Genomic DNA, 57,304 nt, shown 5'->3' with positions numbered 1-57,304 from the left:
GGAGACGCGGCGCATCGTCGTGGAGCTGGTGCGCGCCTTCCGGCCGCGCGTGGTGATCCTCCCCTACCCCAACGGGCGCCACCCCGACCACCGCATCGCGTCGCAGCTCGGCTACGATGCCTGCTTCCTGGCGGGCCTGCGGCGCTTCGACGCCCCCGGCGAGCCGCACCGCCCGCACAAGCTCCTGTACGCGCTCGCCTTCCGTGAGGACGCCGTCAAGCCGAGCTTCGTGGTGGACGTCACCGCGCAGATGGACACCAAGATGGAGGCCATCCGCTGCTACGCCTCGCAGTTCGACGGCAAGACGTGGGGCGGCGAGGTCTTCCCCGGCGGCGACCGCCCGCTCTACGACCAGGTGCGGATGCACGCCGCGCGCTACGGCTCCCTGATCCGCACCGAGTACGGCGAGCCCTTTTACATCGCCGAGACGATGGAGGTGGAGGACGTGGTGGGGCTGTCGGTGCGGAGCATTTAGCTGGGGCGAGTGAACTCGCGGCAACAACAGCACAAAGTCCGCCTTCGCGGACTCGGGGGCGAGATCCGTCCGGCGTGCGCTGTCCGCGGCGTCCACGCGGCGCCGGTAGGGGCGCGATTCATCGCGCCCACCCTCTGCGCGCCTCGAGCCGTGCCCAACGCACGGATCCGGTAGGGGCAGACGCGCCTTCCGTGAGGGGCGCCTTACCAGGAGCGAATGAATTCGCCGCTGGAACCACGCGAAGTCCGCCTCCGCGGACTCCGGGTCAGATGCCGCGTTGCACGAGCCGGCTTCAGCCGCCTTCCCGTAGTTCCAGCCGGGGGCTTCAGCCCCCGGTGATGAGGCACCGGTCCCCGCACCACCCGGTGCGTTCAGCGCGCGGTGCTCCGGGTATGGTCTCCCGTCTCCGCAGCCGGATCCGCACCGGCGCAGTGCACCTCGATGACGAGGCGCTTCCAGCTCGGCACGTCGTGGCCGTGGACGCGGAGGGCGCGGGCCGAGGCCTTGCCGCCGCGCAGCAGCCAGACGGCGAGCCACTGGTTGATCTCGGGCGGAAGGTGGCCGACGGGGTCGCCGCTGGCGCGGTGGACCCACACCATCGGGTCGTCCTCCATCGGCGGGTCGGGGATCAGGAGGAGCGGGTCGCCTTCCACCACGGCGTCGAGCTGCGCGGCACGCTCGGCGAAGATGGTGCCGTGCACCGTGGTGCGAAAGATGGCCGGCTGCGCCTCGGGAAGCGGCGGGATCATGGCGGTAGCGGCAGGGCGGAGCGACGTTTCGTTTCGGGAATGTACCCGCGCCGGATTCCGGGTCAAGGCGCGCCGCGCGCGAAACCAAATGGCGAGTGGCGTTTATCAACCGTGCGCTCGCACCCCTGGAAGCATGGACACTCCCATTTACCTCGACTACGCGGCCACCGCGCCCCTCCGCCCAGAGGCGCGCCGCGCGCTGCTGGAGGTGCTCGACGTCACGTGGGGGAACCCGTCCAGCGTGCACCGCTGGGGCCGCGAGAGCCGCGCCCTGCTGGACGACGCGCGCGCACGGCTGGCCCGCCTGATCGGCGCATCGCCCGCGGAGATCGTCTTCACCCGCGCCGGCACCGAGGCGGACAACTTGGCGGTCCTGGGCCGCGCGCGGACGCTCCCCGGCGCCCCGGTCGTCTGCTCGGCCGTGGAGCACAGGGCGGTGCTCGCCGCCGTGCGCGAGGCGGGCGCCCCGGCTGTGATCCTCCCGGTGGACGAGCACGGAGTCGTCCGTCTGGAAGCGCTCGATGAGGCGCTCGCGGCGGGGCCGGCGGTGGTGTCCGTGATGTGGGCGAACAACGAGACGGGGGTGGTGCAGCCCGTGGCCGAGATCGCGGAGCGGTGCGCCGCGGCGGACGTCGCGTTCCACTCGGACGCGGTACCGGCGCTGGGGCGGCTCCCCGTTCGCGCTGACCAGGTGCCGGCGGCGATGCTGTCGTTCAGCGCGCACAAGGTGGGTGGCCCCAAGGGGATCGGCGCTCTCTTCGTACGCCGCGGCACCCGCATCGCGCCGATGGTGCACGGTGGCGGACAGGAGCGCGGCCTGCGCCCCGGTACCGAGGACGTGGCGGGCGCCCTCGCCTTCGCCGCCGCCGCGGAGGCCGCCGAGGCGGAGCGCGAGACATCCATGCAGCGCTTAGGCACCCTGCGCGACCGTTTGGAAGCCGGGCTGCGCGAGCGCGTCCCTGGCATCCAGGTCAACGGCGCGGGCGCGGAGCGGCTCGCGAACGTGAGCAACCTCTCCGTCCCCGGCGCGGACCCGGAGATGCTGCTCGTGGGGCTGGACCTGGAGGGGATCGCCGCGTCGTCCGGCTCGGCGTGCTCCAGTGGCGGCGTGCAGCCCTCGCACGTCCTGCTGGCGATGGCGATTCCGCCCGAGCTGGCGGGGCCGTCCGTGCGGTTTTCGCTCGGCTGGGGTACGACGGAAGCGGAGGTGGAGCGGGTGCTGGTGGTGTTTCCGCGGGTGGTGGAGCGGGTGCGGGGGTAGGGGGCCCTCACCCCCGGCTCGTTACACTCGCCTGCCCCCTCTCCCGATAACAGGAGAGGGCTGCGCCCTCCGTTATCGAGAGAGGGGGCGGAAGGCAGGGGCAGGGCGCGGTCAAATTCAGCAGATGCGGGGATCACGATGGAGAAGCGGACCGTTCTGGTCGCGATGTCGGGAGGGGTGGATTCGTCGGTGGCGGCGGCGCTGCTGGTGGAGCAGGGGCACCGCGTGATCGGCGTGACCATGAAGACCTTCTGCTACTCCGAAGCGGAAGGGAACGGCCCCGGCAAGAGCTGCTGCGGGCTGGACGGGATCATGGATGCGCGGAGCGTGGCCGACCGGCTGGGGATTCCGCACTACGTCTTCGACGTGGAGCGCGAGTTCACGCGCGACGTGATCGACGACTTCGTGCAGGAGTACGCCGCCGGGCGCACTCCCAACCCCTGCGTGCGCTGCAACGGCAACACCAAGTTCCGCGACCTCCTTCGCCGCGGCGCCATGCTGGGGTGCGACGCCATCGCCACGGGGCACTACGCGCGCATGGGCACCGACGCTGATGGCCGGGCCGTGCTGCTGCGCGGGGTGGATGCCAAAAAGGATCAGAGCTACTTCCTCTGGGCGCTCCCGCCGGAGATCCTCCCGAAGCTGATGTTCCCGCTGGGCGAGTTCACCAAGCCCGAGGTGCGCGAGAAGGCGCGCGAGCTGGGCCTCTCCACCGCCGAGAAGCCGGAGAGCATGGAGATCTGCTTCGTGCCCACGGGCGACTACGTGGACGTGCTGGAGAAGCGATTGGTGCCCGGCCACGCCGCCCTCGCGCCGGGCAAGCTGGTGACCACGAGCGGCGAGGTCATCGGCGAGCACTCCGGCTACGCGCGCTACACCGTCGGACAGCGGAAGGGGCTCCCGGGCGGGCGCGGGCTCCCGCTCTACGTCCTCGGCTCGCGCCCGGCGACGCGCGAGGTGGTCGTGGGCTCGCTGGCGGAGCTGGAGCGCGACGATGTGGTCATCGCGGAGCTGAACTGGCTCGCGCGGGCGCCGGAGGTGGGCGCCGGCATACAGGTGCAGATCCGCAGCCGCGCAGCCGCCGTCCCCGCTACGGTGCGCGCGCTCACGGACGGCGCCATCGAGCTTGCCCTGGACGCGCCGCAGCGCGCGGTGACGCCGGGGCAGTCCGCGGTGCTGTTCGATGGTGAGGTCGTGCTGGGAGGCGGACGGATCGCTGGGTAGGAGGCCCCCTCCCCCCGACCCCCTCCCCCACCTGCGGGGGCGCAGGGCGGGTGAGGGGAGACTACGCCCCTGTCGCGCAGTTCGCGGCAGGGGCTTGATACGTTGTGAATGCTCGCGATGCTGCCGCTGGCGACGTGAGTCCGCGGAGGCGGACTTCGTGTGGGTCCAGCGGCGAATTCATTCGCTCCTGAACACGTTCGCCGCAGGCTGGTAGGTAAGGCCGTACCCAAGGGGGAATAGCGGGGGGCCGGCGCCCGCGCCAAGGGGGAGCTGGTCCATGGAGCGGGGCCAGGTGTAGGGGAGGCGGCCCGTGGGGGCGTAGTCTCCGAACAGGACATCCGCTACGCCGTCGCCCTCGGTGCCGGGGAGCCAGGCGGCGAGGAAGGCGTCGGACTGGTCGAGGGCGCGGCCCAGGATCATGGGGCGGCCGGAGACCAGGACCACGACCACCGGGATCCCCGCGGCGCGCGCGTTGTCGACGGCGGTGAGGTCCGCCTCGTCAAGCGAGAGGTCCTGCCGGTCGCCCTTCATCTCCGCGTACGGCGTCTCGCCGATCACCACCACCACGGCGTCGGCGCCGGCGGCTCCGGAGGCGTCGGGGGAGTAGGTGATCTCGGCGGCGGGGGCGGCGCGGCGGAGGGCGGCGAGGATGGTGGTGCCGCCGGGGGTCACCGGGCCGGTCTTCCCCTGCCAGGTGATCGTCCACCCGCCGGACTGGTTGCCGATGTCGTCCGCGCTCTTCCCGGCGACGTGGATGCGGCGCGCGGACTTCGACAGCGGGAGGACGCGGTGGGCGTTCTTGAGGAGCACCATCGACTCGCGCACCGCCTGCCGCGCCACCGCCCGGTGCTCCGCTCCGCCAAAGCGCCGCTCCAGCGCCCGGTCCGCGCGGAAGTCGTAGCGCGGCTCCATCAGCCCCATCGCCAACTTCACACGCAGGATGCGCGTCACCGCGTCGTCGATGCGCGACATCGGCACGCGGCGCTCGTGCACCAGCTGGGTGAGGAGCTGGATGAACTCGCGGTAGCGCTCGGGCACCATCACCATGTCGATCCCGGCGTTGATCGACATCGCGATCGCCGTCTTGTAATCGTCGTGCACCTGGTCGACGGCGTTGTAATCGGAGATCAGGAAGCCGTCGAAGCCCATCTCCTCCTTCAGCACCTCGGTCAGCAGGCGGCGGTCGCCGGTGACCTTGATGCCGTTCCAACTGCTGTAGGAGGGCATGATGGCGGCCGCGCCGGCGTCGATGGCGGCGCGGTACGGGTACAGGTGGACGCGCCGCAGCGTCTCCTCGTCCATCCGCGCGTCGCCCTGGTCGAGACCCTTCTCCACGCCCGTGCCCGCGAGGGTGCCGCCGTCGCCCACGAAGTGCTTGGGGGTGGCGGCCACACGGAGCGGGCCGCGCAGGGTGCTCCCCTGGAAGCCGCGCACCGCCGCCGCACCAAGGAGCGAGACGAGCTCGGCGTCTTCGGAGAAGCCCTCGTATGTGCGCCCCCAACGGATGTCGCGCGGCACGCAGATGCAGGGCGCGAACGTCCAGTTCACCCCCATGGCGCGCGTCTCCGCCGCGGTGATCTCGGCGATGCGGCGGACGAGGCGCGGGTTGCGCGTGGCGCCGAGGCCGACGTTGTGGGGGAAGATGACCGCGCCCAGCACGTTGTTGTTGCCGTGCACGGCGTCGATGCCGTAGAGGAGCGGGATGCGCAGGCGGGTGCGATGTGTGCGCGCCTGGAGCGACTCGTACCGGTCACGCCACGCCTCCAGCGTGTTCCCGCCCGGCGGATCGGAGTCGCCGCCGCTCAGGATGGAGCCGAGGAAGAGGTTCTCCACGTCAGACGAGTCGCGGATGAACTGCTGGTCCGCCTGCGTCATCTGGCCAACCTTCTCGGCCAGCGTCATCCGCTTCACCAACGCGCGGGCGCGGGCGTCGAAGCGCATCAGCATGGAAGGCGGCGTCGTTGGCTCCGCCGGGCGCGGGGCGAGCGTCGCGGTGAGGAGGGCGCAGACCAGGAGCGCGGGGCGAAAACGGAAACGCGCGACCCCCGCTCTCCCCGTGGCATTGGGGGGAAGGGGTCGCGCGCTCGCGGCCGTGGCGGGGCGGATGGCGCTACTCCAGCTCGCGCGACTCGCGGAGCATCTGCCGGAGGGTCTCCTCCGGGTAGTCGTGGACCATCTCCTCGGCCTTCGCTTCGTCGGAGCCGCTGAGCTCCACGTAGCGGGGGCGGCGCGCCGGATCGGAAAGGCAGTTGAAGACCACCTTGGGGCTCGTGGGAAGGCCGAAGCGGCCGCCCGAGGCGTACGCTTCCCAGGTGACCAGGTTTTCGTCGGTGAAAGTTGCGCTCATCGTTCCTCGGTCAGTGCTTGAGCCCGGCCGTATCGGCGAACTCCTCGAACTTGCGCCGCTGCTCGTCCGTCAGCTCCTCCGGCAGGTCGACCATCACGCGGATGTACTGGTCGCCGCGCCGCCCGCCCTTCTCGATTCCCTGCCCCTTGATGCGGATGCGCTTCCCGTGCTGCGTCCCCGCCGGGATCTTGACGATGACGGGGTTCTCGTCGAGCGTGCGCACCCGCACCTTGGAGCCCAGCATGGCCTGGGCCAGGTTAACGTGCACGTCGCAGCTCACGTCCAGCCCGTCGCGCGTGAAGAAGCGGTCCGGCTGCACGCGGAAGGTGAGGATCAGGTCGCCCGCCGGCCCGCCGGCGGCGCCCTTCTCCCCCTGCCCCGCCAGCCGCACCCGCGAGTTGTTGTCCACGCCGGCGGGGACGGTGACGTTCACCGGCCGCACCTCGCGCACCTGGCCCTGCCCGCCGCAGCGGGCGCACGGGTCCGCGGGGACCTTTCCCCTCCCCATGCAGTTGGGGCACGGCCGGGTGACCCCGAAGCTCCCCCCGCCGAAGACGATGGTGCCGCTCCCCTTGCACTCCGGGCAGGGATTGACCTGCGTCCCCGGCTTGGCCCCGCTGCCGTGGCAGACCGTGCACTCCTCCGTCACCTGGAGCTGCACGGTGATCTTGCCGCCGCGCGCCGCGGTGCGGAACGGGATGTCGACCGCGTACTCGATGTTCTCGCCGCGCTGCGGGCCGGGGCGCCCGGTGCCGCGCTTCTTGGTGCCGCCGAAGTCGAACATCGAGCCGAAGATGTCGCCCAGCCCGCCCACGTCCAGGTCTTCGAAGGAGAAGGTCTGGCTGGTGGCGCCCCCCGCCCCCGGACGCGCGGCACCCGGCCGGAAGCCGCCGCCGCCCGTGAAGCCGCCCAGCCCGCCGAACTTGCGCATCTGGTCGTACTGCTTGCGCTTGGCGTCGTCGGAGAGCACGGAGTACGCTTCGGAGACCTCCTTGAAGCGCTCCGCGGCGGCCGCGTCGTTGGGGTTCGCGTCCGGGTGGTACTGCTTGGCGAGCTTGCGGTACGACTTCTTGATCGCGTCCGGGGTGGCGTTGTCCGCCACGCCCAGGATGCGATAGAAGTCCTTGGTCTGTGTGGCCATGGGGCCGCCCGTGTCAGCCGTTGAACTTGCGGACGACCACCCGGGCAGGGCGAAGGAGCAGCCCCTTGAAGCGGTACCCCTTCTGGAACACCTGCGCCACCGTGTCGTCGTCCTCGGCCGACGCGGCGGGGACGGTGGTCAGCGCCTCGTGGATGGCGGGGTCGAAGTCCTTCCCCTCCGCCTCCACGATCTCCAGCCCCGCGGACTCCATGGCGCGCAGGAACTTGCGCTCCACCATCTCCGCGCCCTCGTGCAGCGCGGAGGCGGCGGTGGTCGCGGGGTCGAAGTCGGCGATGCGCTGCAGGTCGTCGAACGGCTCCAGCAGCCGCTCCAGCAGCTGCGCCTGGGCGCGCACGAACGCCTCGGTGCGCTCGCGCTCCACGCGCTTGCGGTAGTTGTCGAACTCCGCCGCCAGCCGCAGGTGCCGGTCGCGCAGCGAGCTGAGCTCGGGGTCGCCCGTGGGCTGCGCGGGGGCCTCGGCCTCGCCGGCCTCGGGCTGCGCGTTGGTGTTCTCGGCGCCCGGCTGTGCGTCGGCGGCGCCGTGCTCGGTATGGTCGGTCATAAGGCGGTCTTATCCGCTGTGCAAAACGAGATCAGGGCCGCGGCGGCGCTCCTGCCGCGGCGCGAAACTGCATGGGTGCGGGTGGATGCCCGCGCCCTGGGTTGAGCAATCGTGGTGCCATGCGGGTGCGCCGATTTGGCAGCCCCCTCCCCCCGGCCCCCTCCCCCGCCTGCGGGGGCGCAGGGCGGGCGAGGGGGAGAACTCCGCCCACGGCGCGAGCCCCTCGTAGGGGCGGCCCCGCGTGGCCGCCCGTGCCCTCCCCCGCACCGCCCTCCGCTCACCGCGCCGACAACTCCCCCCTCTCTCGATAACAGAGGCGCCAGCCTCTCCTGTTATCGGGAGAGGGGGGCCGGGGGGGTGAGGGCCGCCTCCACCCACCCAACCACGTCACCGATCGGCCGCGCGCGGTCGGCCTCGTTCAGCACCTCGTGGCGCATCTCCGGGTAGTGGCGGATGGTGACGTCGCCGGGGAGCGACTCGGCGAAGCGCGTGACGGCGGCGGAGTCCACGATCTGGTCGTCGCCGGGGATCAGGACCAGCGTCGGGGGGTCGCGCAGGACGGAGCACTCGGCGAAGGCGGCCCTGGTGGCGGCGTGGAGCTCGGTGTAGAGGCGCGGCGTGACGCGGCTGTGGACGAGCGGGTCGTCGTGGTACGAGCGGACGTACGCTTCGTCCGTCGAGAGCTTCTCCGGGTGCACGCCGCTGGTGAAGGGGAGCTTCGGCAGCCAGCGCGAAAGGAAGCCGGAGATGGCGAGCTTCCACGCGGGGGCCTTGAGCGCGACACCCAGGAGCGGCGCGGAAAGGATCACCCCCAGCACCCCCGTCTCACGGTGCGCCTGGAGCCAGCGGATCACGATCAGCCCGCCCAGCGAGTGCCCCAGAACGAAGACCGGGAGGTGCGCGGGGAGCTTCTTGGCGACGGCTGCGCGAAAGGCTTCGAAGTCGTCGGAGAAGCGGGAGAAGCGGTCGACGTGGCCGCGCTGCCCTGCGGATCGCCCGTGGCCGCGGTGATCGAGGGCGGCCATCGTGATGCCGCGCTCCACCAGGGCGGCGGCGAAGGGGGCGTAGCGGCCCGCGTGCTCCCCAAGGCCGTGGGAGAGGAGGAGGACGGCGCGCGGGCGGGCGGCGGCCCAGGTCAGGTAGTGGATGCGGATGCCATCCGCCGCGCGGACCGAGGCGGAGACTGCGGCGGGGGGGAGCCCCGCCGGGGTCACGGAGCCTCCCTCCGCGACAGGTTCAGCGACCGAAAGGTGTTCAGGTACACGCCCAGCGAGTACACCGTCAGGATCACCGCCACCGCCAGCGTCACGATGGCGAACCAGCGGTGGAAGGGCACCCACATCCCGTCCCAGCTCGGCATTCCGATCCACCCCTTCTCGCGCGCGGCGGAGTGCAGGGCGTACCAGAAGATCGCCGCGCCCACGAAGATGTTCTGGAAGACGGCCTTCAGCTTCCCCGCGTTCCCCGCCGCCAGCACCACGCCGCGCTTGGCCGCGAAGCCGCGGAAGAGGGTGATGAAGAGCTCGCGCCCAAAGATCACCACCAGCACCCACACCGGCAGCACGCCGCCCGGCCAGGGGAAGGGCGTCGCGGGCTCCCAGCCGTGCGAGAGGAGGTAGAACGGCAGAAAGGTGGCGGCCAACAGGAGCTTGTCCGCCAGCGGGTCCATCAGCTTGCCGAAGTCCGTGATCAGGTTGCGGGAGCGGGCCAGGTGCCCGTCCCACATGTCCGAGAAGGCGGCGGCCAGGAAGACGATGAAGGCCGCGAGCCGCATCGCGAACCCGTCGTACATGATCATCGGCCCCACCACCAGCGCCAGCCCGATGCGGGCCAGCGTGATCGAGTTCGGGAGGTTCAGCGTGCTCATCGGCCCCTCAGCTGAGGGACTTGATGACCAGCTTGCTGACCGCCTTCAGCGTGTCGAACACCCCGATCCCGCGCACCCCCACCGCCTCGTAATAGGGGACCATCTGGGGGTTCAGCTGCTCCTGGAGCTCCTGGATCGACGAGATGTTGGGGAGGTCACGCTTGTTGTACTGGATGACGAACGGGATCTCGCGCAGGTCCAGCCCGTATTCGGAGAGGTTGTCGTACAGGTTGTGCATCGACTCCACGTTCGCGTCCAGCCGCTCCACCTGGCTGTCGCCCACGAACACCACCCCGTCCACCCCCTTCAGGATCAGCTTGCGCGAGGCGTTGTAGTACACCTGCCCCGGCACCGTGTACAGGTGGAAGCGCGTCTTGAAGCCGCGGATGCTCCCCAGGTCCACCGGCAGGAAGTCGAAGAAGAGGGTGCGCTCCGTCTCCGTGGCCAGCGAGATCAGCTTGCCGCGGGTGTTGGGCGCCACCTTTTCGAAGATGTACTCCAGGTTGGTGGTCTTGCCGCACAGCCCGGGGCCGTAATAGACGATCTTGCAGTTGATCTCGCGCGAGGCGTAGTTGATCATCGACATGGGGCCGCCTCCTTACAGGTCGCCGAAGAGGCGGTCGATCTCGTCTTCCGCCTCGTCGGTGAAGCCTGCCTCCATGTGCACGGCGGCCGCCGCCGTGCCGCTCCGCGCGAAGATCTCGTGGAACACCTCGCTCAGCTCGCGCACTACTCCCTTCACCTTGATGCGGATCATCCCCAGCGTGGTGCGGTTGTCGAAGAGGACCACCAGGATCACGCGCCGGGCGACGTCCGCCAGGTACATGGACTCGCGCTCGCCCTGGTGGAAGAGCGACGAGAACTCCGTCTCGCCGATCATGGTGGCGAGCTGGTCGTTGGCCGCGAAGTCCGCCGCCGCCAGCGACGCGAAGGCCACGGTGTCGAACTCGGGCTTCTCGCCCGACGTGGTCACGAGCTGACCCGCGCGGTCCACCAGGAGCGCGCAGCGTGCGTTGGAATCGTACAGAAACGACTGCAGCATCCGGTCGATGCGGTGGAAATCGGCTTCCGCAAGGGACCAGCTCGACGAACCAACCGCCATCACGCAACCTCCGTACGGGCGGAAAGGGATTCCTCGAGCTGCGCCAGCACCGCCGTGGCCCGCCGCCGCAGCAGCGGCCGCGGCTCCCACGCCAGGTAGTCGCGCAGGAGCAGGATCGTGTTCACCGACGCGGTCTCGGTGCCGATGTACTCGAGCGCGGCGAGGCGGCGGAGGGGGTGCGGGGAGAAGAGGTCCCGGCGGTGGCGGCTGATCTGGTCACGGACCAGGATGACGCCCACGGCCGCGGCCGCGGCTACGGCCAGCAGGGTGACGGCCGTGGTCTGGAGGATGCGCTTGCTTGCCATGGGCCCGGTAAGGTCTGTGCGGCGAGCCGGCGTCCCGGCCCGGCGACAAAGTAAGGGGCGGGGCTGAAAAGCGAAACTCCGCCCCTGGGGCGCGGTTCCATGCGAAAGGCGCGCCGCGGGGAGTGCGGTGCGGGAAGACGGCGGGAGAGGGGCGGCGGGCGTTCGTTTCGGTCATTGCGCGGAGGGAAACTGCAACTGCGGCCTCACACAGAGACACAGAGGGGTACGGAAAGAACTGCGAAAGGTGTTCTCTGTGGCTTCATCTCGCCCGTTGTGTTTCTGGATGGTGGAAAGAAATGAGGCGGCACCGTCACCCCGGTGCCGCCCCACCCAATTTCCTGAACGCAGCGCCACCCGATCCATGGTTCCGCGCCGGAACTCAGGCGCGGAGTGAAGGAAGCGATGCACGCCGCCGGCACGCGACTGGCCCATGTTCCTCTGCCAGATCCGTACGGATCGCGGCGCTGGGGCCGATCCGGTGTGAGTGGCGTCGGTCGTCTCCTTCACTTCGCGCCGCGCGATGGCTCGGAGGCAAGCTGCGGTGTAGCGCTTCGTTCAGGAAGTGAGCGGTTTTTCGTCAGGCATCGAATGCGCCTGCGTCAGAGCTCGCGCCTTCCGTTCAGCGCCTCGGCGATGGTGACGCCGTCCGCGTATTCCAGGTCGCCGCCGACGGGGAGGCCGCGGGCGATGCGGGTGACGCGGACGCCGAGGGGGGCGATCAGCTTGTTGAGGTAGAGGGCCGTGGCCTCGCCCTCCACGCTCGGGTTGGTGGCGAGGACGACTTCGCGCACGACGCCCGCGCCCACGCGGGTGAGGAGGGGGGAGACGTTCAGCTCGGCGGGGCCGATTCCGTCCAGTGGGGAGAGGCGGCCGCCGAGGACGTGGTAGACGCCGCGGTACTCGCCGGTGCGCTCGATGGCCATGATGTCGCTGGCTTCCTCCACCACGCAAAGGGTGGAGCCGTCGCGGCGGGTGCTGCGGCAGATCTCGCAGGGGCTCTGCTCGGTCAGGTTGCCGCACTCCGTGCAGGAGCGCACCCGCTCGCGCACCGTCTGGATGGCGCGCGACAGCTTGCGCGCCTCGTCCTCGGGTGCCTTCAGCAGGTGGAAGGCAAGGCGCAGCGCCGTCTTCCTGCCGATTCCGGGGAGGCGCGCAAGCTCGCCCACCAGCTCGTCGATGGCGGACAATCGCCCCTCAGGTGCCCGGGAAGGGGAACGGCAGCGACAGGCCGCCCGAGACGCGGCGCATCTCCTCGTCGTACAGCTCCTGCGCGCGCGTCTGCGCCTCGCTCACGGCGGCGAGCACCAGGTCTTCCAGCATCTCCACGTCGCCGGCCTGCACCACGGTGGGGTCGATCTTGATGGCGCGGATGCGGCCCCGGCCATCCGCGGTGGCGGTCACCATTCCGCCGCCGCTGGAGGTGGACACGGTCTTCTGCGCCAGCTCCGTCTGGAGCTGCGTGATGCGGGCCTGCACCTGCTGGCCCATCTCGAGGATCTGCTGGAAGTTGGTCATCTCACCATCACCGGGTGGAGAAAAAAGATGCGAGCGCATTCCGAATTCCCGCTGGGCGGGCTCGGAACGCGCGTTCATTCAACGAGCTCGAGGTCCCACGCTTGTACCGCCGCCGCCAGGGTCGGTTCCCCCTCCGCCAGCCGCCGCAGCCGGTCCTTTTTCGCGCTCTCCGCGGTGATGCGGCTGCCCCCTGGCTCCTCCACCGAGGCCGCCTGCCCGGCGCTGAAGACGAGCTTCACCTCGGCGCCGCCCATCCTGCGCGAAACGGCCTCCTCCAGCGGCTTGCGCGACGCGGCGCTCCCCATCCGCTCCAGCACCGGCGAGCCCGCGGGGAACTCCACCCGCACCTGGTTCCCCTGCACCGTGAAGCGGGCGGCGCGCAGGAAGAGGCTCATCCCGCCGGGGACGCCGTCTCCCTCCTGCAGCATCGATGCCCAGGCCCGCCGCACCCGCGCGGGGTCCAGCTCCGCGGTCCCCGGCACCGGGATCGGGAGCGGCTCAAGGTTGTGCCCGGACGGCGCCGGCCCGCGCTCCTCGTCGGGAAGCGGGATCGGCGGCAAGTCCATCTCCTCCTCGTGCCCGTTCGCCGCCGCGATCGCCGCCGCCGCGGCGCCGCGCTCCCAGGGTGGAACCGCTCGCTCACGGACGGCAGGGCGCTCCGCGGGGGCGGGCGCGGGTGGCGCGTACGCGGGAGCGGGCGTGTGCATCACGGGCACAGGCGCGGGAGCCGGCGCAGGCGTGGGGGCTGGCGCTTGCACCACGGGTGCGGGCGCGGGTGCACGCGGCGCGGGAGCGGGCGGGGCGTACGCGACGGGCTCGGGCGCGGGCGGCGGCGGAGCAGGTGCGGGCGGTGGCGCTACCGGGGCAGTGGGGCGGGCGGCGGGCTCAGTGGCCGGCCGCCCGCCCTGGACGTTTCCCCGGGACGTGCCTCCCGCCGGGGCGCCGCCCAGCGCGGCCAGCACGTCCTCCAGCACCACCGTGCTCTCCAGGTACGCGAACCTCAGCAGGAGGAGCTCGATCAGGATCCGCTGCTCCCCGCTCTTCCGGAAGCGGCCGTCCGCGTCCAGCTCGGCCACCTGCGACAGCATGCGCAGCAGGTCGCCGGGGGAGAAGCGCCCGGCCATCTCGCGCACCGCCTCGCGCTGGTACTGCGGCACCGACTCCGCCTCGCCGCCGCCCAGCCGCGTGATCAGGAGCGCGCGGAGAAAGTCGGCCAGGCCGCGGTAGAACTCGGCCAGGTCGTACCCCTCGTCCAGCATGCGCCCCACGAAGCGGAATACGTCCGCCGAGCGGCGCTCGGCGATGATGCCGAACAGCTCCAGGTATACCTCGGTCCCCACCAGCCCCAGCACGCGCCGCACGTCCTCGGCGGTCGGCGTCCCCTCGGTAAAGGAGAGGACCTGGTCCAGCAGCGAGAGCCCGTCGCGCATCCCGCCGTCCGCCTTCTGCGCGATGGGGAGGAGGACGTCGTCGCCCGCGGTGAGCCCCTCGGCATCCAGCACTTCGCGCAGGCGCCCGACGAGATCGGCCGTGGCGATGCGGTGGAAGTCGAAGCGCTGGCAGCGCGAGAGGATGGGCGGCGCGGCCTGCTGGATCTTCTGCGGCTCGGTGGTGGCGAAGACGAAGATGACGCGCGGGGGCGGCTCCTCCAGGATCTTGAGGAGCGCGTTCCACGCCTCGCGCGTGAGCATGTGCGCTTCGTCGATGATGTAGATCTTGTGGCGGTCCTCGGCCGGGGCGTACATCGCGCGGTCGCGCAGGTCGCGCGCGTCGTCCACGCCGCGGTTGGAGGCCGCGTCGATCTCCACCACGTCCAGCGAGGTGCGCCCGGCCCAGATCCGCACGCACGAGTCGCACGCGCCGCACGGCTCGCCGTCTTCACCCCGATTGGGGCAGTTGAGAGCCATGGCGAGGACGCGGGCGAGCGTCGTCTTCCCCACCCCGCGCGGTCCGCAGAAGAGGTACGCGTGCGCCACGCGGTCCTTTTGCACGGCGGAGCGCAGCGTTTCGGAGACGTGCTCCTGCGTCGCCACTTCGCGGAAGTGGCGGGGCCGGTAGGTACGGGCGAGTGCTGTGCGAGACACGGCGGCCTGGACTGCGAGTGCGGGGAGGCGGCCGGACGCGGCCGCCGGGCAATATACCGCGTCGGGGGGCGGTGGTTCAACGGAGGCGGTGTAAGTGGCCGGACGGCAGTGCGTTAGTGGACGACCACGTGGGTGGTGCGCCCACCCGCGCGGAGTGCGATCCGGTTCCTCTTGACTTTCTACAGGAGGACGAGCATGCTGTTGTCGGAAGGCGAGACCAACCCCTCACGCCGGAGAGTCCCGTGGATGCGTCGTCGGCCGAGGTACTGCGCGGCACCCTCGATCTGTTGATCCTCAAGACGTTGTCGCTGGAGCCGATGCATGGATGGGGGATCAATCAGCGGATTCAGCAGATCTCGCGGGGGATCCTGGACGTGAACCAGGGGTCGCTGTATCCCGCGCTTCAGCGGCTGGAGCACCGGGGGCTGATCGAGAGCGAGTGGCGCGTGACCGAGCTGAAGCGCCGCGCGAAGTACTACCGGCTCGCGGCCACGGGGGAGCAGGCGCTGCAGGACGAGACGGAGAGCTGGCGGCGTTACGTGGGCGCGGTGGAGTGGATTCTCGGCACCGCTCCGCGCTGCGGCGCGGGGGGTGCCTGATGGGATTCCTGCACGGTATGCGGGTGCGTGTGCGGGCGAACCTGCGCCGCCGCCAGGCGGAGGCGGAGCTGGACGACGAGTTCCAGTTCCACCTGGAGATGGAGACCGAGCGGCTGGCGGCGGAGGGCCTGACTTCCGCGGAGGCCCGGCGGCAGGCGCGCATCAACTTCGGCGGGGTGACGCAGCACAAGGAGACGATGCGTGCCGAACGTGGGATTCCCTTGCTGGAGAGCCTGTGGCGCGACGTTCGGCTCGCCGCGCGCGGCATGCGGCGCAATCCGGGGCTCGCGGCGGGCGCGGTGCTGTCGCTGGGGCTCGCCATCGGGCTGAACACGGCGATGTTCTCCTTCGTCAACGTGCTGCTCTACAAACCGCTCCCGGTGCCGGGCGGCGAGCGGATGGTGGAGGTCGCCCTGGTGAAGCGAGGTCCGCCGCGCCCGGGACCCGGCCCGTCCGTTTCGTACCCGGACTACCTGGAGTACCGCGGCCGCACGCGCACGCTCCAGGGGCTGGCCGTGCGCCGCGTGGCGGAGACGGCCGTGCGGACGGCGGGCGGCGAGCCGGCCTCCAGGCAGGTCCAGCTCGTGTCCGCCAACCTGTTCCAGGTGCTCGGCGCGCGCCCGGCGCGCGGCCGCTTCTTCCTGCCCGAGGAGGACAGGACGCCCGGCACCCACCCGGTGGTGGTGGTGAGCCACCATTACTGGCGCCACACCCTGAACGGCGATCCACGCGTGCTGGGGCGCACCCTGCTCCTCAACCGCGTGCCGTTCACCGTGGTGGGCGTAGCGCCGCGGGGCTTTCGCGGCGCGGAGGTGATGGAAGCGTTCGACCTGTTCGTGCCGCTGATGATGCGCGGCGCCCTCGAGCCCGGCGGCGCTCCCGCGAGCCTGGGCCGCGACGGCGCCTGGGGGCAGATGATAGGAAGGCTGCGGCCCGGCGTGACTCCGGAACAGGCGCAGGCGGAGCTATCCGGCATGGCGGCGGCGCTGGCGCCTGGGCGCGCCGCGGATACCGGCGTGGAGGTCCGGCCGATCCGGGGAATACGGCGCGAGATGCAGCAGATGATCCGCCCGTACCTGTTCGCGGTGATGGGGATGGTGGTCGCGGTGCTGATGGTAGCCTGGTCGAACGTGGCGGGGCTTCTCCTGGCGCGCGCCGAGGCTCGCAGGCGCGAAGTCGCGATCCGGCTTTCGCTGGGCGCGGGGCGCCGCGCGCTGGTGCGGCAGTTCCTGGTGGAAAGCGGCCTGATGGCGGCGGCCGGGGGCGCGCTCGGCTTCCTCCTGTCGCTGTGGAAGGCGGACACGCTCCAGCTCCTGATGGGGGTGCCCCCGTCCGTCCGCGTGGAGCTGGACTTCTCGCCCGATTGGCGCGTGCTCGCCTTTGCGTCGGCCGCCTCGCTTGGGTGCGCGCTCATCTTCGGGCTGCTCCCCGCGCTCCAGGCCACGCGTCCGGAGATCGCGCGCTCGCTGCGCGGTGAGCTTTCGGGCCGGCGGCGGAGCCTGGCGGGCGGCGCGGTGGTCGTGCAGGTCGCCTTCGCGGCTGTGCTCCTGTTCGGGACGGGCATCCTGGTGAGGGGCCTCGTGGGAACGCTCTGGGCCGACACCGGCATGCGCACCCGCGGCGTCATCGCGGCTTCGGTTCGGCCGGCGGCGTACGAGAGCACCGCGGGCGGCGAGGCGTTCCATGACGCGCTTGCGCGCCGGCTGCGCGCCCGTCCGGGGGTCGAGGCGGTGGCGCTGGCGTCCTCGCCCGTTCTCGACTGCTGCCCGGCCCAGGCGCTCGTGGTGATCCCCGGGGAAGATCCGGCACGGCTGGCGGACGAACGGCGGATCGCCTACAACGCGGTCACCCCCGGGATGCTGGAGATGCTGGACGTGCCCCTGCGGCGCGGCCGCTCGATCCAGGCGACGGACACGAAAGGCGCTCCGCTGGTGGCGGTGGTGAGCGAGGCGACGGCGAGGCGCCTCTGGCCCGGCGGCAGGGCGCTCGGCGAGCGCTTCCGCATCGAAGACCGCGAGTTCGAGGTGGTCGGCGTCGCGGCGGACGCCCGCTACGTGGTGTCGGCGGAGGAGCGCCCGCCGTACCTCCTGCTCTCATATGCGCAGAACGCTGAGACCGGGCTCGTGTGGCAGACCGTCGTGCTGGCGCGTGCCCGCGAGGGCGCGGCGCACGAGCTACCCGCGATCGTGCGCCGCGAAGCCCACGCTCTCGACCGTGAGGCTCTCGTGACCTCGCGGACGCTGGACGGGACGCTGTACGACGCGTTGCGGGCGGAGCGTGTGTTCGGTGCGCTGCTGGGCGTTTGCGCCGCGCTCGCGCTCCTGCTGGCCGCGGTGGGGACGTACTCGCTCCTCGCCTACATGGTCGCGAGGCGCACGCGCGAGATCGGCGTGCGCCTGGCGCTGGGGGCCCGCGCGGGCGACCTGCGGCGGCTGGTGGTGCGGCGGGGAGTGCGGCTGGTGGCGCTGGGGGCGATGATGGGAGTTCCGCTCGGCGTCGTCGCGTGGCGTCCGCTGCAGCCGATGTTCCAGCGCGCGGCTCCGGCGGACCCGCTGTTCTACCTCGCGATCGCGCTGGTTCTTGCCGCCGTGGCGGCGGCCGGGAGCTGGATTCCGGCGTGGCGCGCCACCCGCGTGGACCCCATGGTGGCGCTGCGCCTGGATTGAGCAGATCGCGATCTTCCCCGGAACGGCTCTTGCGCGCCCGGGCCGGCCTGAGATCCGTAGGGTGACCGCGAACGGAGGAGGGTGCATGGACGGATACGATCGGGGGTTCCGCGGACGCGGGGGGTTCGGCCGCGGCATCGACCGCAACAGCTACGACTACCAGTACGGCGCCAACCCCGAGGCGTATCGTCCCACCGGGCGCGGGGGGATGGGCGGATACGGACAGCAGTTCGGCGGCCAGAGCTTCGCGGGTGACGAGGTCGGCTCCAACGCCGGCGAGTTCGGGCAGGATCGGGGCGGGTACTACTCCGGAGGGCAGGGCGGGTATGGCGGGGCGTACTCGGGTCCGGGGTACGGCGGCGGGTTCGGTGGCGGGGCCTCCGGTGGCTACGGCGGAGGATACGGCGGGTACTCGGGCGGCCAGGGGTATGGCGGCGGGTACGGACAGGGCTTCGGCGGCGGCACCTTCATCGGGGCCGAGGGGGGCGCGAGCGCGGGGTACGGGCGCGACGACGACGACCTCGCGGGGCAGGACGAGCGCTTCCAGGGTGGCTACTCCGGCGGGTTCGGGTCCGAGTTCAACCGCGAGGGGTACGCGCGGAGGTTTGCGCCGCAGGGTTACGGCGAGCAGTTCACGAGCGGGGGGTTCGCACGGCGGTTCCGCCCCGGGTATGACGGCGGGAGCGGCTACGGCGACTTCCAGCGCGGCGCGTTCGGCGGCGACTACGAGGCGGGCAACTACGGCGGCTTCCGCGGCGCGTCCGGGCGCGGGTACGGCGGCTACGGCGCCGATTACGGGCTGGACATGGGTCGCTACGACGTGGACTACGGCGGCTCCTTCATGGGCGGCGTCTCGCGCGGCGCCTTCGGCGGCTACGATGCGGGGTACGGCGACTTCGGCGCGCGCAGCGGCGGGCTGGGGGGAGGCTTCGGTGGCGGGCGCGGGTACGATGGGGGGTTCGGCGGATACGCGCGGGGGCCCTTCATGCCCGAGGAAGCGTACAGCCGCCACCCCGAGTACAACCAGCCGTCGCAGCGCCGCGGGATGGACACGGTGGGCTACGGCTACTCCGGCGCGGACGAGGACCTGTCGGACGACCAGGTGCTGCACGCGGTGCGCTCGCGCCTCCAGCAGGACCGCTGGGTGGACGCGGGCCGCATCAACGTGGAGGTTGAGGACGGGGTAGTGACGCTCACCGGCGAGGTGGGTGACTTCATGGAGGCCCGCTACGCCTGGGACGACGCGTGGGAGACGCCGGGGGTACACGGCGTCGTCAACTCCCTCACCGTGCGCACCGACCTCCCCCACGACCCGCACGGCGACGTGGTGCCGCAGTCGGCGGGGGGGCATGGGTTGGGCGGTGGAGATGCTGGGGTCGGAGGGGCCGGGGGCGGATACGCCGGGGGCTGAAGCCCCCGGCTGGAACCACGGGAAGGCGGCTGAAGCCGGCTCGCGGGCCGCAACCAATCCGCGAAGGCGGATTTCGCGTGGTTCCAGCGGCGAATTGATTCGCTCCTTGAAGCGGGCTGTTGGCTGGTCGGCGGGACATGGGCAGACACGTGGGTGTGCCCCTACCGGATCTGCGCGTAAGGCGGGCGTCGAGACGGCGCTTAGGGTGGGCGCGATGAATCGCGCCCCTACGGTCTGGGTGCGCGGCATCGAGGCCCACCGGACGAATCTCCTCCCCGAGTCCGCGCAGGCGGACTTTGTGCTGTTGTTGCAGCGAGTTCACTCGCCACAACGGAAAAGGCGGGCCCCGGCTCTTCAGCCGGGGCCCGCTCCGCATCAGTGGTCTTCGCGGCTGCCGTAGCCGTCGGGCACGGGGCGGGTGGGGGGCTCGTAGGGGATGCCCTCCTCGGCGGCGAGACCGGCGTCGTGCGTGCCGTAGGTCTGCTGCTCCAGGTCCTCCATCAGGTGCCCCGCCGTGTCCGACTGGTAGACGAGGTTGGGCTCGCCCATCTGGTCGTCCACCTCCACGTCCTGGGTGAAGGCGTCGTCGGCGGCCTCGGGGGCCTCGCCGCGGTGCAGCTCGTCCACGATCAGCTGGTTGTCCAGCTCGGCGACGCCCACCACGTCCGTCAGCGCCTGCGCGGCGATGGATGCCTCGCCGTCGCTGGAGACGCGGCCGGAGAGCGTCACCCGGCCACCCTGCACGGAGACGTTGATCCAACCCATGTCCAGCTCGGGATACTCGCCGAGGTGCTGCACGACGACGTCGTAGATCTCGTCGTCGGTCATGTCCGTAAGGTCGAACGGGTTGAACTCCTGAGCCATGCGCCCCTCCGTGCGGGTCAGAAGTGGAACGCCGCCCCCACGCTCACGCCGGCGTTGCCGTTCCACTCGTTGATGTCTGCGTTGCGGGCGGCCGCGAATCCTTCGGGCACCGCGAGCCGCCAGATCCGGTAGCTCAGCTCCGTGCGCAGCGAGAAGCGCGGCGTGGGAAACCAGTCGATTCCGGTTCCGGCGCCTACCGCAAAGGCGGGGCCGAAGCCGAAGCGCTCGTCGTCGGGCAGATCCTTCTCCCCGCCCTGCGCGCCGCCGATCTCCGCGGCCAGGCCGCCGGTGCCCATCAGGTACGGCGCCAGGCCGCGCCAGGTGCGGTCGCCGGTGATGTGGAAGCGGATGCCGGCCTCCAGCATCGCGATGGGCGCGCTCACCAGCTCGCCCGTGTCGATCACGCCCACGAACGCCGAGTCCTGCCCCTCGGCGGCCGAGATCACCCTGCGCTCGCTGGGGACGAAGCTGAGCGCCACGTTCCCCGAAATCGGCCCGCCGAAGCGCCGGTTGTAGCGCGCCGTGATCATGGGCGCCGAACGCGGCCCGAACTCCGCCGTGATGGAGTCGGTGACGGCCAGCTCGGGGTCGGTGAACAGGTAGCCGCCCATGACTTCCACCGACGACTTCTTCTCGATGTAGCGGAAGGGGGAGGGCACGGTCTGCGCCTGCGCGGCGCCGGCACCCAGGGCGAGCAGCGCGAGCGCGGGAAGCAAGGTCCGCGAAAGTCGGTTCATCGGGATGACGGAAAAGGTTGTCTTCTATACGCCAACGGCCCCGGACGGCGGCCGTCACGGGACCGTTATAGGCCGGGCAAGCTATGGTTTGTTCCACTGTGCGCGCAAGAAAAAGCATCACACAGAGGACACGGAGGGAACCGCAAGGGCACAGAGAACCCTCTTTGTGGTTCTTTTCGTTGCCTCTGTGTCTCCGTGTGAGACCGCTGTTCGTCTTTTGGCGCGCTAGCGTTCCCGCAAGTCTTTGCCCGTCATCGCCGGTGGCTGCGGGACGCCGATGAGGCCGAGGATCGTGGGCGCTACGTCGCACAGGGCGCCGTCGTGGAGGGCGGTGGCGGTGCGGCGGCCCTCCGGCTCCACCAGGATGATGCCGACCGGGTTGGTGGTGTGCGCGGTGTGCGGGCCGTTGGTGGTGGGGTCCCACATCTGCTCGCAGTTGCCATGGTCGGCGGTCATGAGGAGCGTAGTGCCCGTCTCGCGGCAGGCGGCGAGCACCTGGCCCAGGCCCTCGTCCACCGCCTCCACGGCGCGCACCGCGGCCTCCATCACCCCCGTGTGCCCCACCATGTCAGGATTGGCGAAGTTGCACACCAGCACGTCGTACTTCTGCGACCGGATCGCCTCCACCAGACCGCGCGCCACCTCCGGCTCGCTCATCTCCGGCTGCAGGTCGTAGGTGGCTACGCCGGGGGACTGCACCAGGCGGCGGTCCTCGCCGGCGGGGGGGTCTTCCACGCCGCCGTTGAAGAAGTAGGTGACGTGCGGGTACTTCTCCGTCTCCGCGGTGCGAAAGGAGGCCAGGCCGTGCGCCGCCAGCACGTCGCTCAGCTTGTCCTGCAACGGCTGCGGGGGGAAGGCGGCGGGGAACGGGAAATCCCCGTCGTACTGCGTCATGGTGACGAGCTCGATGCGCGGCGCGCCCGGGCCGCGGTCGAACTCCGTGAAGCCGGGGTCGGCGAGGGCGCGGGAGAGCTGGCGGGCGCGGTCCGCGCGGAAGTTGAAGAAGATGGCGCCGTCGCCGTCGCGCATCAGGCCCGCGGGCGCGCCGGAGGCATCCACCAGCACGCGCGGGTTCACGAACTCGTCCGTCTCGCCCGTTTCGTACGCGTCCTCGATGGCCTCGATGGGGTCGTGGATGGGGAGGCCCTCGCCGTACACCATCGCGCGGTACGCACGCTCCACGCGGTCCCAGCGGCGGTCGCGGTCCATCGCCCAGTAGCGGCCGCAGAGCGTAGCCACGCGGCACCCGCCCCGCTCCCCCGCCCTTCCAAAGAGCTCCGTCAGGTAGTCGCGCCCCGAGCGCGGCGGCGTGTCGCGGCCGTCCAGGAAGACGTGGACGCGCACGTTGGGCACCTGCTCGCGGTCCGCCAGCTCGCAGAGGGCCAGCAGGTGCTCGTCCACCGCGTGCACCCCGCCGGGGCCGATGAGGCCGATCAGGTGCAGGGTGGCGCCGCGCTCCTTGACCCCGCGGATCACCTGGAGGAACGCCTCGTTGGCCGCGAACTCCCCCGTCTCGATGGAGGTGGCGATGCGCTGGAGCGACTGCATGACGACGCGGCCGGCGCCCAGGTTCAGGTGGCCGACCTCGCTGTTCCCCATCTGCCCCGGCGGCAGCCCCACGGCCGGGCCGTGCGTGGTGAGGCGGGCGCGCGGGTAGCCGCCCTCCTCCCACAGGTGGCGCCAGGTGGGGGCGTTCGCCACCGTAACCGCGTTGTCGTCCGCGGGCTCGCGCAGCCCCCACCCGTCCAGGATCACCAGGGCGGCGCGGGGATGGTGTGCGGAGAGGTCGCTCGGGTCGCGCATGTGGGCCGGGAACATACGGTTGGCTTGACGGGCGGGGTGGAGACTGCCTACCTTTGTCTCCATCCCGTCTGGATAGCCGAATCTACTCCGCGCCCGGCCGCGTCCGCCACCCCGGCGGATCGCCTCCGGCCCGCACCCGCTCCATCCCCGCGTTCGCACTCCGCGCATCCGCCGCTGACCATCCCCCGATCGAGCAGAGCGGTCCCCAGGACGGCGCACGAGCCGTCCCGGAGCCGTGGCCGCAATCCCGGCCGCCCGATCCCGAACGACCCGCCGCCAGGAGCTTCCATGCCCGTTCCGGTCCGTGCCCTCGCCGCCCCCGCCGCCATTGCGGCAGCCGTCGCCGCGCTGGGGATGTCGCCCCCGGCGCGCTCGCTTGCGCCAGTCACCTGGAGCAGCGAGGCCGCCACGCGTCCCGATCCGGACGCCGCCGTGCGGCTGGGGCAGCGGGCGTTCGGGCGCAGCGGTGCGCTGCGGGTGGTGACGACGGACCCGCGCCGGCCGCTGAGCCTCCCTATCGAATGGACCGCGGAGCCCGCGCCCGAGGCCGCCTACCGCTGGCTCCCGGTGACCCCGGTGCGCAGCGGCATTCTGGGCGGCGAGGCGAAGCTGGCGACCGGCCTGGTGGCCCCCGCCGATCCCGGCATCTACCGGCTGTCGCTGAGCGCGCCGGGCATCCAGCAGGTGATGAACGAGCTGCAGGTCATCACCCTGGTCCCCTTCTCCGAAAAGCGCGGCGGCTACCTGAACGGCTACCGCATTGGCGCGTACGAGACGGAGACGGACGGGATCGTGGACGCGTACGCGCCGCCGTCGGGCTTCATCGAGGTGACGCCCGAGAACCAGGACCTCCAGGTATCGACGCACTTCCGCCTGCGGAACTTCCTCACCAAGGACCAGTTCGGCGTGTGGCCCAAGTACCTCGCGCTGGACATGCGCCTCATAGACAAGCTGGAGCTGGTGCTGCAGGAGCTGAACGCCATGGGCGTGCGCGCGGAGAACGTTGCGGTGATGAGCGGCTTCCGCACCCCCGCGTACAACGTTCAGGGCCTCGAACAGGGGCGTGCCCTCCTCAGCCGCCACACCTACGGCGACGCGTCGGACATGTGGATCGACAACGACCGCGACGGCTACATGGACGACCTGAACGGCGACGGCCGCCGCGACACGGACGACGTGATGGTGATTCGCCGCGCCGTGGACCGCGTGGAGGAGCGCTTCCCCGAGCTCAAGGGCGGCGCGGGCGTGTACCCGGACAACGGCGCCCACGGCCCCTTCATCCACATCGACGCGCGCGGCACCTTTTCGCGCTGGTAGCCACGCGGCGAAAAGCCTCGCACAGAGACACAGAGGGGAAAGCAAGAACACGGAGAACCTCTCCCGGTGTTCTTTCTGTTTCCTCTGTGGCTCTGTGTGAGGCCATCTGTTTTACGTTCCTCCTGCCGGTGGACGTTCGGTCGCGGCGCGGGTAGATTGCGTGCGGAAGTGAAGCGAGCGAAGCAACCCGAACTGACGAGCCGGCCATGCTGGTCGTGATGAGACACGATGCGACCCCCGAGGACATCCAGGGCGTCGTCAATACGATGGAAGAGATGGGCTACGAGGCCCGCCCCATGCCCGGCAAGCAGCGCACCGCCATCGGCCTGGTGGGGAACGACGGCAAGGTCAACGCGGACCGGCTGGAGTCGCTCTCGGGCGTGATGGAGGTGATCCACGTCTCGCAGCCGTACAAGCAGGTCTCGCGCGAGTGGCGGGAGGAGAACACCATCATCACGCTGGACAACGGCACCCGCATCGGCGGCAACGAGGTGGTGGTGATGGCCGGGCCGTGCGCCGTGGAGAGCGAGGCGCAGATCCTGGGCGTCGCGCGCCGGCTCAGCGCGGCGGGAGCCACCATCCTGCGCGCCGGCGCCTTCAAGCCGCGCACCTCGCCGTACGCCTTCCAGGGGCTCGGCGAGCCGGGGCTGCGCCTGCTGGCCCGCGCCCGCGAGGAGACGGGGATGGCGATCGTAACCGAGGCGGTGGACCCCGAGAGCCTGGATCTGGTGGCCGAGCACGCGGACATCATCCAGATCGGCGCGCGCAACATGCAGAACTTCTCGCTGCTGCGCCGCGCCGGCAGGTCCGGCAAGCCGATCCTGCTGAAGCGCGGCATGGCGGCCACGGTCAAGGACCTGCTGATGTCGGCGGAGTACATCCTTGCCGAGGGGAACGGCAAGGTGATCCTGTGCGAGCGCGGGGTGAAGGGCTTCGACACGCACACGCGCAACCTGCTGGACCTCACCGCCATTCCGGTGGTGAAGTCGCTCTCGCACCTCCCCATCATCGCCGATCCCAGCCACGGCACGGGGCTGCGCGCCAAGGTGATCCCCATGGCGCGCGCCGCCGTCGCCGCCGGGGCGGACGGGCTGATGATCGAGGTGCACCCGGACCCGGAGCGCGCCATGTCCGACGGGGCGCAGTCGCTCTTCCCGGACCAGTTCGACACGCTGATGGACCAGATCGGCACCATCGCCGAGGCGATCGGGCGGGAGATGGCGGAGCCGCTGGCGGCGGCGCCCGCGCGCTAGTTGTCCAACAAGCCCCTGGGCGACCGCGGCGAGGAGATCGCGGCGCTCCACCTGGCCCGCGCCGGCTGGACGGTGACGCACCGCAACTTCCGGCTGGGGCACAAGGAGATCGACCTCGTCGCGCGCCGCGGCGAGGTCGTCGCGTTCGTGGAGGTGAAGACGCGCGCCGGGCTCGGCTACGGACACCCGCTGGAGTCCATCACGGCAAAGAAGCGCCGCGAGATCGCCCAGGTCGCGGGTGCCTGGATCGAGCGCTTCGGCGCGGACGGCGACGTGTACCGCTTCGACGCCGTGGCCGTGCTGGTGCGCGGCAGTGAGCCGGAGGTGGAGCACGTGGAGGATGCGTGGCGGATGTGAACGGCGGGGAATGGGGAATGGGGAAGGGGGAATCGTTCCTCGGGGCGATCCTGGCGGGCGGGGCGAGCCGGAGGTTCGGGGCGCCAAAGGCGCTCGCGGAGGTGGGCGGGCGACGGATCGTGGAGCGGGTGCGCGATGCTTTGCTGGATGCGGGGGCGGAGGTGGTGGTGATCGCGAACGATGCTTCCCTGTTCGCGGATCTCGGGGTGGAGCGGCGGGCGGATGATGTGGCCGGCGTCGGGCCGCTGGCGGGGATCGTCGCGGCGGTGAGGTGGGCGGCGGAGCGGCGCTGCGCGGGCGCGCTGTGCGTGGCGTGCGACATGCCTTTTGTGCCGGCGGCGCTGCTGCGGCGGATCGCGGAGGGTGCGCGGCCCGCGATCGTCGTGCCGGAGAGCCGGGGGCGGCGCGGGGTGGAGCCGCTCTGCGCGTGGTATCCGGTGGAGTGCCTCTCCACCGCGGAGCGGATGATCGCGGAGGGGTCGTGGGCGCTGCACCCGCTCCTGAAGCGCTTTCCCGCCGAGCGCGTGCCGCTGGCGGAGGTGGAGCGGTTTGGTGATCCGGAGGTCCTCTTCCTCAACGTCAACACCCCCGCGGACCACGAGCTTGCCGAACGAATCGCGGCCGATGTCCCGGCCTGAGATCCCCCCCGCCGTCGCCATCGTCGGGAAGAAGAACAGCGGCAAGACGACGCTCGTGGTCGCGCTCGCGGCCCGGCTGAAGCGCGCCGGCTACCGCGTGGCCACCATCAAGCACGGCCACCACGCCTTCGAGTCCGACGAGCCCGGCCGCGACAGCTGGCGCCACTTCAACGAGGGCGAGGCCGAGGCCAGCATCATGTGCGGCTCCGGCAAGGTGGCGCTGACGATGCGCATCGACGGCGAGCCCGACCCCGCGCAGCTCATCCGCGACTTCTACGCGGGGCGCGGCTACGACGTGGTGCTGGTGGAAGGCTTCAAGCACCGTCCGCTTCCGAAAATCGAGATCTTTCGCCGCGGCGTGCACGCGCACCCGGTCCACGAGCCGGGCAGTCCCGACGTGCTCGCCTTCGTCACCGACGACCTGGAGCTGGAGATGCGCGCCGCCTCGGCCGGCTCCGCCGTCATCCCGCTCGACCACGTGGGGACGCACGTGGACGCGGTGGCGCGGTTGATCGAACGCAGCGTGATCGGCCATGAGCGCTGAGCGGGCGGCGGACTGGCTCTCCGCAGCGGAGGCGCTGCGGGCGATCCTCGGGGGGGTGGCGCCGCTGGAGGCGGAGGAGCGGCCGCTGCTCGACGCGCTCGGCTACGTGCTGGCGGAGGACGTGTCGTCCACCGTCGACCTGCCGCCGTGGGACAACAGCGCGATGGATGGATTCGCGGTGCGCGCGGAGGACGTGCGCGGCGCATCGTCCGCGCGCCCGGTGGTGCTGCGCGTCGTCGATGACGTCCCAGCCGGCCGCTTTGCCGCGCACCCCGTCGGACCGGGTGAGGCGATCCGCATCATGACCGGCGCGCCCGTACCCGACGGCGCGGACGGCGTGATCCGCGTGGAGCACACCGACGGCGGCTCCGGGATCGGGACGGCGGAGGGCCGCGTCGCCATCCTCTCCGATGCGGATGCGGGGCGCAACGTTCGCCCCCGCGGCGAGGACGTGCGGCGGGGCTCGGTGGTGCTGCGCGCCGGGGCCGTGCTGCGCGCGGCGGAGATCGGCGTGGCCGCGTCGCTGGGCCGCGCGCGGCTGCGGGTGGTGCGGCGCCCCGTCGTCGCCGTGCTCGCCTCGGGCGACGAGCTGGTGCCGGTGGAGGAGTTCGCGGAGGTGGAGGCCGGGCGGCGCATCGTATCCTCCAACAGCTACTCGCTCGCCGCCGCCCTCGCGGAGGCGGGGATGGAGGCGCGCGTCCTCGGCATCGCGCCGGACGCGCCCGCCGGGCTGCGCGAGCACCTGGAGCGCGCGCGCGGATGCGACGCCGTCATCACCACCGCCGGCATCAGCGTGGGCGAGCACGACCACGTGCGGCGCGTGATGGCGGAGCTGGACACGGAGGTGGAGTTCTGGCGCGTGCGCATCCGCCCCGGCTCGGCGATGGCCTTCGGGCGGGTGGGTGCGCTCGGCGGGATCCCCTGGTTCGGGCTGCCGGGCAACCCGGTCTCCACCGGCGTCACGTTCGAGCTCTTCGTGCGCCCCGCCCTCATGCGCATGTGCGGCCGCATACGCATCCACTCGCCCACGCGGTACGCGGTGCTGCGCGACGCCTACCCCATGCGCGGCGAGCTGATGCACTTCCCCCGCGTCTCGCTCCGGCGGGAGGCGGACACCACCTGGGTCGCGCGCCTCACGGGCTCGCAGAGCTCCGGCGTCTCCAGCTCCCTCGCCGCGGCGGACGGCCTCGCGCTGATCCCACCCGGCCCTGGCCCTCGCGCCGGCCACATGGTGCGCGTCGTCTGGATCGGGGGGGCGCCGCTGGTGGAGGAGCCGCCGTTCAACGACGATGATTGCTGACATCCTCGTCCTGCGTGCCCGCACCCTGCGGCGGGCGGTGGCCGGCCTCGCGCGCGCGGAACCGGGAACGGCGCTCCTCTTCGCGCTCCTGCTCGCGATGGGCGGCTACCGGCTCTGGGGGTGGATGGGAAGCGCGCAAGGCTCCCGCGCCATCCTTGCGGCGCAGATCGTCCTCCTCGCCCTCGTACACACCGGCCGCCAGGATGCGCGCTTCCTGAGGCTCGCAGGCCGAAGCCCGCAGCGCACCTATCTGCTGGAGTACGCCACCCTCTCACTCGCCTTCTGGCTCCTTGGCGCGATTGCACCCGTGCCAGCCGTCCTGGCCGCGAGCGCGGGGGCTCCGCTGCTCTTTGCGTGGATGCCAGCCGGAGGAGTCGAGCGGCTGCTAACTTGGAGCCGGAACCGTCCGGTGCAGGGGCTTCCCCTCCCCGCCCGCGCGTTCGAGTGGACGTCGGGGGTGAGGCGCTACGGCGGCGGAATCTCTGTCGTCTACCTGGCTGCCGCGGCGCTTTCCGCCTACCCGGCCGTCGCGCTCGGCGGGATCGTACTGCTCGCCTGGTGCGTCTCGTTGTTCTACCTGGACGGCGAAGGGCACGAGCTGCTGGAGGCGTTCCGGAGGCGGCCGGCGGAGCTTCTGCGCTTCAAGGTGACGCAGGGCCTCGCGCTCTACGCGGCGCTTTGCCTGCCGCTCGTCGCGCTGTTCATCGTGCGGCACCCCGCGCTCGCCGGCGTGCTGGCGCTGGTGCTCGCGGGGAGCGCCGCGATCGTCGCGGGGGCCGTCCTCACCAAGTACGCCGTGTACCGCGAGGGAGGGCGGGCGGCCGTGGTCGGTCCGCTCGCGGTGCTGGTGCTCACGGCGTCGCTGGCACTGCCGCCGGTGGCGGCGTTCCTGCTGTTCCGGTTCTGGCGGATCGGTGTGGTCAACCTCGGCGCCTACCTCAATGATCTCGATTGAGAAGCTGACCGTGCGCTATGGGTCGACGCCCGTGCTGAACGGCGTCGACCTCGTGGTGGATGGCGGGCAGGTGCACGGGCTCGCCGGCCGCAACGGCGCGGGGAAGACGACGCTGCTGGACGCGCTCTACGGCTTCGTGCGCCCGAGCGGCGGCGTGATCCGCTTTCGTGGCGAGCCGCTGCGCAGCCGCGAGGTGGTGGGCTACCTTCCCGCGCAGAGCTTCTTCTATCCGAAGATCACGGGGCGGGAGTACCTGGGCGTCTTTCGCGGGGGCGACGCCGGCTTCGACGTGGCGGAGTGGAACCGCGTCTTCGACCTCCCGCTCGACCGGCTGGTGGAGACGTACTCGCTGGGGATGCGCAAGAAGCTGGCGCTGCTTGGGGTGCTGAGCCTGGGCCGGCCGGTGCTCATCCTGGACGAGCCGTTCAACGGGCTGGACCTGGAGACGAACCAGATCCTCACCCGCCTCTTCCGCGAGCTGGCGGACGCGGGGCACACGGTGCTCCTCACCTCGCACATCCTCGCCTCGCTCACCACCGGCTGCGACGCCGTGCACCTGCTGTCGGCGGGGCGAATCGAGCGCACCTTTCGCGCGGGCGAGTTCGATGGGATCGAGGCGCACCTGCTGGATGGGGAGGTTGCCGGAAAGCTGGAGCTGGTGCGGAGGCTGGTGGATCGCGGCGGGTGAGGGTGGGCGGGGGTCGGTCCCGCGAACACCGGGGGCTAAAGCCCCCGGCTGGAACTACGGGAAGCCCACTGAAGTGGGCTCGCGGGCCGCTGCCAGTCCGCGGAGGCGGACTTCGCGCGGTTCCAGCGGCGAATTCATTGGCGCCTGGAGCGGGGCTGCGGCGCATGATCGGGACACGGGCAGACACGTGGGTCTGCCCCTACGGGATCGGTGTGGAGGGCGGGGGTCGGCGTGGGGGAGAGGGCGGGCGCGATGAATCGCGCCCCTACGGTGCGGCGGCGGCGCCCCCATCCCGCCACACAGACGAATCCCACCCCCCGAGTCCGCGCAGGCGGACTTTGTGCTGTCGTTGCAGCGAGTTCACTCGCCCGGCCTGCCTGAGCATGATCAATCCCCTACCCCCGCAGCACCCCCGCCGCCGCCGTGTGCAGCCGCCCGTTGGTGGCGAGCGCCTGGGTCCAGGCGCCGACTGGGGAGCCGTCGAACTGGGTGTAGCGGCCGCCGGACTCGCGCAGGATGGCGTTCATGGGCGCGTAGTCCCAGTACGAGCCGGAGATGGGGTCGCAGAGGAGGTCCACGCGACCCGTGGCCACCAGGAAGTAGCCGTAGCCGTCGCCCCAGGTGCGGGCGAAGCGGGTGGCGCGCAGCAGGCGGTTGAAGCCGGCGCGATCCTCGTCTGTAGAGCGGTCGCGCCAGTACTCGTAGCCGCTCGTCACGAGCCGCGCGTCGCTCAGGTCGTCGCACTCGGAGACGCGGGCGGGGCGGCCGTTCAGCCACGCCCCGGCGCCGTCCGAGGCGACGAGCGTCTCCTTAAGGACGGGGAAGTGGCAGCAGCCCAGCGTCGGCACGCCCTCCTCCTCCAGCGCGATCAGCACGGCGTAGAGCGGCACGGCGGAGCTGAACGAGCGAGTGCCGTCGATGGGATCCACGATCCACCGGCGCCCGCTCTTCGAGGGCACGTCCTCCCCCTCCTCGCCCACGATGCCGTCGTCGGGGAAGGCGTCGCGCAGGGCGGCGCGGATGAACTCCTCCGCCGCGCGGTCCGCGATCGTCACCTCGCTCCCGTCGCCCTTGAACTCGACGGCGGCGCGCCCGTAGTGCTCCAGCGTGATCTCCCCCGCGCCGGTCGCGGTGCGTACGGCGAAGTCCATCAGGTTGTCGCGGTCTTTCATTCGATCGGTGCCGAGTTCAGGTGCTGGAATGCGCGGGGCGTACACAGTAGCAGTGGACCACGCAAAAGACGAGGCACAGAGATGACCTCTCTCTGTGCCTCCGTGTCTCTGTGTGAGCCCAATCCGTTCAGGGAGGTCCGCCGCCACCCGTCGGCGGACCGTCCGTTTGCGTGCTCTTGCGCTCCGGTGGCTTGCCGAAGCGGTAGGTGAGGCTCAGGCTAGCACTGCGCCCGCCCCACGAGGAGCGGCTCTGCGAAGTTCCCGCGAAGCTGGGATCGCGCGAGGTGAACCGCGTGCGGTAGATGTCGAACGGGTCCGCGAACCGGATGTTCATCGACGCCTTGCGGTTGAACAGCTCCTTGCGGACGCCCAGCTCCGTCCACGGCGTCGAGGAATAGCGCCCCTGCACCGACTCGCGCGCCGAGTTGACCCGCACCGAGGCCTGGATCCCCCACCCGCGCCCCGGCTGCAGGGTGGAGTTGGCGGTGAAGAAGTAGTTGCTCCCGCTCCGCGAATAGGCGCTCCCCAGGGCACCGGCATCGCGCTCGTCGTGGCTCGCGCCCACCGAGGCCGACGCGTTCCCCCAGCGCGCCGGCGTCAGCGACGCGTTGAGGCTGCCGCCGTAGGTCTCCACGACGGCGAGGTTCTGCGGGATCGTCGTGGACACCCCCGCGGCGCTCACCGTGCGGATGTACTCCACTTCGTTGCTGGTGCGGCGGAAGTACGGCGCCAGGCGCAGCGTGGCCACGCGCGTGCGCCAGCTCAGGTCGCCGCCGAGCGAGTGGGTGGCGGCGGGCTCCAAGTCGGGGTTCCCCAGGCGCACGTTCAGCGGATCGCTCTGCGTGACGTACGGGTTGAGGTCCCAGATCCAGGGCCGGCGCTCCCGGCGGGAGTAGTTGACCCGCATCGTGCGCCCCGGCTTGAATTCGAAGCTCAGGTTGGCGCTGGGGAGGAGGGAGAAGAAGTCGCGCTCGAAGCCCGGCTGCGCGTTCTCCAGCCGCGGCGCCAGATCCAGGCTCGTCATCTCCGCGCGGAGGCCGCCCTGCAGCGAGAGGCGCCCGATTTTGTGGCTCACGTTGGTGTAGGCCGAGTGCTGCGCCTGCCCAAAGGTGTACGACACGTCCGTCACCTGGCGCGGATCGCCCGCATCGAAGGGGGCGAAGTGGCGCATCGTCTGCTCGTTCGCCTGGTCTTCGAGGCTGGTGCGCACCCCCATCTCCAGGCGGCCGCCCTTCCCCGGCAGCGGGCGCATGTAGTCCGCCTTGGCGGTGAGGCTCGTGCGGTCCTCGCCGCCGCCCGTCAGGCGCAGCTCGGAGAGGGGGTCGCCGGTCTCCACCGCGCGCATGGTGGTGATCTCCTCCACGCGCCCGCTGCTCTCGTCGCCGGACCCGCTCCTGCGCACTTCGATCGAGAGCTCGTGCCGCTGCGCCTCCACGATGCGCCGGAAGCCCAACCCCAGGTCCGTCGCCAGGAAGTCGCTCTCGTAGTCGCCCACCCGGTCGTAGATGCGCGTGGGGGTGCTGTCCGCGTCCAGGATCTGGTTGTGCGAGAAGCTCTCGTTGCCCCACCCTCCCAGGTACGTGCTGGCGGAGGCCCAGAGCGTCTCGATGGGCCCCACGGTGAGCTCGGCCGTCAGGTCCGCGCTTCCGTGGAAGTTGTCGCCGGAGCCGCGCCGGTCCTGGTCCAGGAAGGTGACGGGCGTGGCGAGGAGGTTCTGCCGCAGCTCGCGCGACGCGTCGTCGTAGTTCATCAGCCGGCTGGACCCGCCGCCGAACAGCGTCAGCTTGCCGCGCTGGTAGGCGATCTGCCCCGAGAGGCCGTTGCCGCCACGGGTGGCGGCGTTCAGCGACACGCTCCCGCCCAGCCCCAGCTCCACGCCCTTGCGCAGCACGATGTTGACGATGGCCCCGTCGCCGCCCTCGAAGCGCACGGAGGGGTTGGGTATCACTTCGATGCGGTCGATGCGGTCCGCGGGGAGGTTGCGGATGAACTCGGTGAGCGCCTCGCCGCGCAGGGGGGAGGGGCGGCCGTTGATGTGGATGGTGACGGGGCGGTTCCCCACCATCTTGATGTTGCCGTTGAGGTCCACTTCCAGCTCGGGCAGCGTGCGCATCACGTCCGCCGCGCCGCCGACCGCCGCGGGCATGTCCCTGACGCTGTACACGTTGCGGTCCTCGGCGTGGACCACGGGAGGCCGCTCGGCACGCACCTGCAGCCCCTCCAGCGCCACCACGGCGGCCATCTTCAGGTCGCCCGCGTCCGCCAATCCCGCGGAGACGACGACCGGCTCCGACTGCGTGGTCTGGCGGCCGGTGTGGGTGGCGCGCACCACGTAGCTCCCCGGCGCGAGCCCCGTGATCCGGTAGCGCCCGTCCGCTCCGGCCACGCCACGCCCCACCGCCGCCGTGTCCGCCGGCAGCCGCGCCACGACCGCCACCCCCGCCAGCGGCCGCGACGTCTCCGCCGCCACCACGCGCCCCTGGATGCCGGCCACGGGGCGCTCCTGCGCCGAAGCGCTGGCCGCCAGCGCGAGCAGAGCCGGGATCATCAGCCGAACGAGGATTTTCATGGTGGATCGGGTGCGTTCGGGGGTGCGGCGGAAAGAGATTGCGCCGCTGGGGGAGTTCCAACGAATGAGATGTCCGGATTATGCCGCCTCGTGCGATACCGATCGCCCGTAGGGGCGTGATGAATCACGCCCCTACGGCGGATGGGACAGCGGGTGACGGTACAAGGTTGGAACGCCGGGCAGAAGCTCTCGGCCGCCGCCCTAACGATACCGTCATCTTATCGCTTCCCCGAAACCCAGATGCTCCCGCGCACCCAGAACCGCAGCGGCGCATCCGCGGCGCGCTTGATCCCGATGCGCGGGCCCGCCGCCACCTCGGCATCCGGGATGGATGCGCCGGGGGCGAACCAGAGGGGCGGACCGTCCACCAGCCCGCGGTTCTGCGCGCGGTCGATGGCGAGGGCGCGGGCCAGGTTGCCCGGACCGCGCATCAGCTCGTGGTCGGGCCGGCCGGGGCGCCGCTCGCGGGCGACGTCGATCCCCTCCACTGGACGCGCGGCGCGGATCAGCACCGCTGCGGGGAAGCCTTCCGCGCCCGTCGCTACGTTGATGCACCAGTGCATCCCGTAGATCAGGTACACGTACGCGGTGCCGGCGCGCCCGAACATCGGGTCGTTGCGCTCCGTGCGCCCGAAGCGGATGTGCGCGTGCGAGGCCTCGTCGTCCGGCCCGGTGTACGCCTCCGTCTCCACGATCTCCCCCGCCACGCGCCGCCCTCCCACCTCCGACACGATCAGCGCGCCCAGCATCTCGCGCGCGACGACGCCGGCGGGGCGGTCGTAGAAGGAGAGGGGGAGCGGCGCCGGCTCCACAACGGCGGAGCGCCGCGCCCGGGCGGACCCGGACGCGGCGCTCCGTTCAATGCCGTCGTGCATCACTCCGCCGGCGTGCCGTTGCCGCCACGCGCACGGCCACGCCCCCGCCCGCCCCGGCGCCCACGACGCGCGGCGGCGTCACCCTCGGGCGCGGGAGGAGTGGGCGCCGGAGCCTCCGGCGCGGGCGCTTCACCCGGAGGCGGAGCGGCCGCGGCACGGGGCCGCCCACGACCGCGCTTAGCCGCGGGTGCCTTCACGGCTTTCGCCGGCGGCGCGGGAGCCTCCGCGGCCGGAGCGGGTGCCTCGGCCGCCGGAGCGGCTTCGGCGGCGCGCGCACGGCCTCGGCCCCGGCGGCGCGGCGCCGGTTCCGCCGCGTCGACCACGGGTGCATCCTCCGTGACCACCGCCGTGCCCAGCAGCGTGGGATCGGTGTCGCCCACCACCTCGTCGGCGAGCGCGGCGGGGCTGAGCGCCTCGTCCACGCGCGCACGGCCCCGGCCCCGGCCGCGACGGGCACGGACGGGCGGCGCGGGCTCCAGGTCGGTCACCGCCTCGCCCACCAGCGTGGGGTCGGTGTCGCCGATCACCTCTTCGGCGAGCGCCGCAGGCGTCTCCGCGGCGGTCTCGCCGGGAACCACCGTAGCGGTCACGTCGCCCACCAGCGTGGGGTCGGTGTCGCCGAGGTACTCCTCCGCCAGCGCGGCGACGCTCTCCTCGCCCGCGGCGCGCCCACGCCCGCGTCCACCTCGGCGTCCGCGCGAACGGCGCGCGGGACGGGCGTCCTCCTCCCCGCCCTCGTCGCCCGTGGGCTCCGCGGCGGCCGATGCTTCGCCGGCCGATACATCGGCAGACGTTGTATCGGCACTCGGTGTATCGGCAGCCGTTGTATCGGCGACCGGTTCCGGGGAGTCCGTGTGCGCGGCTTCCGGCTGAGCCTCCGGGGCCTGCGCACGGTTGGGATCGGCGGCGAACTGGTCGAGCACGGTGCCCGAACGGCGGTCGCCCAGGAGCTGGCGGACGGCGCCGGGATCTTCCTCGAGCGCGCGGAAGACGTTCTCGCCAAAGGTGTCCACCAGCGCCTCGGCCGTCTTGCGCCCCACGCCCTTGTAAGCGCCCAGGTACGCAAGCGCGCCGTCGCGGTCGGTGGGGAACTCGAAGCCGGCCGCGGCGGGCTGCGCCGCGGGAGCCTCGGCCGCCGGGGCGGGCTCGGGCTGCGGGGCGGCCGTGGCCAGCCCTGCCACGTCGATCACCTGCCCCGGAAGAAGCGGCGGCGGGCCGGAGGGCGCACCACGCCCCCCGCGTCCACGTCCACGCGCCCCACCACGCGCCGCCACCTCGGCCGGAGCCGCGGGCGCGGGCGCCGGTGCGGCCGGCTCGGCAGCGACCGGTGCGGGTGCCGGCGCCGCCGGAGCGGGAGCCGGTGCCTCTTCCACGCGCGCCACCGGTGCCTCGGCGGCTGCGTCCCCGCCCGGCACCTGGCCGGGGAGGAGCGGCGGAGCACCTGCCGCCGCGCCACGTCCACGGCCCCGCCCGCGCCCGCGGCCGGCCGGAGCCGCCTCGGGAGCCGCGGCGGTGTCGGCGGCGGCCGCCGGAGCAACGCCCTCGGCAGCCGCGGTCAGCACCGGTGCCGGGAGACGGCCGCCGCCGGCCGGGAGCGCCACCTCGTAGCGGCCTTCCGCCACGTTGCGCAGATCGATCACGTTGTCTTCGTGGGCCTGGCGCAGGAAGCGGCTGAACTTGCTGAAGCCGAGCGGCGCCTCGTCGAAATCCCCCTGCATCTCGATCATACGGCGCTTGACGTCACCGTCGCGCGCGGCCTGGCCGGGGCCGCGGACCAGCGCGCGCGTGGCGTGCTGGAGGAGCGAGTACGCGTTGCGCAGCGGGTCAGCGGCGCGGCCCGCCGCCGGAGCCTCGGCCCGCGCGGCGGGAGCGGCAGCCTCAGCGGCGGGAGCTTCCGCGCGCGGCGCCTGGGGAGCGGCCGGCGCTTGCGGAGCAGCCTCGGCGGCGGGCGCCGGGGCAGCGGTCTCGGCGACCGGAGCAGGCGTCTCCGCAGCCGGAGCTGCGGGGGCACCGGCGACCTCGGTCAGGTCCAGCACCTGCCCCGGAAGGAGCGGCGGCGTGATCCCCGGAGCGGCGGCGCGGCCACGGCCACGTCCCCGCCCACGACCCCCAGCTGGAGCGGCGGCAGGAGCGGCCTCCGCGGCGGGAGCGGCGCGCGGGGGAAGCGGAGCGGCATCCAGCTCCGCGGCGCGGTCCACCGGGGGCGCCTCGGCGGCGGCGGCCGGGCGCGGGACTTCGACCGTGAAGTCGAGATCCGGCTCGTCCGTCGCGGCACCCGCGTCTCCGGCGGGGGCGTCGGCGAAGCGCGGGCGGTCCGGGCGGCCCCGGCCACGGTCGCGGTCGCGCCCACGGCCGCGCACGCGGTCCCGGTCACGCTCGCGATCCCGGTCGCGCGGCGGCGCCACCGGCGACGCGAATCCGCTGCCGGTGCCTTCATCCTCCACCGCGATCACCTCGAACTGCCCGGCGTCGTCGCGGCGCAGGCGGATCAGGCCGCGCTCTCCCGCGCGCTGCACGAACTTGCTGAACTTGCCGAAGCCCGCGTTCTTCTCGTCGAAGCCGGGGTCCAGTTCGATCATCACCTGCTTGAGGCGGTCCACACGCATCGAGTCGCCGCGCGTGGTCATCATGCGCGCCGCGCGGCCCACCAGCACCCACGGGTCCTCGGTGGGCCCCTCGCCCATGTTGGCGCGCGACAGGCCGGTGAGGGCGTGGTACGAGTAGTACTCGTCGCAGTTCTTGACGATCAGGTCGCTGGCCGACTCCTTCATCCCCACGCCGATCACGTACTTGCCGTACTCCTTGAGCTTCATCACGCAGCTCGAGAAGTCGGAGTCGCCGGTCAGCAGGATGAAGGTGCCCATCTCGGGCCGCGTGAAGCAGAGCTCCATCGCGTCCATCGCCATGCGCAGGTCCGTCGTGTTCTTCTTGGACGACCCCCACGAGGGCGCCCAGATCATGTCGATGTTGGCCTCGGTGAGCGGCACCACGTAGTTGGGGTACCGCCGCCAGTCGCCGTAGGCGCGGCGCACCGCGATCTTGCCGCGGAACACCTCGTTGTTGAGTAGGGTCTGCAGCTCGCGCCCCAGGTCGCCGTGGGCGCCGAGGGTCACGTTGTCGAAGTCGATCAGCAGCGCCGCGCTGCGCGTGGGCGGCTGCATGGGCTGTCCCTGCGGGGACCAGCTGTTGTATGGATTGTTCATGCTCTCGTTCAGTTCGTCGTTGATGCGACGAGACCCCTCCGCCTCGCACCCGCGCGCTCAAGGGCGGCGCGGAGGGACGGCGGGAGGGGCCAGGTCGGTTCAGGGCGACGGGGCGGCGTGCGGCGCGCTCATCGTGGTCGGCTGCTTTCGCCGGCGCTTATCATGCGCGCGAGCTCCACGCGCCGCACTTTGCCGCTCCCCGTCATGGGAAAGCTGTCGAGGAAGCGGACCAGGTCCGGGACCTTGTAGTCCGCGAGCACCTCACGGCAGAAATCCTTGATCTCTCCGCCGGTAACGATCGCCCCCTCGACGGGAACGATACAGGCGCACGATACTTCGCCGAAGACCTCGTCCGGGAGCCCGACCACCGCCACGTCCAGCACGGCGGGGTGGGCGTGGAGCCGGTCTTCCACCTCGCGGGGGTACACGTTGAACCCGCCGCGGATGATCATCTCCTTGCGCCGCCCCAGGATGTGGAGGAAACCCTCCTCGTCCAGCATCCCCAGGTCGCCGGTGGTGAAGAAGCCGCCTTCGGTGAGCACCTGGGCCGTCTCGCCGGGCTGGCGGTAGTACCCCTGCATCACCCCCGGGCCGCGGACCGCGATCTCCCCCACCGACTCTTCGGGGAGAACGGTGCCGTCCACGTCCAGGATCACGACCTCCGTGCCATCCAGCGGGCGCCCCACGGTGGTGAGCTGCTTGGCGGGCGGGTCGCCGGGGCGGGTGACGCTCACCAGCGTCCCCGTCTCGGTGAGGCCGTACCCCACGCAGATCCCCGGCACCAGCTGGCCGCGGATGCGCCCCACCACCTCTTCCATCACCGGCGCCCCGGCCACCACGCCCGTGCGCAGCGTGCTCAGGTCGCGCTCGCCCCGCGAGGGCTCGCGCATCGCCATGATGAACGAGGTGGGGACGCCGTGGTACACCGTCACCCGCTCGCTCTCCAGCAGGCGCAGCGCCTCCTCCGGGTCGTCGCGCTCCTGCAGCACCAGCGACGCACCGGCGGCCATCGTCCCCAGCACCCCCATCCCCAGCCCGAAGGCGTTGAAGACGGAGCCCACGCCGAACACCACGTCGCCCTCTTCCACCCCGATCACGTCCGCGGTGGCCGCGGCGGTCGCCAGGAGGTTGCGGTGCGACAGGCTCACCCCCTTGGGCTTCCCCATGGTGCCGCTGGTGTACAGGATGGCGAACAGCTCGTCCGCCGTGCCCGCGTGGCGCGGGTAGGGCCGCCCCTCGCCGCTGGACACCAGGTCCTCGAACTGGTGGATCCGGTCGTCGTACCAGAGGTCTTCCTCCCCCACCGAGACCACGTACTGCAGGTCCGGCAGGGCGGCCAGGAAGCCCTCGAAGCGGGCCAGGTAGTCCACCCCGTCCCAGTTCTCGGCCGTGATGACGGCGGCCGTCTCCGAGTGCCGCAGCATGTACTGCAGCTCCGGCGAGGTGAACTTGGGGTTGAGCGGCACGATGACGGCGCCCAGCTTGGCCGCCGCGAAGATGGCGACCACGAACTCGGGCCAGCTGGGCAGGGTGAGGGCCACGCGGTCTCCCGCCTCGATCCCCAGCTCGTGCAGGGCCGACGCGAGCGCGTCCGAGCCGGCGTCCACCTGCGCGTAGCTGAGCCGTCGGTCTCCGAAGGCGACAAAGGGCCGCTGCGGGTTCTCGCGGGCTCGCAGCGCAAGGCTGTCTGCCACCGTGAGCTCACCGAAGCGGTCGCGTAGCGCCATGGATCCTCCGTGCGGGTGAAACGGCCATGTTCCGGGTTCGGAACGCGACAAACATACACGCCCGCCCCCGCTCGCGTCAAACCGCTGTCCAACCTCCGCAACTGCATGCCTCGCACAGAGACACAGAGGCAACGGAAAGAAAAGGAGAGGGGTTCCGAATCTCCTTCCCGTCCTTTCCGTTTCCCTCTGCGTCTCTGTGTAAAACGGCCGTTCGGGGTTATCTTCCCGCCCCGTTGCCAGGAGTTCATTCCCGCACCGCAGGGCCCCGTTTGCAGCACGTTCCGCACTACCTGCGCGACCTCAACCCAGAGCAGCGCGAAGCCGCGCTCGCCACGCAGGGCCCCGTCCTGATCCTGGCCGGCGCCGGCTCGGGCAAGACGCGCACGCTGGTCTTCCGCATCGCGCACCTGCTGCGCACCGGGGTGGACCCGCGCAGCATCCTGGCCGTCACCTTCACCAACAAGGCCGCGCTGGAGATGCGGGAACGCGTGGCGAAGCTGGTGGGCAAGGAGGCCAAGGGCGTCCTCCTCTCCACCTTCCACTCGCTGGGCGCGCGCCTCCTGCGCGAGCACGGCACGCGCATCGGGCTCCCCAAGGACTTCTCCATCTACCCCACCGGCGACCAGGCGCAGATCGTCAAGCGCATCATCGCCGAAGAGGTGCACGTCGTCGCCACCGCGGGCGAGGACGTGTACGACGCCAAGAAGATCCTCTTCCAGATCGGCGACTGGAAGAACCGCATGGTGGACCCCGCCACCGCCGCGCGCGAAGTGTCCGAAGGGATGGTCCAGGGGAACCGCACGGACGACTACGCCGTGCTCGCCGCCGCCGTGTACCCGCGCTACGAGGCTTCGCTGCGTGCCGCCGGCGCCTGCGACTTCGACGACCTGCTTCTGCTACCCGTGAAGCTGCTGCAGGAAGACGCCGAGGTGCGCGAGCGGTGCTGGAAGCGATGGCGCTACATCATGATCGACGAGTACCAGGACACCAACGGCGCGCAGCTGGAGATGGCGCGCCTGCTGGCCGGCCCCCTCAAGAACCTGTGCGTGGTGGGCGACGACGACCAGTCCATCTACGCCTGGCGCGGCGCCGACGTGCGGAACATCCTGGACTTCGAGCGCCAGTTCCCGGGGTGCAAAGTCGTCATCATGGAGGAGAACTACCGCTCCACGCAGCGCATTTTGGAGGCCGCCAACGGCGTCATCGCCAACAACGCCACGCGCAAGGCGAAGACGCTGCGCACGGGGAACGGCCCCGGCCCCAAGGTGGACCTGTGGGAGTTCACCGAGGCCGCCCGCACCGCCGAGGAGCTGGAAGCGGAGATGGTGGCGCGCGAGATCGGCGTGCGCCGATGGCACGAGCAGCTCAAGTGGAACGACTTCGCCGTCCTCTACCGCACCAACCTGCAGGCCAAGCCGGTGGAGGAAGCGCTGCGGGTGGCCAACATCCCCTACCGGGTGATCGGCGGGCAGAGCTACTTCGACCGCAAGGAGGTGGCGGACGCGGTGGCGTACCTGCGCGTCATCATCAACCCGGCCGACGAGGTTTCGCTCCGCCGCATCATCAACTACCCCACGCGCGGCGTCGGGCGCACCACGCTGATGAAGCTGGTTGAGGACGCGCGCGACGCCCGCCGCTCGCTGTGGGAGACGATGCGGCACGTGGACGAGGTGGCGGCCGTGAGCCGGGCGCAGCGCGAGCCGGTGAAGCACTTCGTGGAGACGATCGAGGAGCTGCAGGTGGAGTACCGCGCCACCGAGGCCGCCATCGCCGCCGGCCAGGTGGAGGAGCGCACCCTCTGCGGCTTCGCCCGGGAAGCCGTCAAGCGCCTGCGCCTGGAAGAAGCCGTGCGCGCCGACAACGCCAAGAGCGAGCGCGCCGCCGAGGTGCGCGTGGAAATCCTGCGCGACTTCATCGCCTCCATCGGCACCTACGAGGAGCGTACCTGGACCGCGCAGCCCCTCCCCGACGAGGAGGACGACTGGAACCCGCCCGCCCTGCGCGACTTCCTGGAGCGCATCTCGCTCAGCGAGGACGACGACAAAAAGGACAAGGAGGAGGACGAGCCGGACCGCGTCACGCTGATGTCGATGCACGCGGCCAAGGGGCTGGAGTTTACCCACGTCTTCATCATCGGCCTCGAGGAGGAGATCCTCCCCCACTCGCGCAGCGTGCAGGCCGTGACCGAGGAGACCGACGAGAACGGGATCGACCCCATCGCGGAGGAGCGGCGCCTCTTCTACGTGGGGATCACCCGCGCGCGGCACCGCCTGACCCTTTCCGGCTGCGCCACCCGCCAGCAGCGCGGCGGCTCCATCCCGCGGCAGCCCTCGCGCTTCCTCAAGGAGATCCCCGTCGATCTCATCGAGCACCGCTCCGGCCAGTCCCGCACCTCCCTCGCCCCCGAGGAGGCCAAGGAGATGAAGGAGAACTTCTTTGCGCGGATGAAGGAGATGCTGGCGCAGGGGGGGTGAAGGGGGGGTGCCGGGTTCGCCGGGGGCTGAAGCCCCCGGCTGGAACCACGGGAAGGCGGCTGAAGCCGGCTCGAGAAACGCGGCATTGAACCCGGAGTCCGCGCAGGCGGACTTTGTGCTGTTGTTGCAGCGAGTTCACTCGCCCGGGCCTTCTGAGCCCCCCAGGAACCAGCCACCATCCCCATGCCCAACCTCACCATCTCACGCGGGACCGCCAGCGAAGCCGAGCTCAACACGGTGTTCGAGGGGCTGCGGGCGCACAACGAAGCGCGGGTGGGCGATCCCGGATATTCGCCGCTCCACGTACTGCTGCGCGACGACGAAGGCGAGGTGCGGGGCGGGCTGGCGGGGGACGTGTACCTCGGCTGGCTCTTCGTGCGCTACCTGTGGGTGGCGGAGGAGCATCGCGGCGGCGGCTACGGCGAGTGCCTGCTGCGCGAGGCCGAGGACGAGGCACGGTCGCGCGGCTGCCACGCCATCTGGCTCGACACCTTCAGCTTCCAGGCACCCGGGTTCTACCGCCGCCTCGGCTTCCAGGAGTTCGGGCGGCTCGACGACTACCCGGCCGGCCACGCGCGCCACTTCCTCTGGAAGCCGCTCGGTCGCTGAGTAGGTTGGCGGGTCGGCAGATCATCCGCCAACGTCTACAGTGTACACCTTTAGCGCCGCACATTGCGTGATCACCTTTTCTTCGGTATCTTTTCGGTGTCCAGCGACGGCACACATGCCGCCGCGGGCACCCCGCTTACCCACACACGAGGACGTATGAACCGCAGCCTGGCAGCCATTCCGCTCGTCGCACTCCTCCTCTCCGCATGTGGCGACGGCGCGTCGCCGCTCGCGCCCGAAGCACCGGCGCGGAACACCACGCCGACGTACGAGTTCACCGCGCGCGCGAACACCACCGGACCTAAGGGGCAGTTCTGGATCATCACCGGGTCGCCGGAGACCTGCTCCGTGGATTTCTGGCACTACGACGCCAACAACCCCGGCTCCGCCGCGCAGATCGTAAAGAAGTGCGGAACCGCGACCCTCAATGACTGGTCTGCCGAACCGTACAACGGTGGCGACGTCAGCATCTCCGCCGATTACAACGGTGCTTCGAGCTGGCTCGGTTACGTCAGCGGCGACCTGACCACCGAGATGCTCGTCACCCAGCTGCCCGCCGGCACCACGGTGACTCTCACCCCTTACGTGAACCCCGGCTGCACGGTCACCCGGTGGAACACGAGCAACGGTTGGATCATGGGGCCCGGACCGCTCGTGATGCAGGTGGGGGGGAATACGTACGTCGAGGCCTTCTTCATGTGCAGTTGAGCTGAGCAAGCTCGCCCCACGGTGACGTGAGGGATCGGACGTAGCAAGGCGGGGCTCACATCGGGACACGGAGAGGACTTGTTCGCTCTCTCCACTTCCTCGGTGTGAGCCCCGCCTTCGATTCTCCCCGCCCGTGAGTTGCCCGGGTTCACACCTGCTGCTGCGTCCAGATCACGATGACGCCGCAGCCGACCTCGGGGCCGGCGAAGCGCGCCGGAGTCTGGCTGGGACCGCGGTACACCTCCACCGCCTCCACGGCAGAGACCGAGATGATCTCGTCGATTCCCTCGGGGCGGGCCACGGGCTGCCCGTCCAGGAAGACGGCGGGGGAGCAGGAGCGGCCGCCCGGTCCCTGCCGCCCGAGCGTCACCCCTGCCCTTCCCCCCGCCACCACCCTGCGCACCCCCGGCACACGTGTCAGCAGCTCGGACATGTGGGAGCCGCCCTTGCGGATGACCTCTTCGCGGCGCATGAAGACGCCGGGGGAGGTGCGCTCGCGCTGGTAGAAGCCCGCCCGCTCCAGACCCGGCACGTGCGGCGGCTCGGCGCGGCTGGTGATGGTGAGGGGCTCCAGCTCCACCGCCCCGGCGGAGAGGTGCAGGTCCACCGCGAGCACCTCGGCGGAGCTCACGTCGAACTCGGCGCTGGTCACCGGCTGGTACCCGATCCGATCCGCGCGCAGGCGGTACCTCCCCGCCCCGCGCAGCGCGACGGTGAAGCGCCCCGCCGAGTCCGCCAGCACCTGGCCGATCACCCTGCCGGACCCGGAGACGGCGACCACCGAGGTGGCCGGGATCGGCCGGTCCGTCGCGCGGTCCACCACGCGTCCGCTCACGCTCTGCGCATGGAGAGAGGCGGGAACCGTCAGCAGCATGAGGGCGAGTAACGGGAACCCTTTCCGAAACATGGGGCCTCCTGGAGGCGGGCACAGCGGAGATCGGGCGGCCCGGATCCGGAAGGCGCGCCGGTACGGCGTGGGAACGTCGGACAGCGAACGAGCTCTGGCGTCATGGCACCTCCTCGCGACGGCCCGCGGGGAGCGCGGGCGCGCCGTTCACCCGCGCAGGCGTTCCAGCAGAGAGGCCATGTCCTGCGGGAGCGGGGCCTCAAACGCCAGCGCCTCCCCGGTGGCGGGGTGGACGCAGGTGAGCCGCCATGCATGCAGTGCCTGCCGCCGGATCAGCGCCGGGGCGGCCCCGCCATACGCTCGGTCACCGATCACGGGGTGGCCCAGGTGCGCCACGTGCACGCGGATCTGGTGCGTGCGCCCCGTGTCCAGCTCCAGCTCCAGCAGCGACGCATCGGAGAACCGCTCGCGCACCCGGAAGCGCGTCCGCGCCGCCTCGCCGCCGGGCCGCACCGCGCGCAGGCTGGAGTTGCGCGGGTGGCGCCCGATCGGCGCCTCGATCGTCCCCTCCTCCTCCGCCACCCTTCCGCGCACCACCGCCAGATATTCGCGCCGCAGGGTGCGCTCGCGCAACTGCCGGTCCAGGTGCTGGTGCGCGAAGGCGCTCTTCGCCACCAGCAGGAGCCCCGACGTGTCGCGGTCGATGCGGTGCACCGGCCGCACGCGCGCGTCGATCTCCTGCGTCAGGAAGTGGTGCGCGATGCCGTGCGAAAGCGTGCGCGTGTGCTCGGGCGAGGTGGGGTGCACCAGGAGAAAGGGCGGCTTGTTGAGCACCAGCACGTCGCGGTCCTCGTGCACCACGTCCAGCTCCATCTCCACCGCATCCACACCCGCGCCTTCGCGCTCCCCCAGCTTCGCCGCCACCACGTCACCGGCGCGCACCTCGCGTGCCAGGTACGCGGGCTTGCGGTTCACCAGGACCCCCTTGGCCCGGGTCAGCCGCTGGATCATCCGCCGCGAGATCCCCAACGTCCCCGTCAGGATCTCCTGCACGGTGCGCCCCGCCTCCTCTTCGCGCACCGTGTGCTGCGCCCATCTGCGCGGCGGCGCCGACTTTCGTTCTTCACTCATGTACTGCAAGCCTCACACAGAGCCACAGAGTCGACAACAAGAACAGAGAAGAAAGAGTTGTTTTCTCCGTGTCCTCTCCGTTTCCTCTGCGTCTCCGTGTGAAATCGCGGTTCAAGAGCGGCCGGCCCCGGCGAGCACGGCGGCGACGGTCTCGTCGGCCACGGGGGCGCCCCAGCGGCCGTCGCGCACTGCGGGGGTGCCCACGCCCTCGATCAGCGCGTACTCCACACGCCCGTCGCGCGACTTCTTGTCGCCGCGCGTCCAGCCGATCACGTCCGCCGCGGCGTACTCCAGCGGGAGCGATGCGGGGAGCCCGAGTTTGGTGAGGACGCGCCGCAGACGCGCCGCGGTCCCAGCCGCCGTCACCCCGATGCGCTCGCCCAGCCGCGCCTCCTCCACCATCCCGATCGCCACCGCCTCGCCGTGCAGCAGCGTGTAGCCGGAGAGCGACTCCACGGCGTGCCCCAGCGTGTGGCCGAAGTTGAGGAGCTTGCGGGGCCCCGCCTCGCGCACGTCGCGCTTCACGATCTCGGCCTTGATCTCCACCGAGCGCACGATCATCCGGCAGAGCGCCTCCGGGTCCCCCGCCAGCAGCCGGTGCGCGGACTGCTCGATCCAGTCCAGGTACTCCGGGTCCGCGATGGCGCCGTGCTTCACCGCCTCGGCCATCCCCGCGCGCAGGTGCTCGGGGGGGAGGGTGCGCAGCAGGTCCGGGTCGATCACCACGCAACGCGGCTGGTGGAAGGCACCCACCATGTTCTTCCCCGCCGGCGTGTCCACCCCCGTCTTGCCCCCGACCGACGAGTCGATCATCGCCAGCAGCGAGGTGGGGAGCTGCACCAGGGGGAGGCCGCGCATGTAGGTGGCCGCCACGAAGCCGCCCAGGTCGCCCGGCACCCCGCCGCCGAAGGCCACCACCGCCGTGTCGCGCCCCAGCCCGGCCTCCATCATGGCGTCGCACACCAGCGCCCACGTTTCGCGCGTCTTGCGCGCCTCGCCCGCGGTGAAGGCGAAGACGTCCGCCCGGTAGCCGGCGGCGTGCAGCATCCGCGAAAGGCGCACGGCGTACAGCTCCGCCACCCGGTCGTCGGTCACCACCGCGTAGCGCTGCGCGGGGCAGAACCTGGAGAGGATGGTGCCGATGGAGCCAAAGATCCCCGGCCCCACCAGGACCTCGTAGCCCGGCGCGGAGCCGTCCGAGGAAGAAACGGCGATTCTCTGCTTGATGCTCATCCGGTATTCTCCGCTCGCTGCAGGGTACGGCGGTCCAGCCCCACCCCCAGCACCGTTTCGTCCGCGATCCACCGGACCAGTTCCTTGAGGTCGCCCCCGTTCTCCCCGGCGATCCGGCGCATGGTGTGCGCGGCGGAGCCCCGGTCCAGCAGGGCGGCGATGCGCTCCAGCTCCGCCGCGTCGCCCAGGCGCTCGGCATGGCCCCACACGCGGTCCACCAGGCGCTCGATCGCCGCGCGGGCACTCTCCGCCCGCGGCGCCCGCGACCACAGGTCCACGAGCTCGGCGTTCGTGCCGTCGCGCGAGGCACGCCACGAGTTCTCCCCCAGCAGCGCCTGCACCACCGGCGGCGAGAGCGTAGGCTCCACCAGCGTGCCATCCACCACCGCGGCCACGATGGCGCGTGCCAGCGCGGCGGCGGCCACCGCGTCGTCCAGCCGCGGCGTCACGTCCGTCACGCGGAACTCGACGGTCGGGTACCTGTGGTGCGGGCGCAGGTCCCAGTACAGCCGGCCGGGAGCGTCGATGCAGGCCGTCTCCGTAAGCCAGCGCAGGAGCAGCTCCATCTCCTCGCGCCCCTCCAGCCGCGGGGGCGGGCCCGAGCGGGGCCAGCGCCGCCAGATCAGCGCGCGGAACGAGGCGTAACCCGTATCGTGCCCGTCGTGGAAGGGCGAGCTGGCCGTCAGCGCCAGCAGGCAGGGAAGGTAGAGGCGCGCCACGTTGGCCACCCGCACCCGGTCCACCTCGGGCGGCACCCCCACGTGCACGTGCATCCCAAAGATCGCCTGCGTCTCGGCCAGCGCCCGGTACTCCGAGCGGATCTCCTGGTACACGGTCGCGGCGGTGAACTCGTACCCCGTCGCCGGGCTGAAGGGGTGCACCCCCGCCGCCGCGATCCTCACCCCCGCCGCCTCCGCGGCCACGGCTGCCTGAAAGCGGAGCCGGGCCAGGTCCTCGCGCACGCAGCTGGTGCCCTCGCACACCCGGGTCTCCACCTCCACCGTGTGCTCCTGCATCTCCGGCTTGACGTCGTCCGTCCAGTCCGCGGCGATGACGTAGCGGGCACGCCCCCGCAGCTCCCCCGAGTCCGGATCGACGAGCTGGTACTCCTCCTCCACTCCTACGGTCAGCTCTTCTGCGGATGCGGTGCGGTGGAGCAAACGGAAAGCCTTTCAGAGAGTTCGCGATGCCGACCAGGAGGGCGCGGGGCGCGTGGCCGAGCCACCCGCCGCGCACCCCTTACCGGTACCTCACCGCGCAACCTTCGCGCCGCAGCACGTCAGCTGCGGGGGGTCGCTCCAGCCACGCGCATCCGGGCCGCGTTGGCGACCGCTTCCTCCAGGACGCCGGTGCTGGCGCAGCTCACCGTGACCGACGAGACGGCGCGCTGGGCCGCGTCGCCGGAGACCTCGGTCTCGAGAACCGAGCCGGCGGCCCCCGCATCGCGCACCCGCGAGACCACCGAGATCCGCACGTTGTAGCGGTCGGCCAGCGCCGAGCCCATGGGGTCCGTGCCGCAGTTGAGGTAGCGGGAAACGCGGGTCTCCCCCAGCCGCCCGCGGTTCACCTGCAGCCCCGGGTTGCCGATCACCATCAGCGTGCTGTCGTACACCGCCAGGTCCAGCGCCAGGTCCTGGTACGCGCCCGGAAGCACCCCCCACAGCGTCTTCGCGGGCACGGCGATCTGGGTGCTCCGCTTCTGGATGGTGTTGGAGGTCTCCAGGTTGATCGAGGTCTCCCCCATCCCGGTCCCGTAGCTGACGTTGGTGGTCCGCCGATCGACGGAGGTGCTGGTCCCGGGATCGCCGGTGCTCGCGCAGGCGGCGGCGGTGGTCACGGCAAGGAAAAGGGCGAAAAATCGCATTCGGCCTCCATCAGGGTATGAGGGGATCACTGCGGGTCCATCCGGCGGATGGACGGGTGCGGCGGCGCGCCGGGCGTGCCGCGATTGCTCAGCCGTCCGGTACACCCGGGCCGCCAGGGAGGAGCGGACCGATCCGGCGTACGCGATGCGCCTCGGGGAGGGCGGCGAGGAGCTCGAGCGCGGTGCGGTGGAGCACCGGGTGGCGCCACTCCGGGGCCGCTTCGGCCAGCGGCACCAGCACGAAGGCACGCCGCTCGAGCTCGGGGTGTGGCAGCACCAGTTCGCGATCGTTCCGCACCTCGCCCGCGAAGTCGAGCAGGTCGAGGTCGATCGTCCTTGGCCCGTACCGCTCGGCGCGCACGCGGCCCAGCTCCAGCTCCACCCCCTGCAGCCGCCGGAGCAGCTCGTGCGCGGTGCCGGCGGCCTCCACCACGCAGACGGCGTTGGAGAAGTCGGGCTGCGGCGGTCCGCCCACCGGCTCGGTGCGGTAGAGCGAAGAGAGCCGGACGACCCGCCCGTACCGTGCCAGGCTGCGCAACGCCGCGCGCAGCTGCCCCGGAGCGTCCCCCAGGTTTGCGCCGAGCCCCACGATCGCTCGCGCGGCGACATCGGCGGCCATCACGCTTCCCCGGCTCCCAGGTGGACGGCGCCAGGGCCGCGGCCCCACACTCCTGCTTCACGATACATCCTTCCGGGGCCCGTGCAAAGAGGGCCGCGCCCCACGACGAAAAGAAAGGGAGGGCGCCGGCCTTCGGCGCCCTCCCCTTCTCCTCGTTACATCACGACCCGGGCGAGCTTACGCCTGTTCCACGATGCACGCGGACGGTACGTACTCCGGGTTGTTCTCTTCACGCTGCGGGAGCGGGAAGGCAACGTCGTCGCCGTAGAAGGTGCCCGCAACCCGGTAGTACGGACCGGACGGGAACACCTGGGTGTGCGTGTACCCGTAGTCGCGGATCATCCGGCGCAGGTCGCCCTGGCGGTGACCGGTGTTGAACATCCAGAAGGCACGCTCGCGGAACAGCAGACGCAGACGGGCGTCGCGAGCCGCGGCCGGCGTGGCCGCCCCCGCGCCCGGATCCGTCAGCGGCGGGAGCGTGGAGGCGAAGAACTGGCGCCGAGAATCCGACACGTTGGCCTTCGTGGACGGGTACAGCAGCTCGATGCGGGCAAGCGCGTTCAGACGCAGGTTGTTCATGAACGTCAGGTATCCCGCCACGTTGCCCGTGCGAAGCGCCGCCTCGGCCTGGATCAGGCGAGCTTCCACGCCCGACGCCACCGGCACGTCGTCGGGGAACTGCGCATACCTCAGGTCGAGGTGCTTCGGAATCGAAGCGGTGAACGAACCACCACTGTACGCCCAGTACACGCGGGGGTCCATCGCCCCGCGGAAGTTCAGCCCTTCCGCGTTCGGAGCCGTCACCCGCGCGGTCGCCGAGTCCCGGTTGGCGGGGGTGGTGGTGGGCGGGTTGTGCACCCGCAGGAAATAGTTGTGGGGCGCGATCGCAACGCCGCTCGAGTCCGCTCCTTCCAGGTTCGACACGCCGTACCGGCCGAAATTCTGCAGGTTGGCGATCGGATTCTGCTGCGTCGCCGAGTTGGACGAGTGCTCGATGAAGAACACGAAGTTGTCCGGCACCGCCGCCACCGTCGCCGCGGCGAGGGCGATGTTCGCGTCTCCGCCCAGCCCGAGCAGCGCGCGCGCCTTGCCGATGCGCGCGAGGTTGTCGTTCGGGTTGCGCGCCAGCCCCTCGTTGAACCGCACGACCGCCGAGTCGAACGTGGCCGCCGTGCTGATGCCGGGACCCGTCGACAGCGTCGTCGGATCCAGCGGCCCCGTCTCCGGCACGTTGCCGAACGGGAGGTTGCCGCACCAGCCCTCGGCGAGGGTGACGTATGCCATCGCCTCGACCGCCCGCATGCGGGCGAAGGAGTTCGCGCTGTCCGGGAAGACCCGGGCCACCGTCGCGGCGGCGCGGCGCGCGGCCACACGGGCACGCTGCAGCGAGACGTAAGCGGGGTCGGACGTGTTCCCGGCGAGCGGCGCCTGCATCTCGCGCTGGTCCACCGCCTGGCGGGTGGTGAACGTGTCGCCGTGGTAAAGCTCGTCCGTCAGGTTGCTGGTGGAGGCCAGGAACGCGTCCCCGCCCGCACCGCTGTACCCCACGAAGAACTCCCGGAGCGCGCCCGACACCAGGAACTGCACCGACTGCGGGTTGTCCACCTGCTCCGGCGTCACGCGCGCCGGGTCAGGAGCATTCAGGAGCTCGTCGATGTCGCAGGCTGCCAGCGGAAGGGCGACTGCGCCCACCGCGAGGAGCCGGGGAAGGGGCCGAAGCCCCTTCCGGAAGTTGAAGTTGTTTCGCATTGGCATCCTTAAAAGGTGAGGTCGACGCGCGCGCTGAACGTGCGCACCGGCGGCTGCGTGTTGAACTCACCCTGGGTGAAGTTGCTGCCGCCCGTCTCGTTGCCTTCTGGGTCAAGCCCGGTGTAGTCCGTCCAGGTCCGCAGGTTACGCCCGGAGAGCGTAATGCTCGCGCCGCGGAGGAACGGCAGGTTGCGGCCGAGGGCCTCCGGCGTGCCGAGGCGCACCGAGAGCTCGCGCCACTTCACGAAGTCCGCGTCCTCCACGTACCCGGCCCGCGTGCGGCTCGACGCCGAGATCAGGTTCGCGGCCACGTAGCGGGCCTGGTCGTCCAGCGACGCCATCGTGTCGGCGATGGCCGCGCAGGTCCCCAGCGCCGGGGTGCCCGACGCACAGCGGAAGTACTCGGTGAAGTTGACGATCTTGTGGCCGGCGCGGCGCTCGAACAGCGTCGAGATCGTCAGGTTCTTGAACAGCGTCAGGTCCGCCGAAAGCGACTGCGAGTTGGTCGGCAGCTGCGGCCCAAGGTACTGGAGCGCCACCGTGTCCAGCTTGCCCGTGAGGTCGTTGCGCTGCGTCACGTTGAAGTTCGCGGTGTCCACGAACACCTCGGTGCGCGAGATCCGGCCGTCGCGGTTGGTGTCCTCGTAGCGGTACGGAATCTGGAAGAATCCGCCCACCGCGAAGCCCTCGCGGTGCGCCTGCTCGCCGCGGTTGATCAGGATGGGGGCGATGTTCTCGCCCAGATCCTCGATCTTGTTGTTCAGCGTGGTCGCCGAAACGCGCATGTTGAGGCGCGAGTTCGCGCGGTCCAGCAGCAGCGCGTTCAGGCCGAGCTCGGTGCCCCAGTTGCGCACGCTGCCCAGGTTCTCGAACACGCTGGCGCCCACACCCAGCGACGTGGGCAGCGGGCGCGCCACGAGCGCGTCCGTCGAACGCTTCGTGAAGTAGGTGAAGTCCGCGGAAAGGCGGTCCTCGAAGAAGCCGAGGTCGGCGCCCGCCTCGTACTCCCGGGTGCGCTCCGGCCGCAGGTTGGCGTTACCCGTCTGGTTGATGACGGCGGCGAGCACGTCCGCGCCGCCGATCTGCACCGGCGAGCTGGCGAAGAACGTCTCCGCCTGGCCGAACGACGGGCGCAGGCCGGACTCGCCGTACGCCGCGCGCAGGCGCAGGTTGCTCAGGAAGCCCAGCTCCGGAAAGAACGGCTCTTCGCTCACCACCCACGACATGTTCGCCGCCGGGTAGAGGATGAAGTCGCTGATCAGCCCGCTGTTCTGGTCGCCGCGAACGCTGGCGGCGATGAACAGCCGGTCGCGGAACGCGAACTCCTGGCGCGCGAACGCACCGAAGATCTTGTCGTTGGTGAGCGTCTCGCTCACGCTGAAGAGCTGCGTGGTGGCGCTGCACGAAGCCGTGCCGGCCAGCGACCCTTCGCCGTAGCAGGTGGTGCCCTCGAAGCGCTGCTGCTGGAAGCTGGTGCCCACCGTGGTGGTGGCGGTCAGCGCCGACGACAGGTCGAAGTTGCCCACGCCCGTCAGGTTGGCCGTGTACTGGTAGTTGTTGTAGCGCTGCGAAGCCCGGTACCCACGGCCATACGTCACGTTGATCGGGGTGAACGTCGCGTCCGGACCGAAGTCCTCGTGGTCGTAGCGGGTGTAGAAGTCGAGGCCCGTGTTGGCGTTGATCGCCAGCCACGAGAGCGGACGGTAGTTGCCGTTCGCGCCCACGATGAAGCGGTCCAGGTCCTGCTCGGTGGTGAACTGCGTCACGTCACCCGTGTTCAGGCTGAACGGCTGCCCCGGGCGCGTTCCCGGCCCGCCGAACGCCTGGTCCTGCAGTCTGGGGGTGTACACCGCCGCCCCAAGCAGGCCGCCGATCAGCGGGCTGAACAGCGAGTTGTCGCCCTGGTTGAACACCGCCTGGCTCTGGATGTAGCCGGCGTTCACCTGCACCGTCAGGTCCGGACGGACCTGCGCGTTGAGGTTCGCGCGGACGTTGTTGCGGCCGAGCGTATTCGCGCTGATCACGCCCTGCTCCTCGTCACGGTCGACGGACAGGTAGTACGTGACCGCCTGCGTTCCGCCGGACAGGTTCAGGCCGGTCTTGAGGCGGTTGCCCGTCTCGAACGGCCGCGTGCGCGGGTCCATGAGCGGGTTGAACCGGTAGGCCTGGTTCTGGGTGCACAGCCCGCGCGCCCGCGACTCGTTGGCGCAGAAGCTGTAGCCCACCGTGTTGAGCCGGCCCGTCGTGTCGTTGTAGACCGGGAGAGTCCCGTTGGGGTTCGCGGCGGTAAACTGCACTGCCGTGTACGAGAACGGGTAGTCCGTGGGGTCCTTGAGGCGCCCGGTCTCCACGTAGCCGCGCCACGTGGTCTTGCCCGCGCGGCCGCGGCGGGTGGTGATCAGCAGCACGCCGTTGGCGGCCGCCGTGCCGTACAGGGCCGATGCGGCGGGCCCCTTCAGGACTTCGACGTTCTCGATGTCCTCGGGGTTGAGGTCGTTCAGGCGGCTGGGCGACTGGCCGCCGAAGCCGATGCCGCCGCGCCCGTTCGTCGCGAGCACGCCGTCCACGTAGATCAGCGGCTCGTTGGAGAGCGACAGCGAGTTGGCGCCGCGGATGCGGATGCGCTGCGAGGTGCCGGTGGTGCCGGAGGTGCCCTGGAGCGTCACGCCCGAGGTACGGCCGGTGAGCACCTGCGCAACGGTGGTGATGGGGCCGCGGTTGAGGTCGGCCACGCCGATGCTGGTGATGTTCGTGCCGGCCTCGCGGCGGCGCTCGGCCTGGCCGGTCACCGCGTTCACCACCACGCCTTCGAGCGCCACGGCCGAGGCCGCCAGCGAGAAGTTCTGGGTGGTGGTCTGGCCCGCGGTCACCGTGACCGCACGGCTGCCGGCCGCGCGGCCGATGACGCTCACGTTGAGCGTGTACGAGCCGGGCTCCACGGCGGTGATACGATAACGGCCGGCGGCATCCGTCACCGTCTGCCGCGCCGTTCCGCCGATGCGAACCTGTGCACCGCTGATCGCGGCGCCGTTCTCCGCCGCCGTCACCTGCCCGGTCACCTCACCACGTCCCTGGGCCTGCGCCAGGGTGGGGAGGGAGACCAGCGCGAGCAGCAGCGACGCGCAAAGCGTACGAAGCTTACCCATGTGTATCCTCCTGATCGTTTTCTCCTGCGGCCACCCTGACCCAAGTGTCCGGGCGGCCCGCCCGCGGGAACGGGACCCGCAAATGCCCTGCACCTGCAACCGCGACCTGCCTCCCGGCGGGTGGGGGGTCCTCTTTCGAGCGGACGTTCGTATGACCGAAGGCCGAGCGTGAAAGAGTTCCTGCCGGGAGTCCTGCAAGCTTTGTATGATCCAGATTACTGTTACGTTAGCGGCGTATCAGATTTCCGTCAATCGCCCACATGCAATTTGCGTGACGCTCGTGCAGTATGCGACACAAACGTTTTGCCCCAAACGCGCAAAGTAAACGGATTATTGGACTTGCGCACAATCACGCCGGTCAGCTCCAGCGCACCCGCGCAAAATGGCGCTTCCCCTTCTGCAACACCACCTCCCCCCCGGCTGCTACCCGCGCATCGCGGGCGGCCACCTTTTCCCCGTCCACCTGCACCGCGCCCTGCTCGATCTGGCGCTGCGCGTCCGCGTTGGACGACGCGAGGCCCACCCTCACCAGGAGGCGCGAAAGTGCGACCTGGCCGTCCTGCACCGCGAGCGAGGGCTCGTCAGCGGCCACAACGTGCAGCGGGATGTCGTTGGGCACTTCGCGCCGCCGGAAAACCTGGTCGAACCGGTCGGAAGCGGCGCGCCCCGCTTCGGCGCCGTGGTACAGCTCCACCACCCGGGCAGCGAGGGCGCGCTTGGAGGTGTACGGGTTCTCCTTCACCCCCGCCAGCGCCCGTTCCAGCTCGGCGGAGGGGAGCCCGGCCGCCAGGCGCCACCACTCCTCCAGCAGCGCGTCCGGAATGGAGAGGGTGCGGCCGTACTGCTGGTCCGGGTCGTCGGCGATCCCCACGTAATTGTCGTAGCTCTTCGACATCTTGTGGACCCCGTCGGTCCCGCGCAGCAGCGGCATCAGTAGGCAGACCTGCGCTTCCTGGCCGTACCGCTCCTGGAGGTCGCGCGCCACCAGCAGGTTGAACTTCTGGTCAGACCCGCCCAGCTCCACGTCCGCCTTCAGCACCACCGAGTCGTACCCCTGCATGAGCGGGTACATGAACTCCACCACCGAGATGGGCCGCCCCTCGTTGAAGCGCTTGCTGAAGTCGTCGCGCTCCAGCATCCTCGCCACGGTGTACTTGGCGGTCAGCTCCAGCAGGTCCTTGAGCTGCAGCGGGCGGAGCCAGCTCGAGTTGTACTGGATTCGCGTCCGCTGCGGGTCCAGCACGCGGTGCACCTGCTCGGCGTAGGTGAGGCCGTTCTCGCGGACCTCTTCCTCGGTCAGGGGCGGGCGCTGGTCGTTGCGCCCCGTGGGGTCGCCGATCAGGGCGGTGTAGTCGCCCATCACGAACACCACGTCGTGCCCTAACTCTTGAAACGTTCTAAGCTTACGTAATGAGACAGCGTGCCCTATGTGGAGGTCCGGCCGGGTGGGGTCGAAGCCCTGCTTCACCACCATGGGCTTCCCCTCGCGCACCGAGCGCTCCACCTTGCGCGCCAGCTCGCCTTCGGGAACGATCTCCAGCGTGTCGCGCCGGATCTCGTCCATCTGCTCGTTGGCCGGGGCGAACCGGTTGCTGGACATGGGTGCCGGGTGGGTCACGCGGTTGATCGGTTTTGGTGGAGCCCGTCAGTGTAGCCGGTGCCCGTCTGCGCGCGCAACCCCATACGGAACATATGGCGAACGAATCCGTCTTCACCTTCCACACCACGCATCACGCCCTCTGGGCCGAGGAGGTCGCCGGGGAGGCGGGGATACCGGTGGAGGTGATTCCCGCGCCGCCGGCCGCGCAGGCGCGCTGCAGCCTGGCGCTGGCCACCCTGCCGGAAGACGTGCCGCGGCTGGCGGAGGAGCTACGCGCCGGGGGCGTCCCCTTCGCCCTCTTCGGCTGACGCCTCCCCCGCGTGGGCGCTCCAGGCGGTGAAGTACCACTCCATCCAGTCGTAGATCGAGGCCATCCCCTCCTGCATCCGCCGCATCGCCCGCTCGCGCTCGTCGTGCGGAAGGAGGAGCGCGTCGCGGATCTGGAGCGCGCAGCTCTCGGGGTCGTACGGGTTGACTAGCACGGCGCCCTCCATCTCCTCCGCCGCGCCGGCGAAGCGCGAGAGGATGAGCACCCCGCGCGTGTCGGTCTGGCTGGCGACGAACTCCTTGGCCACCAGGTTCATCCCGTCCTGCAGCGACGAGACGATGCACACGTCGGCCATCCGGTAGAGCACCGCCAGCCGCTCGGGCGGGAGCGACTGCTTGAGGAGGTGCACGGGGCGCCACTCCGCGGTGCCGAAGCGCTCGTTGATCCGCCACACCTGCTGGTCCACCTTCTGGCTCAGCTCGTCGTACGCCGCGATGTCGCTGCGCGAGGGGACGGCCACCTGCACGAAGGTGAAGCGCCCGCGCAGCTCGGGATAGCGGTCCCAGAGGAGCTCCAGCGCCTTGAGCTTCTCGGGGATCCCCTTGGAGTAGTCCATCCGGTCGACCCCCACCCCCACCATGCCGCCGCCGGGCGCGTAGCGGGCCCGCAGCCGCTCCATCGCCGCCTCCGCTCCGGGAGCGGTGGCGGCCGCGCGGAACTGCTCCACGTCGATGGAGATGGGAAAGGCGCCCACGTGGCAGGTGTGCCCTTCCAGGGTTGCGGTGCGCGCCTCCATGTCCACCGTGGCGCCGGCCAGCTCCGCGGCGCAGCGCAGGAAGTTGTCCGCGAAGCCGGCCAGGTGGAAACCCATCAGGTCGTTGGCCAGCATCCCGCGCAGGAGGAAGCCGGCCTGCGGCGCCAGGCGGAAGACGTCGTACGGGGGAAAGGGGATGTGCCAGAAGTGGGCGAGCGCCAGCCCCGGCCGCCGCGCCCTCACCAGGAGCGGGGCGAGCGCCAGATGGTAGTCCTGGAACCAGACCACCGCCTCGTTGCCACTCACCTCCTCCAGCACCGCCTCTGCAAAGCGGCGGTTCACGCGGCGGTAGCGCTCCCAGTAGCGCGAGCGGACGCGGGTGAGGTCGGGGCGCAGGTGGCAGATGGGCCACAAGAACTGGTTGCTGAACCCCAGGTAGTAGCGGTTGACGTCGTGATGGGTGAGCCAGATGCGGCGGAGGGTGTACCCGGGGTCTTCGGGGGGCACGCGCACACGCTGGCCGGCGTCCACCGCCTGGGCGTCCGCCTCGCCGCTCCCCCACGCCACCCACGTCCCTCCCAGCGCCTGCATCAGCGGGTCGAGCGCCGAGGTCAGCCCCCCGGCCGGCCGCCCCACCTCCACCTCCCCCACCTCCTCCGACCACCTGTGCTCGTACGGCTCGCGGTTGGACACCACCACCAGCCGCCGCCCGCCGAACAGGCTGCGGAAGAGGGGACCCAGGTCTTCGGGGGAGATGGACATGGGCCGGGCGAGCGGCAACGGGCGTGCCAGGGGGGGAGTGCGGAACAGCGGGGAATAGGGAATGGGGAATGGGGACAGGCATGTTTTGCGTGCGTGGGGCGTGGGGCGGCGCGGGGGCAGGCACGGGCAGCCACGCGGGGCGGCCCCTACGCGGTTCGGGTGCGGAGGGGCGGGCGTCGCGGTGGGGGAAAGGGCGGGCAGACACGCGGGTCTGCCCCTACGGGTGTCGG

Annotated in this window: 49 protein-coding genes (1 of these 49 cut by a window edge); 18 read left to right on the top strand and 31 right to left on the bottom strand. The window is 71.2% G+C overall.

The genetic code is table 11. The features are described 5' to 3' along the window. Positions 1-475 carry the 3' portion of a bacillithiol biosynthesis deacetylase BshB1 gene (bshB1, locus tag VF584_04825; GenBank protein HEX8209494.1) on the top strand. 266 nt of this gene lie to the left of the window's left edge, so the window shows 475 of its 741 coding nt (coding positions 267-741); the start codon falls outside the window, past its left edge; the stop codon is at positions 473-475. 371 nt (positions 476-846) lie between these two features. Here bshB1 and VF584_04820 read toward each other — a convergent pair whose 3' ends face one another. Continuing rightward, on the bottom strand, positions 847-1,224 hold the full coding sequence (locus tag VF584_04820; protein HEX8209493.1) for a hypothetical protein: 378 nt from the start codon (positions 1,222-1,224) through the stop codon (positions 847-849). Between the two features lie 133 nt (positions 1,225-1,357). Between VF584_04820 and VF584_04815 the strand changes: the two genes are divergently transcribed. Both VF584_04815 and mnmA read left to right on the top strand, forming a co-directional pair. After that, positions 1,358-2,485: a cysteine desulfurase family protein gene (locus VF584_04815; protein HEX8209492.1), complete on the top strand. Its 1,128-nt coding sequence runs from the start codon at positions 1,358-1,360 to the stop codon at positions 2,483-2,485. 138 nt (positions 2,486-2,623) lie between these two features. Next, positions 2,624-3,709 carry a tRNA 2-thiouridine(34) synthase MnmA gene (mnmA, locus tag VF584_04810; protein HEX8209491.1) on the top strand — a complete coding sequence of 362 codons (1,086 nt, stop codon included), beginning with the start codon at positions 2,624-2,626 and terminating at the stop codon, positions 3,707-3,709. Between the two features lie 177 nt (positions 3,710-3,886). Here the strand turns inward: mnmA and VF584_04805 are convergent, their stop codons facing one another. From VF584_04805 to dnaX, 12 genes are all read right to left on the bottom strand, one after another. Further along, positions 3,887-5,656 carry a glycoside hydrolase family 3 protein gene (locus VF584_04805; GenBank protein ID HEX8209490.1) on the bottom strand — a complete coding sequence of 590 codons (1,770 nt, stop codon included), beginning with the start codon at positions 5,654-5,656 and terminating at the stop codon, positions 3,887-3,889. Between the two features lie 163 nt (positions 5,657-5,819). Next, the gene (locus tag VF584_04800; protein HEX8209489.1) at positions 5,820-6,056 is read right to left on the bottom strand and encodes a hypothetical protein; all 237 of its coding nucleotides are present in this window, start codon (positions 6,054-6,056) and stop codon (positions 5,820-5,822) included. Between the two features lie 10 nt (positions 6,057-6,066). Then, positions 6,067-7,197, bottom strand: a complete 1,131-nt coding sequence (locus VF584_04795) for a J domain-containing protein (protein ID HEX8209488.1) — start codon at positions 7,195-7,197, stop codon at positions 6,067-6,069. A gap of 13 nt (positions 7,198-7,210) precedes the next feature. Next, on the bottom strand, positions 7,211-7,759 hold the full coding sequence (locus VF584_04790; GenBank protein HEX8209487.1) for a nucleotide exchange factor GrpE: 549 nt from the start codon (positions 7,757-7,759) through the stop codon (positions 7,211-7,213). 332 nt (positions 7,760-8,091) lie between these two features. Beyond that, entirely contained in the window at positions 8,092-8,973 is an 882-nt protein-coding gene (locus VF584_04785; protein HEX8209486.1) for an alpha/beta hydrolase, read from the bottom strand. Beyond that, positions 8,970-9,626, bottom strand: coding sequence for a CDP-alcohol phosphatidyltransferase family protein (locus tag VF584_04780; GenBank protein ID HEX8209485.1), 657 nt, complete (start codon positions 9,624-9,626; stop codon positions 8,970-8,972). The genes VF584_04785 and VF584_04780 overlap by 4 nt, the downstream gene beginning before the upstream one ends. A gap of 7 nt (positions 9,627-9,633) precedes the next feature. Next, positions 9,634-10,212 (bottom strand): ADP-ribosylation factor-like protein, encoded by a 579-nt coding sequence (locus VF584_04775; GenBank protein HEX8209484.1) that lies wholly within the window; start codon positions 10,210-10,212, stop codon positions 9,634-9,636. A gap of 12 nt (positions 10,213-10,224) precedes the next feature. Next, positions 10,225-10,728, bottom strand: coding sequence for a roadblock/LC7 domain-containing protein (locus tag VF584_04770; protein ID HEX8209483.1), 504 nt, complete (start codon positions 10,726-10,728; stop codon positions 10,225-10,227). Beyond that, positions 10,728-11,033: a hypothetical protein gene (locus VF584_04765; GenBank protein HEX8209482.1), complete on the bottom strand. Its 306-nt coding sequence runs from the start codon at positions 11,031-11,033 to the stop codon at positions 10,728-10,730. The genes VF584_04770 and VF584_04765 overlap by 1 nt, the downstream gene beginning before the upstream one ends. Before the next feature lie 599 nt (positions 11,034-11,632). Continuing rightward, positions 11,633-12,220, bottom strand: a complete 588-nt coding sequence (gene recR, locus VF584_04760) for a recombination mediator RecR (GenBank protein ID HEX8209481.1) — start codon at positions 12,218-12,220, stop codon at positions 11,633-11,635. Positions 12,221-12,227: 7 nt separating this feature from the next. Beyond that, entirely contained in the window at positions 12,228-12,548 is a 321-nt protein-coding gene (locus VF584_04755; GenBank protein HEX8209480.1) for a YbaB/EbfC family nucleoid-associated protein, read from the bottom strand. A gap of 74 nt (positions 12,549-12,622) precedes the next feature. Continuing rightward, entirely contained in the window at positions 12,623-14,632 is a 2,010-nt protein-coding gene (gene dnaX, locus VF584_04750; protein HEX8209479.1) for a DNA polymerase III subunit gamma/tau, read from the bottom strand. 242 nt (positions 14,633-14,874) lie between these two features. On the opposite strand from dnaX, the gene VF584_04745 reads away from it, so the two are divergent. The 3 genes from VF584_04745 to VF584_04735 all read left to right on the top strand — a co-directional run bounded on the left by VF584_04745 (position 14,875) and on the right by VF584_04735 (position 19,308). Further along, complete coding sequence (locus tag VF584_04745) at positions 14,875-15,231, top strand: PadR family transcriptional regulator (protein HEX8209478.1); 357 nt, start codon at positions 14,875-14,877, stop codon at positions 15,229-15,231. After that, positions 15,231-17,897, top strand: coding sequence for an ADOP family duplicated permease (locus VF584_04740; protein HEX8209477.1), 2,667 nt, complete (start codon positions 15,231-15,233; stop codon positions 17,895-17,897). Before VF584_04745 ends, VF584_04740 begins: the two co-directional genes overlap by 1 nt. Positions 17,898-17,982: 85 nt before the next feature. After that, positions 17,983-19,308 carry a BON domain-containing protein gene (locus VF584_04735; GenBank protein HEX8209476.1) on the top strand — a complete coding sequence of 442 codons (1,326 nt, stop codon included), beginning with the start codon at positions 17,983-17,985 and terminating at the stop codon, positions 19,306-19,308. A 375-nt stretch (positions 19,309-19,683) separates the two neighbouring features. Here VF584_04735 and VF584_04730 read toward each other — a convergent pair whose 3' ends face one another. The 3 genes from VF584_04730 to gpmI all read right to left on the bottom strand — a co-directional run bounded on the left by VF584_04730 (position 19,684) and on the right by gpmI (position 22,727). Further along, positions 19,684-20,172 (bottom strand): BON domain-containing protein, encoded by a 489-nt coding sequence (locus VF584_04730; protein ID HEX8209475.1) that lies wholly within the window; start codon positions 20,170-20,172, stop codon positions 19,684-19,686. 17 nt (positions 20,173-20,189) lie between these two features. Further along, positions 20,190-20,909 carry a hypothetical protein gene (locus tag VF584_04725; protein HEX8209474.1) on the bottom strand — a complete coding sequence of 240 codons (720 nt, stop codon included), beginning with the start codon at positions 20,907-20,909 and terminating at the stop codon, positions 20,190-20,192. A 225-nt stretch (positions 20,910-21,134) separates the two neighbouring features. Continuing rightward, positions 21,135-22,727 carry a 2,3-bisphosphoglycerate-independent phosphoglycerate mutase gene (gene gpmI, locus VF584_04720; protein HEX8209473.1) on the bottom strand — a complete coding sequence of 531 codons (1,593 nt, stop codon included), beginning with the start codon at positions 22,725-22,727 and terminating at the stop codon, positions 21,135-21,137. Between the two features lie 273 nt (positions 22,728-23,000). Here gpmI and VF584_04715 point away from each other — a divergent pair, with 273 nt between their 5' ends. The 8 genes from VF584_04715 (at position 23,001) to VF584_04680 (ending at position 29,764) form a co-directional block, all read left to right on the top strand. Beyond that, positions 23,001-24,029, top strand: coding sequence for a hypothetical protein (locus VF584_04715; protein ID HEX8209472.1), 1,029 nt, complete (start codon positions 23,001-23,003; stop codon positions 24,027-24,029). A gap of 206 nt (positions 24,030-24,235) precedes the next feature. Beyond that, positions 24,236-25,282 (top strand): 3-deoxy-7-phosphoheptulonate synthase, encoded by a 1,047-nt coding sequence (gene aroF, locus VF584_04710; protein ID HEX8209471.1) that lies wholly within the window; start codon positions 24,236-24,238, stop codon positions 25,280-25,282. Next, positions 25,283-25,639, top strand: a complete 357-nt coding sequence (locus VF584_04705; protein ID HEX8209470.1) for a YraN family protein — start codon at positions 25,283-25,285, stop codon at positions 25,637-25,639. Continuing rightward, the gene (locus VF584_04700) at positions 25,627-26,277 is read left to right on the top strand and encodes a molybdenum cofactor guanylyltransferase (protein HEX8209469.1); all 651 of its coding nucleotides are present in this window, start codon (positions 25,627-25,629) and stop codon (positions 26,275-26,277) included. Before VF584_04705 ends, VF584_04700 begins: the two co-directional genes overlap by 13 nt. Beyond that, on the top strand, positions 26,264-26,821 hold the full coding sequence (mobB, locus tag VF584_04695) for a molybdopterin-guanine dinucleotide biosynthesis protein B (GenBank protein HEX8209468.1): 558 nt from the start codon (positions 26,264-26,266) through the stop codon (positions 26,819-26,821). The genes VF584_04700 and mobB overlap by 14 nt, the downstream gene beginning before the upstream one ends. Beyond that, on the top strand, positions 26,811-28,121 hold the full coding sequence (gene glp / locus VF584_04690) for a gephyrin-like molybdotransferase Glp (GenBank protein HEX8209467.1): 1,311 nt from the start codon (positions 26,811-26,813) through the stop codon (positions 28,119-28,121). Before mobB ends, glp begins: the two co-directional genes overlap by 11 nt. After that, on the top strand, positions 28,111-29,076 hold the full coding sequence (locus tag VF584_04685; GenBank protein ID HEX8209466.1) for a hypothetical protein: 966 nt from the start codon (positions 28,111-28,113) through the stop codon (positions 29,074-29,076). The genes glp and VF584_04685 overlap by 11 nt, the downstream gene beginning before the upstream one ends. Continuing rightward, on the top strand, positions 29,063-29,764 hold the full coding sequence (locus VF584_04680) for an ABC transporter ATP-binding protein (protein ID HEX8209465.1): 702 nt from the start codon (positions 29,063-29,065) through the stop codon (positions 29,762-29,764). Before VF584_04685 ends, VF584_04680 begins: the two co-directional genes overlap by 14 nt. A 395-nt stretch (positions 29,765-30,159) precedes the next feature. Here the strand turns inward: VF584_04680 and VF584_04675 are convergent, their stop codons facing one another. The 5 genes from VF584_04675 to VF584_04655 form a co-directional block, all read right to left on the bottom strand. After that, complete coding sequence (locus VF584_04675; GenBank protein HEX8209464.1) at positions 30,160-30,936, bottom strand: inositol monophosphatase family protein; 777 nt, start codon at positions 30,934-30,936, stop codon at positions 30,160-30,162. Between the two features lie 127 nt (positions 30,937-31,063). Beyond that, complete coding sequence (locus VF584_04670) at positions 31,064-33,505, bottom strand: TonB-dependent receptor (GenBank protein HEX8209463.1); 2,442 nt, start codon at positions 33,503-33,505, stop codon at positions 31,064-31,066. A gap of 218 nt (positions 33,506-33,723) precedes the next feature. After that, positions 33,724-34,380 carry a DNA-3-methyladenine glycosylase gene (locus VF584_04665; GenBank protein ID HEX8209462.1) on the bottom strand — a complete coding sequence of 219 codons (657 nt, stop codon included), beginning with the start codon at positions 34,378-34,380 and terminating at the stop codon, positions 33,724-33,726. Then, positions 34,380-37,583, bottom strand: a complete 3,204-nt coding sequence (locus VF584_04660; protein HEX8209461.1) for an NYN domain-containing protein — start codon at positions 37,581-37,583, stop codon at positions 34,380-34,382. The genes VF584_04665 and VF584_04660 overlap by 1 nt, the downstream gene beginning before the upstream one ends. Positions 37,584-37,711: 128 nt before the next feature. Then, on the bottom strand, positions 37,712-39,310 hold the full coding sequence (locus VF584_04655; protein HEX8209460.1) for a class I adenylate-forming enzyme family protein: 1,599 nt from the start codon (positions 39,308-39,310) through the stop codon (positions 37,712-37,714). Between the two features lie 269 nt (positions 39,311-39,579). Between VF584_04655 and VF584_04650 the strand changes: the two genes are divergently transcribed. From VF584_04650 to VF584_04640, 3 genes are all read left to right on the top strand, one after another. Then, the gene (locus VF584_04650; protein ID HEX8209459.1) at positions 39,580-41,784 is read left to right on the top strand and encodes a UvrD-helicase domain-containing protein; all 2,205 of its coding nucleotides are present in this window, start codon (positions 39,580-39,582) and stop codon (positions 41,782-41,784) included. A gap of 183 nt (positions 41,785-41,967) precedes the next feature. After that, positions 41,968-42,393, top strand: a complete 426-nt coding sequence (locus VF584_04645) for a GNAT family N-acetyltransferase (protein ID HEX8209458.1) — start codon at positions 41,968-41,970, stop codon at positions 42,391-42,393. Between the two features lie 156 nt (positions 42,394-42,549). Continuing rightward, on the top strand, positions 42,550-43,101 hold the full coding sequence (locus tag VF584_04640) for a hypothetical protein (protein ID HEX8209457.1): 552 nt from the start codon (positions 42,550-42,552) through the stop codon (positions 43,099-43,101). Between the two features lie 148 nt (positions 43,102-43,249). Here VF584_04640 and VF584_04635 read toward each other — a convergent pair whose 3' ends face one another. The 9 genes from VF584_04635 to tyrS form a co-directional block, all read right to left on the bottom strand. Continuing rightward, positions 43,250-43,975, bottom strand: coding sequence for a TonB-dependent receptor (locus tag VF584_04635; protein HEX8209456.1), 726 nt, complete (start codon positions 43,973-43,975; stop codon positions 43,250-43,252). Between the two features lie 180 nt (positions 43,976-44,155). Further along, the gene (locus VF584_04630) at positions 44,156-45,079 is read right to left on the bottom strand and encodes an RluA family pseudouridine synthase (GenBank protein ID HEX8209455.1); all 924 of its coding nucleotides are present in this window, start codon (positions 45,077-45,079) and stop codon (positions 44,156-44,158) included. A 111-nt stretch (positions 45,080-45,190) separates the two neighbouring features. After that, on the bottom strand, positions 45,191-46,312 hold the full coding sequence (gene aroB, locus VF584_04625) for a 3-dehydroquinate synthase (GenBank protein HEX8209454.1): 1,122 nt from the start codon (positions 46,310-46,312) through the stop codon (positions 45,191-45,193). Then, a complete protein-coding gene (locus tag VF584_04620; protein ID HEX8209453.1) occupies positions 46,309-47,472 on the bottom strand; it encodes a YbdK family carboxylate-amine ligase in 1,164 nt (387 codons plus the stop codon). Before VF584_04620 ends, aroB begins: the two co-directional genes overlap by 4 nt. A 119-nt stretch (positions 47,473-47,591) precedes the next feature. Next, positions 47,592-48,176 (bottom strand): hypothetical protein, encoded by a 585-nt coding sequence (locus tag VF584_04615; protein HEX8209452.1) that lies wholly within the window; start codon positions 48,174-48,176, stop codon positions 47,592-47,594. Between the two features lie 88 nt (positions 48,177-48,264). Next, on the bottom strand, positions 48,265-48,795 hold the full coding sequence (gene folK / locus VF584_04610) for a 2-amino-4-hydroxy-6-hydroxymethyldihydropteridine diphosphokinase (protein ID HEX8209451.1): 531 nt from the start codon (positions 48,793-48,795) through the stop codon (positions 48,265-48,267). Positions 48,796-48,972: 177 nt separating this feature from the next. Then, positions 48,973-50,544 carry a hypothetical protein gene (locus tag VF584_04605; GenBank protein HEX8209450.1) on the bottom strand — a complete coding sequence of 524 codons (1,572 nt, stop codon included), beginning with the start codon at positions 50,542-50,544 and terminating at the stop codon, positions 48,973-48,975. 8 nt (positions 50,545-50,552) lie between these two features. After that, positions 50,553-53,690, bottom strand: a complete 3,138-nt coding sequence (locus VF584_04600) for a SusC/RagA family TonB-linked outer membrane protein (protein HEX8209449.1) — start codon at positions 53,688-53,690, stop codon at positions 50,553-50,555. Between the two features lie 358 nt (positions 53,691-54,048). Further along, positions 54,049-55,308: a tyrosine--tRNA ligase gene (gene tyrS / locus VF584_04595; protein ID HEX8209448.1), complete on the bottom strand. Its 1,260-nt coding sequence runs from the start codon at positions 55,306-55,308 to the stop codon at positions 54,049-54,051. Between the two features lie 74 nt (positions 55,309-55,382). On the opposite strand from tyrS, the gene VF584_04590 reads away from it, so the two are divergent. Next, positions 55,383-55,598: a DUF3343 domain-containing protein gene (locus VF584_04590; GenBank protein HEX8209447.1), complete on the top strand. Its 216-nt coding sequence runs from the start codon at positions 55,383-55,385 to the stop codon at positions 55,596-55,598. On the opposite strand, the gene VF584_04585 is transcribed toward VF584_04590, so the two are convergent. Then, positions 55,560-57,074 (bottom strand): trehalose-6-phosphate synthase, encoded by a 1,515-nt coding sequence (locus VF584_04585; protein HEX8209446.1) that lies wholly within the window; start codon positions 57,072-57,074, stop codon positions 55,560-55,562. The genes VF584_04590 and VF584_04585 overlap by 39 nt on opposite strands. Positions 57,075-57,304: the final 230 nt, after the last annotated feature.

The organism is Longimicrobium sp., assembly GCA_036389135.1.
Classification (GTDB): domain Bacteria; phylum Gemmatimonadota; class Gemmatimonadetes; order Longimicrobiales; family Longimicrobiaceae; genus Longimicrobium.
This window is presented reverse-complemented; position numbering and strand designations above follow the sequence as displayed.

Excerpts from the sequence above, each read along its gene's own strand:
- VF584_04770 (HEX8209483.1), bottom strand. The coding sequence starts at position 10,728 with ATGGCGGTTGGTTCGTCGAGCTGGTCCCTTGCGGAAGCCGATTTCCAC.
- VF584_04805 (HEX8209490.1), bottom strand. The coding sequence starts at position 5,656 with ATGCTGATGCGCTTCGACGCCCGCGCCCGCGCGTTGGTGAAGCGGATG.
- VF584_04735 (HEX8209476.1), top strand. The coding sequence starts at position 17,983 with ATGGACGGATACGATCGGGGGTTCCGCGGACGCGGGGGGTTCGGCCGC.
- VF584_04655 (HEX8209460.1), bottom strand. The coding sequence starts at position 39,310 with ATGGCGCTACGCGACCGCTTCGGTGAGCTCACGGTGGCAGACAGCCTT.
- VF584_04790 (HEX8209487.1), bottom strand. The coding sequence starts at position 7,759 with ATGACCGACCATACCGAGCACGGCGCCGCCGACGCACAGCCGGGCGCC.
- VF584_04670 (HEX8209463.1), bottom strand. The coding sequence starts at position 33,505 with ATGAAAATCCTCGTTCGGCTGATGATCCCGGCTCTGCTCGCGCTGGCG.
- VF584_04585 (HEX8209446.1), bottom strand. The coding sequence starts at position 57,074 with ATGTCCATCTCCCCCGAAGACCTGGGTCCCCTCTTCCGCAGCCTGTTC.
- VF584_04635 (HEX8209456.1), bottom strand. The coding sequence starts at position 43,975 with ATGCTGCTGACGGTTCCCGCCTCTCTCCATGCGCAGAGCGTGAGCGGA.
- VF584_04800 (HEX8209489.1), bottom strand. The coding sequence starts at position 6,056 with ATGAGCGCAACTTTCACCGACGAAAACCTGGTCACCTGGGAAGCGTAC.
- folK (HEX8209451.1), bottom strand. The coding sequence starts at position 48,795 with ATGGCCGCCGATGTCGCCGCGCGAGCGATCGTGGGGCTCGGCGCAAAC.
- VF584_04630 (HEX8209455.1), bottom strand. The coding sequence starts at position 45,079 with ATGAGTGAAGAACGAAAGTCGGCGCCGCCGCGCAGATGGGCGCAGCAC.
- VF584_04615 (HEX8209452.1), bottom strand. The coding sequence starts at position 48,176 with ATGCGATTTTTCGCCCTTTTCCTTGCCGTGACCACCGCCGCCGCCTGC.
- VF584_04685 (HEX8209466.1), top strand. The coding sequence starts at position 28,111 with ATGATTGCTGACATCCTCGTCCTGCGTGCCCGCACCCTGCGGCGGGCG.
- VF584_04730 (HEX8209475.1), bottom strand. The coding sequence starts at position 20,172 with ATGGCTCAGGAGTTCAACCCGTTCGACCTTACGGACATGACCGACGAC.
- mobB (HEX8209468.1), top strand. The coding sequence starts at position 26,264 with ATGTCCCGGCCTGAGATCCCCCCCGCCGTCGCCATCGTCGGGAAGAAG.
- VF584_04715 (HEX8209472.1), top strand. The coding sequence starts at position 23,001 with ATGCCCGTTCCGGTCCGTGCCCTCGCCGCCCCCGCCGCCATTGCGGCA.
- aroB (HEX8209454.1), bottom strand. The coding sequence starts at position 46,312 with ATGAGCATCAAGCAGAGAATCGCCGTTTCTTCCTCGGACGGCTCCGCG.
- VF584_04775 (HEX8209484.1), bottom strand. The coding sequence starts at position 10,212 with ATGTCGATGATCAACTACGCCTCGCGCGAGATCAACTGCAAGATCGTC.
- VF584_04725 (HEX8209474.1), bottom strand. The coding sequence starts at position 20,909 with ATGAACCGACTTTCGCGGACCTTGCTTCCCGCGCTCGCGCTGCTCGCC.
- VF584_04780 (HEX8209485.1), bottom strand. The coding sequence starts at position 9,626 with ATGAGCACGCTGAACCTCCCGAACTCGATCACGCTGGCCCGCATCGGG.
- VF584_04755 (HEX8209480.1), bottom strand. The coding sequence starts at position 12,548 with ATGACCAACTTCCAGCAGATCCTCGAGATGGGCCAGCAGGTGCAGGCC.
- VF584_04765 (HEX8209482.1), bottom strand. The coding sequence starts at position 11,033 with ATGGCAAGCAAGCGCATCCTCCAGACCACGGCCGTCACCCTGCTGGCC.
- VF584_04815 (HEX8209492.1), top strand. The coding sequence starts at position 1,358 with ATGGACACTCCCATTTACCTCGACTACGCGGCCACCGCGCCCCTCCGC.
- VF584_04605 (HEX8209450.1), bottom strand. The coding sequence starts at position 50,544 with ATGCGAAACAACTTCAACTTCCGGAAGGGGCTTCGGCCCCTTCCCCGG.
- VF584_04740 (HEX8209477.1), top strand. The coding sequence starts at position 15,231 with ATGGGATTCCTGCACGGTATGCGGGTGCGTGTGCGGGCGAACCTGCGC.
- gpmI (HEX8209473.1), bottom strand. The coding sequence starts at position 22,727 with ATGTTCCCGGCCCACATGCGCGACCCGAGCGACCTCTCCGCACACCAT.
- VF584_04675 (HEX8209464.1), bottom strand. The coding sequence starts at position 30,936 with ATGAAAGACCGCGACAACCTGATGGACTTCGCCGTACGCACCGCGACC.
- VF584_04680 (HEX8209465.1), top strand. The coding sequence starts at position 29,063 with ATGATCTCGATTGAGAAGCTGACCGTGCGCTATGGGTCGACGCCCGTG.
- VF584_04645 (HEX8209458.1), top strand. The coding sequence starts at position 41,968 with ATGCCCAACCTCACCATCTCACGCGGGACCGCCAGCGAAGCCGAGCTC.
- aroF (HEX8209471.1), top strand. The coding sequence starts at position 24,236 with ATGCTGGTCGTGATGAGACACGATGCGACCCCCGAGGACATCCAGGGC.
- VF584_04795 (HEX8209488.1), bottom strand. The coding sequence starts at position 7,197 with ATGGCCACACAGACCAAGGACTTCTATCGCATCCTGGGCGTGGCGGAC.
- mnmA (HEX8209491.1), top strand. The coding sequence starts at position 2,624 with ATGGAGAAGCGGACCGTTCTGGTCGCGATGTCGGGAGGGGTGGATTCG.
- VF584_04660 (HEX8209461.1), bottom strand. The coding sequence starts at position 37,583 with ATGAACAATCCATACAACAGCTGGTCCCCGCAGGGACAGCCCATGCAG.
- glp (HEX8209467.1), top strand. The coding sequence starts at position 26,811 with ATGAGCGCTGAGCGGGCGGCGGACTGGCTCTCCGCAGCGGAGGCGCTG.
- VF584_04590 (HEX8209447.1), top strand. The coding sequence starts at position 55,383 with ATGGCGAACGAATCCGTCTTCACCTTCCACACCACGCATCACGCCCTC.
- VF584_04600 (HEX8209449.1), bottom strand. The coding sequence starts at position 53,690 with ATGGGTAAGCTTCGTACGCTTTGCGCGTCGCTGCTGCTCGCGCTGGTC.
- VF584_04665 (HEX8209462.1), bottom strand. The coding sequence starts at position 34,380 with ATGCACGACGGCATTGAACGGAGCGCCGCGTCCGGGTCCGCCCGGGCG.
- VF584_04820 (HEX8209493.1), bottom strand. The coding sequence starts at position 1,224 with ATGATCCCGCCGCTTCCCGAGGCGCAGCCGGCCATCTTTCGCACCACG.
- VF584_04640 (HEX8209457.1), top strand. The coding sequence starts at position 42,550 with ATGAACCGCAGCCTGGCAGCCATTCCGCTCGTCGCACTCCTCCTCTCC.